Annotated in this window: 56 protein-coding genes and 3 tRNA genes (1 of these 59 cut by a window edge); 29 read left to right on the top strand and 30 right to left on the bottom strand. The window is 63.6% G+C overall.

Going from position 1 to position 54,733, the window contains the following annotated elements; all coding sequences use genetic code 11:
• On the bottom strand, nt 1–95 hold the beginning of the coding sequence (locus P3C50_RS11705) for a YbaN family protein (protein WP_275546135.1). 304 nt of this gene lie to the left of the window's left edge; the window shows 95 of its 399 coding nt (coding positions 1–95); the start codon lies at nt 93–95; the stop codon falls past the left edge of the window.
• Between the two features lie 45 nt (nt 96–140).
• Nucleotides 141–725: a YecA family protein gene (locus tag P3C50_RS11700; RefSeq protein ID WP_197856615.1), complete on the bottom strand. Its 585-nt coding sequence runs from the start codon at nt 723–725 to the stop codon at nt 141–143.
• A gap of 172 nt (nt 726–897) precedes the next feature.
• Between P3C50_RS11700 and recQ the strand changes: the two genes are divergently transcribed.
• From recQ to P3C50_RS11685, 3 genes are all read left to right on the top strand, one after another.
• Entirely contained in the window at nt 898–3,030 is a 2,133-nt protein-coding gene (gene recQ, locus P3C50_RS11695) for a DNA helicase RecQ (RefSeq protein ID WP_275546134.1), read from the top strand.
• Between the two features lie 243 nt (nt 3,031–3,273).
• Nucleotides 3,274–3,705: a MarR family transcriptional regulator gene (locus tag P3C50_RS11690; RefSeq protein ID WP_275546133.1), complete on the top strand. Its 432-nt coding sequence runs from the start codon at nt 3,274–3,276 to the stop codon at nt 3,703–3,705.
• A gap of 336 nt (nt 3,706–4,041) precedes the next feature.
• A complete protein-coding gene (locus P3C50_RS11685) occupies nt 4,042–6,084 on the top strand; it encodes a FimV/HubP family polar landmark protein (RefSeq protein WP_275546132.1) in 2,043 nt (680 codons plus the stop codon).
• Between the two features lie 50 nt (nt 6,085–6,134).
• Here P3C50_RS11685 and P3C50_RS11680 read toward each other — a convergent pair whose 3' ends face one another.
• Nucleotides 6,135–8,321: a patatin-like phospholipase family protein gene (locus tag P3C50_RS11680; protein WP_275546131.1), complete on the bottom strand. Its 2,187-nt coding sequence runs from the start codon at nt 8,319–8,321 to the stop codon at nt 6,135–6,137.
• 72 nt (nt 8,322–8,393) lie between these two features.
• Between P3C50_RS11680 and P3C50_RS11675 the strand changes: the two genes are divergently transcribed.
• Nucleotides 8,394–8,675, top strand: coding sequence for a SelT/SelW/SelH family protein (locus P3C50_RS11675; RefSeq protein ID WP_197856610.1), 282 nt, complete (start codon nt 8,394–8,396; stop codon nt 8,673–8,675).
• 8 nt (nt 8,676–8,683) lie between these two features.
• On the opposite strand, the gene P3C50_RS11670 is transcribed toward P3C50_RS11675, so the two are convergent.
• From P3C50_RS11670 to P3C50_RS11660, 3 genes are all read right to left on the bottom strand, one after another.
• The gene (locus tag P3C50_RS11670; protein WP_275546130.1) at nt 8,684–9,535 is read right to left on the bottom strand and encodes a DMT family transporter; all 852 of its coding nucleotides are present in this window, start codon (nt 9,533–9,535) and stop codon (nt 8,684–8,686) included.
• Nucleotides 9,532–9,867: a tRNA-binding protein gene (locus P3C50_RS11665; RefSeq protein WP_275546129.1), complete on the bottom strand. Its 336-nt coding sequence runs from the start codon at nt 9,865–9,867 to the stop codon at nt 9,532–9,534. The genes P3C50_RS11670 and P3C50_RS11665 overlap by 4 nt, the downstream gene beginning before the upstream one ends.
• A gap of 150 nt (nt 9,868–10,017) precedes the next feature.
• Nucleotides 10,018–10,764 carry an AraC family transcriptional regulator gene (locus tag P3C50_RS11660; RefSeq protein WP_275546128.1) on the bottom strand — a complete coding sequence of 249 codons (747 nt, stop codon included), beginning with the start codon at nt 10,762–10,764 and terminating at the stop codon, nt 10,018–10,020.
• Nucleotides 10,765–10,898: 134 nt separating this feature from the next.
• Between P3C50_RS11660 and P3C50_RS11655 the strand changes: the two genes are divergently transcribed.
• Both P3C50_RS11655 and P3C50_RS11650 read left to right on the top strand, forming a co-directional pair.
• Nucleotides 10,899–11,717 (top strand): UDP-2,3-diacylglucosamine diphosphatase, encoded by an 819-nt coding sequence (locus tag P3C50_RS11655; protein WP_197856606.1) that lies wholly within the window; start codon nt 10,899–10,901, stop codon nt 11,715–11,717.
• Nucleotides 11,714–12,754 carry a glycosyltransferase family 4 protein gene (locus P3C50_RS11650; RefSeq protein WP_275546127.1) on the top strand — a complete coding sequence of 347 codons (1,041 nt, stop codon included), beginning with the start codon at nt 11,714–11,716 and terminating at the stop codon, nt 12,752–12,754. The genes P3C50_RS11655 and P3C50_RS11650 overlap by 4 nt, the downstream gene beginning before the upstream one ends.
• A 227-nt stretch (nt 12,755–12,981) precedes the next feature.
• Here the strand turns inward: P3C50_RS11650 and P3C50_RS11645 are convergent, their stop codons facing one another.
• The 3 genes from P3C50_RS11645 to P3C50_RS11635 all read right to left on the bottom strand — a co-directional run bounded on the left by P3C50_RS11645 (nt 12,982) and on the right by P3C50_RS11635 (nt 15,472).
• On the bottom strand, nt 12,982–14,370 hold the full coding sequence (locus P3C50_RS11645; RefSeq protein ID WP_197856604.1) for an adenylate/guanylate cyclase domain-containing protein: 1,389 nt from the start codon (nt 14,368–14,370) through the stop codon (nt 12,982–12,984).
• A 157-nt stretch (nt 14,371–14,527) separates the two neighbouring features.
• Nucleotides 14,528–15,115 carry an HD domain-containing protein gene (locus tag P3C50_RS11640; RefSeq protein ID WP_197856603.1) on the bottom strand — a complete coding sequence of 196 codons (588 nt, stop codon included), beginning with the start codon at nt 15,113–15,115 and terminating at the stop codon, nt 14,528–14,530.
• Between the two features lie 39 nt (nt 15,116–15,154).
• Nucleotides 15,155–15,472, bottom strand: coding sequence for an Mpo1-like protein (locus tag P3C50_RS11635; RefSeq protein WP_074675013.1), 318 nt, complete (start codon nt 15,470–15,472; stop codon nt 15,155–15,157).
• A gap of 129 nt (nt 15,473–15,601) precedes the next feature.
• Here P3C50_RS11635 and P3C50_RS11630 point away from each other — a divergent pair, with 129 nt between their 5' ends.
• On the top strand, nt 15,602–16,612 hold the full coding sequence (locus P3C50_RS11630; protein ID WP_197856602.1) for an AraC family transcriptional regulator: 1,011 nt from the start codon (nt 15,602–15,604) through the stop codon (nt 16,610–16,612).
• Between the two features lie 9 nt (nt 16,613–16,621).
• Here the strand turns inward: P3C50_RS11630 and P3C50_RS11625 are convergent, their stop codons facing one another.
• Together P3C50_RS11625 and P3C50_RS11620 are read right to left on the bottom strand one after the other, a co-directional pair.
• Nucleotides 16,622–18,076 carry a TrkH family potassium uptake protein gene (locus tag P3C50_RS11625; RefSeq protein ID WP_197856601.1) on the bottom strand — a complete coding sequence of 485 codons (1,455 nt, stop codon included), beginning with the start codon at nt 18,074–18,076 and terminating at the stop codon, nt 16,622–16,624.
• A gap of 3 nt (nt 18,077–18,079) precedes the next feature.
• Nucleotides 18,080–19,534, bottom strand: coding sequence for a TrkH family potassium uptake protein (locus P3C50_RS11620; RefSeq protein ID WP_197856600.1), 1,455 nt, complete (start codon nt 19,532–19,534; stop codon nt 18,080–18,082).
• A gap of 321 nt (nt 19,535–19,855) precedes the next feature.
• On the opposite strand from P3C50_RS11620, the gene P3C50_RS11615 reads away from it, so the two are divergent.
• Complete coding sequence (locus P3C50_RS11615) at nt 19,856–20,227, top strand: YkgJ family cysteine cluster protein (protein WP_197856599.1); 372 nt, start codon at nt 19,856–19,858, stop codon at nt 20,225–20,227.
• A 163-nt stretch (nt 20,228–20,390) separates the two neighbouring features.
• Complete coding sequence (locus P3C50_RS11610; protein ID WP_197856598.1) at nt 20,391–20,951, top strand: nitroreductase; 561 nt, start codon at nt 20,391–20,393, stop codon at nt 20,949–20,951.
• Between the two features lie 11 nt (nt 20,952–20,962).
• On the opposite strand, the gene P3C50_RS11605 is transcribed toward P3C50_RS11610, so the two are convergent.
• The 5 genes from P3C50_RS11605 to P3C50_RS11585 form a co-directional block, all read right to left on the bottom strand.
• Nucleotides 20,963–22,291 (bottom strand): sensor histidine kinase, encoded by a 1,329-nt coding sequence (locus P3C50_RS11605; RefSeq protein WP_197856597.1) that lies wholly within the window; start codon nt 22,289–22,291, stop codon nt 20,963–20,965.
• A 63-nt stretch (nt 22,292–22,354) separates the two neighbouring features.
• Nucleotides 22,355–22,762, bottom strand: coding sequence for a Spy/CpxP family protein refolding chaperone (locus P3C50_RS11600; protein ID WP_197856596.1), 408 nt, complete (start codon nt 22,760–22,762; stop codon nt 22,355–22,357).
• Nucleotides 22,763–22,897: 135 nt separating this feature from the next.
• The gene (locus tag P3C50_RS11595) at nt 22,898–23,575 is read right to left on the bottom strand and encodes a response regulator transcription factor (RefSeq protein ID WP_275546126.1); all 678 of its coding nucleotides are present in this window, start codon (nt 23,573–23,575) and stop codon (nt 22,898–22,900) included.
• Nucleotides 23,576–23,579: 4 nt separating this feature from the next.
• Nucleotides 23,580–23,963 (bottom strand): translation initiation factor 2 (IF-2, GTPase), encoded by a 384-nt coding sequence (locus P3C50_RS11590; protein WP_275546125.1) that lies wholly within the window; start codon nt 23,961–23,963, stop codon nt 23,580–23,582.
• A gap of 41 nt (nt 23,964–24,004) precedes the next feature.
• A complete protein-coding gene (locus P3C50_RS11585; RefSeq protein ID WP_197856593.1) occupies nt 24,005–24,304 on the bottom strand; it encodes a YciI family protein in 300 nt (99 codons plus the stop codon).
• Between the two features lie 118 nt (nt 24,305–24,422).
• Here P3C50_RS11585 and P3C50_RS11580 point away from each other — a divergent pair, with 118 nt between their 5' ends.
• From P3C50_RS11580 to P3C50_RS11555, 6 genes are all read left to right on the top strand, one after another.
• Nucleotides 24,423–25,289: a PHP domain-containing protein gene (locus tag P3C50_RS11580; RefSeq protein WP_197856592.1), complete on the top strand. Its 867-nt coding sequence runs from the start codon at nt 24,423–24,425 to the stop codon at nt 25,287–25,289.
• Between the two features lie 13 nt (nt 25,290–25,302).
• Nucleotides 25,303–25,929: an L-threonylcarbamoyladenylate synthase gene (locus P3C50_RS11575; protein ID WP_197856591.1), complete on the top strand. Its 627-nt coding sequence runs from the start codon at nt 25,303–25,305 to the stop codon at nt 25,927–25,929.
• A gap of 71 nt (nt 25,930–26,000) precedes the next feature.
• The gene (locus tag P3C50_RS11570) at nt 26,001–27,215 is read left to right on the top strand and encodes a tryptophan--tRNA ligase (RefSeq protein WP_275546124.1); all 1,215 of its coding nucleotides are present in this window, start codon (nt 26,001–26,003) and stop codon (nt 27,213–27,215) included.
• Nucleotides 27,216–27,355: 140 nt separating this feature from the next.
• The gene (locus tag P3C50_RS11565) at nt 27,356–28,054 is read left to right on the top strand and encodes a segregation and condensation protein A (protein WP_275546199.1); all 699 of its coding nucleotides are present in this window, start codon (nt 27,356–27,358) and stop codon (nt 28,052–28,054) included.
• Nucleotides 28,051–28,839, top strand: a complete 789-nt coding sequence (gene scpB, locus P3C50_RS11560; protein WP_197856589.1) for an SMC-Scp complex subunit ScpB — start codon at nt 28,051–28,053, stop codon at nt 28,837–28,839. The genes P3C50_RS11565 and scpB overlap by 4 nt, the downstream gene beginning before the upstream one ends.
• Before the next feature lie 96 nt (nt 28,840–28,935).
• Complete coding sequence (locus P3C50_RS11555) at nt 28,936–29,118, top strand: DUF1289 domain-containing protein (RefSeq protein ID WP_197856588.1); 183 nt, start codon at nt 28,936–28,938, stop codon at nt 29,116–29,118.
• 4 nt (nt 29,119–29,122) lie between these two features.
• On the opposite strand, the gene P3C50_RS11550 is transcribed toward P3C50_RS11555, so the two are convergent.
• Nucleotides 29,123–30,142, bottom strand: a complete 1,020-nt coding sequence (locus tag P3C50_RS11550) for an AraC family transcriptional regulator (protein ID WP_275546123.1) — start codon at nt 30,140–30,142, stop codon at nt 29,123–29,125.
• Between the two features lie 104 nt (nt 30,143–30,246).
• Here P3C50_RS11550 and P3C50_RS11545 point away from each other — a divergent pair, with 104 nt between their 5' ends.
• The 4 genes from P3C50_RS11545 to P3C50_RS11530 all read left to right on the top strand — a co-directional run bounded on the left by P3C50_RS11545 (nt 30,247) and on the right by P3C50_RS11530 (nt 34,165).
• The gene (locus tag P3C50_RS11545) at nt 30,247–31,722 is read left to right on the top strand and encodes a flavin-containing monooxygenase (RefSeq protein WP_275546122.1); all 1,476 of its coding nucleotides are present in this window, start codon (nt 30,247–30,249) and stop codon (nt 31,720–31,722) included.
• Nucleotides 31,706–32,635, top strand: a complete 930-nt coding sequence (locus tag P3C50_RS11540) for an alpha/beta hydrolase (RefSeq protein ID WP_275546121.1) — start codon at nt 31,706–31,708, stop codon at nt 32,633–32,635. Before P3C50_RS11545 ends, P3C50_RS11540 begins: the two co-directional genes overlap by 17 nt.
• Nucleotides 32,636–32,995: 360 nt before the next feature.
• Nucleotides 32,996–33,340 (top strand): ribonuclease E inhibitor RraB, encoded by a 345-nt coding sequence (locus P3C50_RS11535; RefSeq protein ID WP_275546120.1) that lies wholly within the window; start codon nt 32,996–32,998, stop codon nt 33,338–33,340.
• 117 nt (nt 33,341–33,457) lie between these two features.
• Complete coding sequence (locus P3C50_RS11530) at nt 33,458–34,165, top strand: type 1 glutamine amidotransferase (RefSeq protein WP_275546119.1); 708 nt, start codon at nt 33,458–33,460, stop codon at nt 34,163–34,165.
• A gap of 63 nt (nt 34,166–34,228) precedes the next feature.
• On the opposite strand, the gene P3C50_RS11525 is transcribed toward P3C50_RS11530, so the two are convergent.
• The 8 genes from P3C50_RS11525 to acnA all read right to left on the bottom strand — a co-directional run bounded on the left by P3C50_RS11525 (nt 34,229) and on the right by acnA (nt 41,916).
• On the bottom strand, nt 34,229–34,567 hold the full coding sequence (locus P3C50_RS11525) for a hypothetical protein (RefSeq protein WP_275546118.1): 339 nt from the start codon (nt 34,565–34,567) through the stop codon (nt 34,229–34,231).
• 11 nt (nt 34,568–34,578) lie between these two features.
• Nucleotides 34,579–35,115: a DinB family protein gene (locus P3C50_RS11520; protein WP_275546117.1), complete on the bottom strand. Its 537-nt coding sequence runs from the start codon at nt 35,113–35,115 to the stop codon at nt 34,579–34,581.
• A 22-nt stretch (nt 35,116–35,137) separates the two neighbouring features.
• Nucleotides 35,138–35,701: a GNAT family N-acetyltransferase gene (locus tag P3C50_RS11515; RefSeq protein ID WP_275546198.1), complete on the bottom strand. Its 564-nt coding sequence runs from the start codon at nt 35,699–35,701 to the stop codon at nt 35,138–35,140.
• Between the two features lie 13 nt (nt 35,702–35,714).
• A complete protein-coding gene (locus P3C50_RS11510; RefSeq protein WP_275546116.1) occupies nt 35,715–36,416 on the bottom strand; it encodes an SDR family oxidoreductase in 702 nt (233 codons plus the stop codon).
• A 215-nt stretch (nt 36,417–36,631) separates the two neighbouring features.
• Nucleotides 36,632–36,994, bottom strand: coding sequence for a VOC family protein (locus tag P3C50_RS11505; RefSeq protein ID WP_275546115.1), 363 nt, complete (start codon nt 36,992–36,994; stop codon nt 36,632–36,634).
• A gap of 28 nt (nt 36,995–37,022) precedes the next feature.
• Nucleotides 37,023–37,244, bottom strand: a complete 222-nt coding sequence (locus tag P3C50_RS11500) for a helix-hairpin-helix domain-containing protein (protein WP_275546114.1) — start codon at nt 37,242–37,244, stop codon at nt 37,023–37,025.
• A gap of 183 nt (nt 37,245–37,427) precedes the next feature.
• Nucleotides 37,428–38,993, bottom strand: a complete 1,566-nt coding sequence (locus P3C50_RS11495) for a PAS domain-containing methyl-accepting chemotaxis protein (protein WP_275546113.1) — start codon at nt 38,991–38,993, stop codon at nt 37,428–37,430.
• A 181-nt stretch (nt 38,994–39,174) separates the two neighbouring features.
• Entirely contained in the window at nt 39,175–41,916 is a 2,742-nt protein-coding gene (gene acnA, locus P3C50_RS11490) for an aconitate hydratase AcnA (RefSeq protein ID WP_275546112.1), read from the bottom strand.
• A 256-nt stretch (nt 41,917–42,172) separates the two neighbouring features.
• Between acnA and rlmM the strand changes: the two genes are divergently transcribed.
• Nucleotides 42,173–43,228, top strand: coding sequence for a 23S rRNA (cytidine(2498)-2'-O)-methyltransferase RlmM (gene rlmM, locus P3C50_RS11485; RefSeq protein WP_197856576.1), 1,056 nt, complete (start codon nt 42,173–42,175; stop codon nt 43,226–43,228).
• Nucleotides 43,229–43,330: 102 nt separating this feature from the next.
• Nucleotides 43,331–43,570, top strand: coding sequence for a sulfurtransferase TusA (tusA, locus tag P3C50_RS11480; protein WP_024307805.1), 240 nt, complete (start codon nt 43,331–43,333; stop codon nt 43,568–43,570).
• Nucleotides 43,571–43,656: 86 nt separating this feature from the next.
• Here the strand turns inward: tusA and P3C50_RS11475 are convergent, their stop codons facing one another.
• Both P3C50_RS11475 and P3C50_RS11470 read right to left on the bottom strand, forming a co-directional pair.
• On the bottom strand, nt 43,657–44,715 hold the full coding sequence (locus P3C50_RS11475; RefSeq protein WP_275546111.1) for a DUF3080 domain-containing protein: 1,059 nt from the start codon (nt 44,713–44,715) through the stop codon (nt 43,657–43,659).
• A 39-nt stretch (nt 44,716–44,754) separates the two neighbouring features.
• A complete protein-coding gene (locus P3C50_RS11470) occupies nt 44,755–46,128 on the bottom strand; it encodes an MATE family efflux transporter (RefSeq protein WP_275546110.1) in 1,374 nt (457 codons plus the stop codon).
• 149 nt (nt 46,129–46,277) lie between these two features.
• Between P3C50_RS11470 and pdxB the strand changes: the two genes are divergently transcribed.
• The 3 genes from pdxB to P3C50_RS11455 all read left to right on the top strand — a co-directional run bounded on the left by pdxB (nt 46,278) and on the right by P3C50_RS11455 (nt 48,824).
• The gene (pdxB, locus tag P3C50_RS11465) at nt 46,278–47,408 is read left to right on the top strand and encodes a 4-phosphoerythronate dehydrogenase PdxB (protein WP_275546109.1); all 1,131 of its coding nucleotides are present in this window, start codon (nt 46,278–46,280) and stop codon (nt 47,406–47,408) included.
• Between the two features lie 475 nt (nt 47,409–47,883).
• Nucleotides 47,884–48,369, top strand: a complete 486-nt coding sequence (locus P3C50_RS11460; protein WP_275546108.1) for a glutathione peroxidase — start codon at nt 47,884–47,886, stop codon at nt 48,367–48,369.
• Complete coding sequence (locus P3C50_RS11455; protein ID WP_275546107.1) at nt 48,366–48,824, top strand: MarR family winged helix-turn-helix transcriptional regulator; 459 nt, start codon at nt 48,366–48,368, stop codon at nt 48,822–48,824. Before P3C50_RS11460 ends, P3C50_RS11455 begins: the two co-directional genes overlap by 4 nt.
• Here P3C50_RS11455 and P3C50_RS11450 read toward each other — a convergent pair.
• Complete coding sequence (locus P3C50_RS11450) at nt 48,814–51,135, bottom strand: response regulator (protein ID WP_275546106.1); 2,322 nt, start codon at nt 51,133–51,135, stop codon at nt 48,814–48,816. The genes P3C50_RS11455 and P3C50_RS11450 overlap by 11 nt on opposite strands.
• A gap of 109 nt (nt 51,136–51,244) precedes the next feature.
• Here P3C50_RS11450 and P3C50_RS11445 point away from each other — a divergent pair, with 109 nt between their 5' ends.
• Both P3C50_RS11445 and P3C50_RS11440 read left to right on the top strand, forming a co-directional pair.
• Entirely contained in the window at nt 51,245–52,135 is an 891-nt protein-coding gene (locus P3C50_RS11445; protein ID WP_275546105.1) for an ATP-binding protein, read from the top strand.
• Nucleotides 52,132–52,614, top strand: coding sequence for a GAF domain-containing protein (locus P3C50_RS11440; protein WP_275546104.1), 483 nt, complete (start codon nt 52,132–52,134; stop codon nt 52,612–52,614). Before P3C50_RS11445 ends, P3C50_RS11440 begins: the two co-directional genes overlap by 4 nt.
• Nucleotides 52,615–52,679: 65 nt before the next feature.
• Here P3C50_RS11440 and P3C50_RS11435 read toward each other — a convergent pair whose 3' ends face one another.
• Nucleotides 52,680–53,342, bottom strand: a complete 663-nt coding sequence (locus tag P3C50_RS11435) for a glutathione S-transferase family protein (RefSeq protein ID WP_275546103.1) — start codon at nt 53,340–53,342, stop codon at nt 52,680–52,682.
• Nucleotides 53,343–53,406: 64 nt separating this feature from the next.
• Nucleotides 53,407–54,174, bottom strand: a complete 768-nt coding sequence (locus P3C50_RS11430; protein ID WP_275546102.1) for a hypothetical protein — start codon at nt 54,172–54,174, stop codon at nt 53,407–53,409.
• A 222-nt stretch (nt 54,175–54,396) separates the two neighbouring features.
• Here P3C50_RS11430 and P3C50_RS11425 point away from each other — a divergent pair.
• The 3 genes from P3C50_RS11425 (at nt 54,397) to P3C50_RS11415 (ending at nt 54,682) form a co-directional block, all read left to right on the top strand.
• A tRNA-Glu gene (locus P3C50_RS11425) sits at nt 54,397–54,472 on the top strand.
• A 14-nt stretch (nt 54,473–54,486) separates the two neighbouring features.
• A tRNA-Gly gene (locus P3C50_RS11420) sits at nt 54,487–54,562 on the top strand.
• Nucleotides 54,563–54,606: 44 nt separating this feature from the next.
• Nucleotides 54,607–54,682, top strand: a tRNA-Glu gene (locus P3C50_RS11415).
• Nucleotides 54,683–54,733: the final 51 nt, after the last annotated feature.

The raw sequence follows: 54,733 nt of genomic DNA, 5'->3' as shown, positions 1-54,733 counted from the left end.
ATGCCGATCACCCCGAGCGCCACGCTCAGCCAGCCGATGCCCAGCAGCAGATAGCGGACACTGCGATGGCGGCTTGGCTGGAAGTCACGCGGCATGGGCTGATCTTGGCGACAGCCGGGGCAGCGCCCCGGCCTGAGTGGTCAGTGACGGGGTTTGAGCAGCGCGGGCTTTTCTTCCGGCGCCTGGCACAGGAGGAATAGGGCGGTGAGCAGTTCGGGGATCTGGTCGATCATGCTGTCCACCAAGTCGCGGTCACGGGCGATCTCGGCGAATTCCTGCTGCTCGTCGAACAGGCCGGAGCCGACCATGATCGGCAGCAGCAGTTCGCTGACTTCGTCCTCGGCATCCTCGAACCACACGGCTTCGCGCAGAAATACGCCTTCCATGAAGCCGATGCACCAGCCGCGCAGGTCGGAGTCGTCCGGCTCGTCGCCAAGGTCCAGGTCGCAAGGCAGTTCGGGCTCTTCTTCGCCAGCCAACTGACGCGCGATATGCGCCTTCAGGTGCATAAGGGTGTTTTCGATCTCTTCGCGTTCGGCGTCGCTGCGGTAGTGCGGCGGCTCGGCGAACAGTGCATCGATCCACTCGCGCTCCGGCACCTGGTCCGGGCAGATCGCCAGGGCGGTGAGATAGCCGTGGGCGGCCACGTAGTCCAACGCCTCTTCGTGCAACTCATCGGCATCGAGAAAGGCTTGCAGGCGGGACAATTGCTCAGCGAAGGACATCGTGGGGTTACCTTGAGGCTTGGGAAGATAAACGAGGTTGGATTCTAGTTCACCGCCGCCTCTGCGACCAGCATAGGCGCTCTGCAAGAGGCGATTCAGCGGCTTCGGACGGGTAGGCGCCCTGTTCGGGGCGTTCCTGCGGCATAATGCGCGGCTCGATTTGGAGGCCTTCATGCTTGACCACGCCCTGCGCATTCTCAAAGACGTTTTCGGCTACGACGCCTTTCGCGGCAACCAGGCCGCGATCATCGAGCGTGTGGCGGCGGGCGGTGATGCGCTGGTACTGATGCCCACCGGCGGCGGCAAGTCGCTGTGCTATCAGGTGCCGGCCTTGATGCGCGACGGCCTGGCGGTGGTGGTTTCCCCGCTGATCGCGCTGATGGACGATCAGGTGGCGACACTCGACGAACTGGGCGTGGCAGCGGTGGCGCTGAACTCCACGCAGAGCGTCGACGAGCAGCGCGAGATCGCCGAACGTATTCGCCGCGGGCAGATCAAGATGCTCTACCTGGCGCCCGAGCGCCTGGTGCAGCCACGCATGCTGAGCTTTCTGCAAGGCCTGGACATTGCGTTGTTCGCCATCGACGAGGCGCACTGCGTGTCGCAGTGGGGCCATGACTTCCGCCCGGAATACCTGCAGCTCGGTCAGCTTGCCGAGCTGTTCCCGCAGGTGCCGCGCCTTGCCCTGACTGCCACGGCCGACAAGCGCACTCGCGAGGAGATCGTCCAGCGCCTGCATCTGGATAACGCCGAGCGCTTCCTCTCGAGCTTCGACCGGCCGAACATCTTCTACCGCATCCAGCCCAAGGATCAGCCGCGCAAACAACTGCTCGGCTTTCTCGCTGCGCGCAAGGGCGATGCGGGCATCGTCTACTGCCTGTCGCGCAAGAAGGTCGAGGAGGTCGCTGACTTCCTCAGCAGCCAGGGCTTCCCCGCGCTGCCTTATCACGCCGGCCTGCCCAACGAGCTACGTGCCTATCATCAGAAACGCTTTCTCAACGAGGAAGGCCTGATCATGGTGGCGACCATCGCCTTCGGCATGGGCATCGACAAGCCCAACGTACGCTTCGTCTGCCACCTCGATCTGCCCAAGTCATTGGAGGCCTATTATCAGGAAACCGGTCGTGCCGGCCGTGATGGCCTGCCGGCCGATGCCTGGATGGCCTACGGTCTGCAGGACGTGATCTTCCTCAAGCAGATGCTGGCCAATTCCGAAGGTGACGAGCGCCACAAGCGTATCGAACAGCACAAGCTCGATGCCATGCTGGCCCTGTGCGAGGAGACACGCTGCCGTCGTCAGGCGCTGCTGGCCTATTTCGACGAAGATTTACCGCAGCCATGCGGGCACTGCGACAACTGCATCGACGGCGTCGAGACTTGGGATGCTACCGAGCCGGCGCGTCAGGCGCTGTCGGCCATCTACCGTAGTGGCCAGCGCTATGGCGTCGGCCATCTGGTGGACATCCTCCTCGGCCGCGACAACGAGAAAATCCGCGCTGCCGGCCATCAGCACCTGGCGGTGTTCGGCGTGGGCAAGGGCTTTTCCGAGATCGAATGGCGAACCCTGTTCCGCCAGTTGGTCGCCCGAGGCCTGGCCGATGTCGATCTGGAAGGCTTCGGTGGCCTGCGTCTGGACGAGAGCTGCCGGCCGCTGCTGCGTGGTGAGGTCAGCCTGCAGCTGCGCCGCGAACCGAAACCGGCTCAGGCGGCCAAGACCTCCAGCAGCGCCGCCAGCCAACTGGTACGTGGCCACGAGCGGGAGATGTGGGAAGCCCTGCGCAGCTTGCGGCGCAAATTGGCCGAGGAGCACAGCGTACCGCCCTATGTGATCTTCCCTGATGCCACGCTGCTGGAAATGTTGCGCAGCCAGCCCAGCTCGCTGAGCGACATGGCCGAGGTCAGCGGTGTGGGCGCGCGCAAGCTGGAGCGTTACGGTCAGGCGTTTCTGGAGGTGCTCAACGGCGCCGCCGCGGACGATGCGCCGGCTCCGGTGGCCGATCTGCGTCACGAGCTGGTCAGCCTGGCACGTGCCGGCATGACGCCTGCGCAGATCGCCGGGCAGCTCAATTGCAGTGAGAAGAACGTCTACAGCCTGCTGGCCGAGGCCATCGCCGAGCAGCAACTGACCCTGGAGCAGGCGCTGGATCTGCCCGAAGAACTTCTCGGCGAGATTCAGGAAAGCTTCCTCGACGGCGAGGGTGAGCTCCCTACCGTCAGCGAGATCGCACCGCTGTTCGCCGGCCGTGTCGACGAGGCAGTGCTCTACTGCGTACGTGCGGCGCTGCAGGCCGAGTTCGAGCTCTGACGCAAGGGGTATCGCTGTCGCGCCGGGCAGGGCATGGCTTACTTGTGCGCGATAGCTGGCTAGAGCAGAGCCGGCCCCAACCACCCGCCTGGCATGAGCCCAGGTATCGCGCACAACCAGAACCCCAAGGTATTCAGTCGCATTCTGCAACGCTCGTGGCGCAATCTGCGCTTGCCGTGCGCATCGGGTTATGGCTAGCTAGCTAATAATTAGTTTTTGACCTTTGTATGAGCCCGCTAGCCCATGTCTTACCCCGATCAACACCGCTTTGCCATGCAAGTCGCCCAGCTGTCACGTGCCTGGCGTTCCGAACTCGATAGACGCCTGGTTGGCCTGGGCCTGTCCCAGGCACGTTGGCTGGTGCTGCTGCACCTGGCGCGCTTTACCGAAATGCCGACCCAGCGCGAGCTGGCGCAAAGCGTCGGAGTGGAAGGGCCGACCCTGGCGCGTCTGCTCGACAGCCTGGAAGGCCAGGGCCTGGTGACGCGTGTGGCGGTACCCGAAGACCGCCGCGCCAAGAAGATTGCCCTGCAGGCCAAGGCGCAGCCGCTGATCGAGAAGATCGAGGCGATTTCCACCCAGCTGCGCCAGGAAGTCTTCGCCGGTATCGATGAGGATGATCTGCGCCGCTGTCAGCAGGTACATGCTCGCGTGCTTGGCAACCTAATCAAGTGACCCCAGGTGCTGTCAAATTTGCGATCACTTTTTTGCGTGCTGGAATTTTGTGCCTAACTTTTGACAGATTGATCTTGATAGCACCCTGCTTTCGTCGGCAAACTCGCGCCCAAGCCGCTACTTTGTGAATTAGTAGCCATAATGCTATTCGAGACGACCTCGACAAGGACTTTGTCGAACGTTCTCGAAACTTTCAAGGGCGCCAACCTCACGGCCAAGCAAGCTCGACAGCAAGTCGAGGAGGTGGCGTTCGAGCCGGATAACCCTGGAGGTCACATGGCTCGGGTGCGTCAGTTAATGTTGGGTTTGGCGTCGGGGTCCGCCTTGTATTCGGGGATGGCACCGGCGCTCGGTTTGGGTGAGATCACGCTGCACTCGGCGTTGAATCAACCGTTCGAAGCCGAAATAGAATTGCTCGAAGTGGGCGATCTGGGCGCGCAGGATTTGCGCGTCGGTCTGGCACCTGCCGATGTGTTCAACCGCTCGGGTGTCGAACGTTTCTACTTTCTCAATGATCTGCGCTTCACGCCGCTTCTGCGCGGTTCGCGCAGCGTGATCCGCGTGGTCTCGAGCCGTCCGGTGCGCGAGCCGTACCTGAATTTCATCGTCGAAGTGGCGCGTCCCAATGGCCAGCTGCTGCGTGAGTACACGGTACTGCTCGATCCGCCGGGCTCCTCGGCCTATACCTCCGTGGCGGCTGCGTCGAGCGCGGCGCCTGCAGCGCAAGCGTCCAGCCCAGCTGCGACTCCGCCTGCGTCGGTCAGAACCGTCGCGCCACCGAGCGCCGCGGCGGGCCATCGTCATCAGGTCGCGCGCGGCGACAGCCTTTGGCTGATTGCCGCGCGTCTGCGTGAGCAGGGCAGCACGCTGACCCAGCAGGCACTGATGGAAGGCATCGTCGCGCTCAACCCGAACGCCTTCGCTGGCGGTGACCCGAGCCGCTTGCAAGCTGGCGCCGATCTGCTGCTGCCGGATGCCGCTCGCAGCGGCGCCGCGGCGCCGACGGCCGCTCCGGCAGCATCAGGCGCGCCCCCTGTCGTTGCTGCACAGAGCGGTGCCGAAGGCCCGGTCAGCGCACCTGCGACCTCCGTGGAGCCTGCGCCGGAACAAGCCGACAGCCTGCTGCAACTGGAAGAGAAGCAGCGCCAGGTCGAGCTGGAGCTGGCCAATCAGGCTGCGGAAAACCAGCAGCTACAACAAGGATTGGCGCAGTTGCAGTTGCAACTGCAGCAGTTACAGGAGCAACTGGCGCAGAAGGACGCTCAGTTGGCTGAGCTGGCGGCGCGTACGCCGGCCGAGCCGGTCGCCGAGCCCGTTGCCACGGCGCCGGTAGCTGTCGAGGAACCAGTGACAGCGGAGCGCGGCTGGTGGTCGACGCTGCTGGCTGGCGGTATCGGCTTGCTGTTGTTGCTCGGCGCTCTGTTCTGGGCCACTCGGCGGCGTGGCGAAAAAGCCAAGCCGGTGGTGGTGCAGGTTCAGCCCAAAACCGAGGCGCCACAGCCGCAGCCACCTGTCCGCGCTCAAGGTGCTGCGGTCGTCGCTCCGGTAGCCGTTGCGCCGGTGGCCAAGGTGGTGCCTGCCCCGGCTCCCGCACGTGCGCCAGGGCCGGTCGACCCGCTCGAGGCCGCCAATGTCTACATCGCCTATGGACGTATCAGCGAGGCGCGTGGCGAGTTGAGCAAGGCCTTGGCTCAGCAACCGCAACGCAGCGACCTGCGCTTCCGTCTGCTGGAAGTTCTGGCGATGCAGGGTGATGGCGCGGGTTTCGCCCGTGAAGAGGCGGTGCTGCGTGCCGAGGCGTTCGACGCTGCCCGTATCGATGCGCTCAAGGCCCGTCATCCGAGCCTACAGGCCTCGCAGCAGGCGCCGAGCGAGCCTGTCGCTGCACCGCAGCCCATGGCCGAACCCGTGGCAGAAACCGATTTCCAGCTCAACCTCGATGACCTGTCGCTGGACGCCGATTGGGATCTGGTCAGCCCGTTCCCGGCCAAGGCTAAAGCCAAGTCCAAGGCACCTGCCGAGCCGGAGTTCGATTCGTCGTTCGCCAGCAATCTGCAGGAGCTGCCCGAGGTGTTCGAACTGCACCATGAGGACGAGCAGTTGAGCGCCTTCGGCGAGATGGAAATGGTGCTGAGCGACGAAGTGGACGACAACTTCCTCGACACCTTCGCTGGCGACGCCGATGCCACCGCAGCGCTGCAGGGCGATATCGACCAGTTGGCAGGCAACCCCGAGCACATGACCCAGCTCAACCAGGCCCTGGCCTACATCAAACAGGGTGATATCGCTGCCGCCTGCGACATCCTCAATGAGGTGATCGACCATGGTGACGACGAGCAGAAAAAGGCCGCACGCCAGCTGCTGGAAAAAATCGCCTGATCGACCCTGCTGCTCCCGACGAGGCCGCGCATCTGCGCGGCCTCGTCGTTTCAGAAACTCTTGCCCAGGTTCAGATACAGCGCCTTTTCCCGCTCGTCGTTGAAGCCGTAGCTGAAGTTGAGCGGGCCCAGCGGGGTGTCCAGGCCGAGGAAGACGCTGGCCGCATTGATGTAGCCGCTGTCGAAGGCGTTGTCGTTGTTCCAGGCGCGGCCACGCTCCAGCGACATGCCCAGGTACAGCGGGAAGTTCAGCGGCAGCAGCGAGGTTTGCGTCATTCGCCGGTAGTAAACCATCCGCGCCAATGCCATGTTCTGGCCGCTCAGCGAGTCCTGACGAAAACCTGAAAGCTCCTGCGCACCACCGAGGATGAAGCCCGAGGTGACCACCTGCGCTTGATCCAGGGTGCGCCCATAGCGTCCGCCGAACAGCCAGGTGTTGGGCCCGTGGCTGTAGGCCTTGTCCAGCTTCAGCTGCCATTGGCGATAATCGTCGTCCGAGCCTAGGCCGCGGTCATACTTGCGTAGCATCAGTCCGATGTCTTCACCGGTACGTGGGAAGTCGAGGTTGTCCAGCGTATCGAAGGAGTACAGCAGCTCGTAATAACCCTCGCTGAAGCTGAAGCTGGGAAGGTCGCGTTCGCCGACGCGCACGTCCGCCTCGCCCCAGGCCTGGCCGAGGCCGAAGCGGATCTCGCCGTTGTTGGCGATCTGTCGGCCCAGGTTGAGGCCATAGCCATAGCGTTCCAGGCGGTACTCGGCGATGGGGTCGTTGTCCAGGATCGATTCGACGTTCTGCGCCTCGCCGAGCAGGTACGGCGCGATGAAATAGCGTGAGCCGGCGTCCAGTGGCTGGTAGAACTCGCTGTAGAGCTCCTGACGGTCACCCAGTTGCAGGCGCGTCAGCCACTCGGCGCCCAGTTCGTTGATGCCGTTGACGCGGTAACTGGCGCCGATGTTGAAGGCGCTGTCGCCGCGCATGTCGTCGGCCAGGTTCAGCCCCAGGCGCAGGTAGTCGGTGCCGGTGCGTTTGCCCCTGGCATCGATCACCAGGGCACTGCCGCGCATGTCCAGCGGCTCCACGCGGTACTGCACGCGTTCGAAATAGTCCAGGCCGTAGAGCGTGCCCATGTCCTTTTGCAGGCGATCCATGTCCAGCGGCTCGCCCAACGGCTGGCGGATGTGCCGGCGGATCACTGCGTCGCCGACCTTCGAGTCGTTCTCCACGTGGATCTCGCGAATGACCGGATTGCGCTGCTCGCGGGTGCGCGCCATGGCCAGCGCCGGGCTGCCGGCGCCGTTGGTGCGCAGGCGCGCCAGCTGTTCGGCCTTGATCTGCGTGGCGCGGTAACCGGCATCGAGCATCTGCTCGCCACGGTTGAAGTCGGCGACGCCGAAACCGGCCAGCGGTGGCTGGATCAGCACATCGTCGGTGGTCAGCGTGCGTAGCTGTTCCTCGGAGTTCTTGCGCATCATCAGATTGATCGACTGGTTCATCACATCGACCACGGTGAGCAGCTCCTTGGCTGGCTTCAGCGGCATGCCCAGGTCGACGACGATGACGTGATCGACGCCCATCTGCCGCGCGACATCGATCGGCACGTTGTTGACCATGCCGCCGTCGACCAGTAGACGGCCATCCACTTCGACCGGGGCGAATACCGCGGGAATCGACATACTGGCACGCATCACCTGCGGCAGGTGGCCGGTGCCAATGATCACCTGCTCGCCGCTGACCACATCGGTGGCGACGGCGCGATAGGGGATCGGCAACTGATCGAAATCGCGCGTGGCGCTGCGGTGCACCAGCAGGCTCTCCAGCAGCAGCGCCAGGTTCTGGCCCTGGATCACGCCCAGCGGCAGGCCCAGGCTGCCGTCATCGCGGAAGCTGAGCTTCTGCTTGATCAGGAAATCACGGTCGTCCTGCTTGCGGCGAAAGGGTACGTCCTCGCGCGGCGGTGAGTCGGAGAGCGCCTGCTGCCAGTCCAGCTCCAGCGCCAGTCGTTCCAGCTCCGGCACCGAATAGCCGGCGGCGTACAGGCCGCCGACGATGGCGCCCATGCTGGTGCCGGCGATGGCGTCAATACGGATACCTTGCTCCTCCAGCGCCTTGAGCACGCCAATGTGCGCCAGGCCGCGGGCGGCGCCGCCCGACAGCACCAGACCGACGCGTTCGGCTGCGATGGCGGGCAGGCTGGACAGGGCGAACAGGCAGATCAGTGAAACGAGCAGGCGACGCATGGCAGTTTCCGGCAGGGAGCAGGGACAAAGGCCGCTATTATAGGCACCAAGCCCCACTGTAGAGCCGATGCCATGCCTGATCACAAGCCGGAAATCGTCATTACCTATTGCACCCAATGCCAGTGGTTGCTGCGCGCCGCCTGGCTGGCTCAGGAGCTGCTCAGCACCTTTGCCGATGAGTTGGCGCGGGTGGCCCTGGAGCCCGGTACCGGCGGGGTGTTTCGCATTCTCTGCGATGGCCAGCAGATCTGGGAGCGCAAGGCCGATGGCGGCTTCCCCGAGGCCAAGGTGCTCAAGCAGCGGGTGCGCGACCAGATCGATCCCGGTCGCGATCTGGGTCATAACGACCGTTAAACCTCTGTTCAGCGCGCCATCCGTGCCGAAACGAAAATGGCGCTGACGATCAGTACGCCGCCGGCCAGCATGCGCAATGTCGGCTGCTCGCTGAACAGCCACCAGGCGAACAGAATTCCATAGACCGGCTCCAGGGCGAAGATCACCGCTGTGGTACGCGCCTTGAGCACGCGCAGGCTGGCAACGAACAGACTGTGCGCCAGCCCCGTGCAGAAGATGCCGAGCATGGCCAGCCATAGCCAATCCACCGGGCGCACGCTGGGCAGCATTGGCCAGGCCAGCGGCAGGAAGCACAGCAGCACGGTGATGTTCTGGTACAGCGCGGCCTTTACCGGGTCGAGGCCACGTGTGCTGGCCCGATTGAGCAGCGACAGCAGGGCGAACAGAAAACCCGACAATACTGCCCACAGCAGGCCGACGGTGGCACTGCTGTCCAGGCTGAATTCGGGCGTGACCAGTATCAGCCCCACGCATACCACGCCGACCATGGCGAACTCGCCAGGGCGGGTGCGTTCGCGAAACAGCAGGCCTTCGAGCATCACGGTAAAGGCCGGGAAACTGGCGAAACCCAGAGTGGCGATGGCCACGCCGGATACTTTCACCGATTCGAAGAAGGTGACCCAGTGCGTACCCAGCAGCAGGCCGCCGAGTGCCAGCAGGGCGATCTGCCGCAGACTCGGGCGAACCGCGTTGCGGCTGCGCCAGAGCAGCGCGGCCAGGGCCAGGGCAATGACGGCGAAGAAGGCGCGGCCACCTGCGATCATGTTCGGCGTGGTGGCCGCCAGCTTGCCGAAGATGCCGGACAGGCCGAACAGCAGTGCACCCAGGTGAATCGCCAGTAGGGCGTTACGCTCGGTCATACCAGGCGCGCCCCGTTGGCCAGCGGCTTGTCGAAGCCGGCGAGCACCACTCGGTTGTCGCTGTCATACACACCCGTGACCAGCACTTCGGAACGCACGCCGGCGATGCGTTTGGGGGCGAAGTTGCACACGCAAAGCACCTGGCGACCGACCAGCCCTTCGCAGGTGTAATGCGCGGTGATCTGCGCGCTGGAGGTTCTGAGACCCAGTTCGCCGAGATCCACCTCCAGCACATAGGCCGGCTTCAGCGCTTTTTCATTGGGACGGGCGCTGCGAATGGTGCCAACGCGCAGCTGCACTTTTTCGAAATCCTGCCATTCGATGGTTTGCATGGGGTACTCCTCGATGATGCGGCGCAGTCTAGGTGCCGCAGACGCCAGCTGTCTGTCGCAGGAGTAATGAGTTTTGTCGCCAGACTCTCGACACCAGCCGTAGCCCGAATGAAGTCCGGACGCGCTTCATGGGCGACGCCAGGAAGACGGCTAGCGAGTGCGGCGCACCTGCCGCGGCGTCATGCCCAGGTGACGGGAGAGGGCGGCGGTGAAGGCGCTTTGCGAGCTGTAGCCGACACGGCAAGCGATTTCGCCAACGGCCAGGTCGCTGCCACGCAACAGTTGTTCGGCCAGTTGCAGACGTCGCTGGCGAATGTGTTCCATGGGCGTGCGCCCGGTCTCAGCGAGAAAGCGCGCATGGAAGCGCGCCACCGACAGACCGGCCAGGCGCGCCAGGTCCGCCACCTGCAGCGGATGCGCGGCGTGCTGCTCGATATAGCGGTCCAGGGCTGCCATCGGCAAGCCGGTCGCTTCGGCATGCTGGCGGCTGCAGGCCAGGCTGCCGAGCAGCAGGGCCGCGCCCTGGCCGGCGATGACCGGGTCATTGACCGGGCTGCTGGCCAGCCAGTTGAGCAGTTGGCCCTGCGCCGGATCGAGCTGCAGAGCGTTGGGTTTGTCCAGCAAACGCTGGATATCGCTCGCATGGTGGCCGAGCTGACGCTCGAGCCAGTCGTTGGCCGGCAGGTCCAGCACCAGGCATTGACTGCCGCGCGGGCTGCCGCAGGTGTGACGCGATTCAGCCGGCACCACCGCCAGATGATGGCGCAGCACCCGGCTGCCCTGACCGTCCACTTCGAATTGCAGTTCGCCAGCCAGGCCGAACACCAGTTGGGCGTGTTCGTGGCTGTGGCTGAGCACTTCGTGGCTGTAGTGACGCAGGGACAGGATTGGGGACATGACAATTTCCTCGGCAGCGCGCGAAGTTTAACGCCTGGCTGGCGATGATGCTGCGTCATCGAACGGTCTTTTGCCTGTCACAGGTCTTTCACCGCAACGCCTCAAGCTCGTCTAAACCCAGCCGGAGGCCGCCCATGACCAGCGCCCAGCTCGCCAAGCCCAGCCGCAAGCAACGTGTCCGTACCCTGTGGATTTCCGACGTGCACCTCGGCACTCGTGATTGTCAGGCCGAGCATCTGGCGGCCTTCCTCAAGCGTTACCATGCCGATCGCATCTACCTGGTGGGCGACATCATCGACGGCTGGAAGCTGCGCGGCGGCATCTATTGGCCGCAGGCGCACACCAACGTGATCCGCCGTCTGCTGACCATGAGCAAGCGCGGTACCGAGGTGATCTACGTCACCGGCAACCACGACGAATTCCTCCGGCGCTACTCCAGTCTGCTGCTGGGCAATATCCAGTTGGTCGACGAGGCGGTGCACGTCACGGCCGATGGTCGCCAGTTGCTGGTGATCCATGGCGACCAGTTCGACGTGATCACCCGTTACCACCGCTGGCTGGCCTTCCTCGGCGACTCGGCCTACGAATTCACCCTGACCCTCAACCGCTGGCTCAACCACTGGCGCAGCCGCTGGGGCTATGGCTACTGGTCGCTGTCGGCCTACCTCAAGCACAAGGTCAAGACCGCGGTGAACTTCATCAGCGACTTCGAGGAAGCCATCGCCCACGAATGCGTCAAGCGTGGCCTGCAGGGTGTGGTCTGCGGCCACATCCACCATGCCGAGATTCGTCAGGTGAGCGGTGTGGAATACATGAACTGCGGCGATTGGGTGGAGTCCTGTACGGCGTTGATCGAGCACTGGGACGGGCAGATCGAACTCTATCGCCTGGCCGAAGCGCAGGTGCGACAGGCCGGCGAGGAGCAGGGCGTCGTGCTCGAGACCGGCGCATGAGGATACTGATCGTCTCCGACGCTTGGTCGCCACAGGTCAATGGCGTGGTCACCAGCCTGGCAGCCCTGGTCGCCGAGCTGAGCGCTCTGGGGCATCAGGTCAAGCTCTTGTCGCCGGCGGATTTTCGCGCCGTGCCTTGTCCGACCTACCCGGAGATTCCGCTGGTATGGAACCTCTGGCGAGTGGGCGCAGCAATTCGCGACTTTCGCCCCGACTGCGTTCACCTCGCCACGGAAGGGCCTCTGGGCTGGGCGGCGCGGCGCTGGTTGGTCAAGCGCGGACTGGCCTTTTCTACAGCCATTCACACGCGTTTTCCCGAATACGTCAGTACCCGCTGGCCGTGGATTGCGCCACGCTGGGGTTACGCCCGGCTGCGCGCTTTCCACCGTCGCAGCCAGGCGGTACTGGTGACCACCGAGCGCCTGCGCGAGGAGTTCGCCGGCTGGGATCTGCAAAGGTTGCAACTGTGGCGCAAGGGCGTGGATACACGCCTGTTTCGCCCGGACGAGACGCGCCCACGGCCAGTGCGACCGGTGTTCCTCTATGTCGGGCGCATCGCCGCGGAAAAGAACCTGCAAGCCTTTCTCGACCTGGGTCTGCCCGGCGAGAAGCGCGTGGTCGGCGATGGCCCGCAGCGCGAGGCGCTGCAACAGCAGTATCCGCAGGTGCGCTTTCTCGGTTATCGCCACGGCCAGGCATTGGCCGAAAGCTATCAGGATGCCTCGGTGCTGGTCTTTCCCTCGCGTACCGATACTTACGGCCTGGTCATGCTGGAGGCGCTGGCCTGCGGTACGCCGGTAGCGGCCTTCCCGGTGGCAGGGCCGCTGGATGTGCTGCTGCAAGGGCAGAGCGGGGTGATGGACGAGGATCTGCGCAGCGCCTGCCTGGCGGCGCTGGAGCTGGATCGAGGGCGTTGCGCGGAACTGGCTGCGGCTCAGTCCTGGCGGGCTTCGGCGTTGGAGTTTCTGGCGTTGCAGCCACTGATCGATGGCGAGCCGGTGAGGTTGGTTGAGGCGTTACCGGATACCGCATTGTAAGTGGCTTTTATCGCGGCTGAAGCTGCTCCTACGCGCCCTGTGCCGCGAAGCTGCCAGCATGTAGCTCGGATGCATTGCGCGCGCGCCGCTCAATCACCGCCGGATCGAGTTCTGCTTACTGTAGGAGCGAATTTATTCGCGATTCTGGATTGATCCATCGCGAATAAATTCGCTCCTACAGAGAACGGTGAAGACGCACCGTTCATGTAAGCGGCCTCAGCCGCGAATCAGAGAATGACCTTGTCGCGCAGCTTCTCGGCAGCCTGGTTGAGCGCCTGGATCACCCGCTCCTTGTCGAAGTTCTGGATGCCGTTGGTGTCCAGATACATGGAGAAGCCCGGCAGCTCGTGCTCGACGTAGCTGGAGGTGGCACCCAGATCGCGACGGAAATCCACCACCTGATAGATCTGCACCGGGCGGGTGAAGCCCTTGACGGTGATCTGGCCCTTGTCACGGCACATGATCACGTCCTTGACCAGCGAGTAGGTCTCGTGGGAGATCAGGATCTCGCCGGACTCGGCGGCGCTCTCCAGGCGGCTGGCGAGGTTAACGTCGCGGCCGATGATGGTGTAGTCCATGCGCGTGTCAGCGCCGAAGTTGCCCACGGTGCAATAGCCGGTGTTGAGGCCCATGCGGATTTCCAGCGGCTTGGTGATGCCCTGGGCGCGCCACTGCTGGCGCAGCACCTTCATGTGCTTGCGCATGGCGATGGCCATGGAAACCGCCGCGACCGCATCCTTTCTGGCGCCGTTGCTGCTGGGGTCGCCGAAGAACACCATCACCGAGTCGCCGATGAACTTGTCGATGGTGCCGCCGTATTTCAGGCAGATCTTCGACATTTCGTTGAGGTAGGTGTTGAGCAGGTCGGTCAGCGCTTCGGCTTCGAGTTCTTCCGACAGTTCGGTGAAACCCTTGATATCGGAGAAAAACACCGTGAGCTTCTTGCGCTGGGTCTCCAGGCGCACGCTTTTCTTGCCGGTGAAGATCGACTCCCATACCTGCGGCGACAGGTACTTGGCCAGGTTGCGCGCCAGGCGTGCGGCCTTTTCCTGCTCGCGTTTGATTTCGCTGCGCACCTGCGCCAGACGCAGGCCCTGCTGGTTGACGAAGTACGCGGTGATGCAGATGTACAGGGTGGCGAAGAGGATGCTGACCAGTGCCACCAGCGTCGGTGTGTCCGGATTGGGCTGTACATTCACCAGCGCAGCGCACAGCGCCGTGCCACTGGCGGCTACCAGCAGCGCCAGGCCCAGATAGCGCAGGCCGCCGACTACCAGCGCGCTGAAGCAGAGGATCAGCAGGAACATCAGGCTGGGCACGACGGCGAAACCCAGCAGTACGCAGTACGCGCCAGCATGCAGGGCATCGAAGAACAGCAGGGTCACCTCGGTCTGTCTGGCATGGTCGCGCTTGAAGCGGCGGCTGAGATTGTGCGCCAGATGGGGGTAGAGCAGGGCGTAGGGCACCATCCACAGAATGTCGTAGGCGAAGTGGCCCACGTAGGTACCCGCCGCGATGCTGGCAGCGGCGGCTATATAGGCCAGCACGCGCGAATAGTATTCGCGCAAAGGCGGAGTGGGCAGCCCGCTGGCGCGGCTGATGGTTGCTGGCTTCATCGGTTGGAACTGTCCCTGCTGGATTTCTGGCGTCTCTGCTGGACGCCTGGCTGGTCTGCAAGACCTGAGCCAGAGGCTCGCTGGGCGGGGATCATAACCAAGGGGTGGCGACCAGCCAAGCATGGCCGCCGAACGGTGGCATAACAGTGGCTAGCGGTCAGGCGCCGGCGCTGTCCATGGCGGCCAGGTAGATGGAGTTCTTCGGCCGGGCGAAGACCCGCTGCAGCATGGGTTCGAAGAAACTCAGCGGCAGGCTTTCGTAGTCCGGGTCGAAGGCGGCGGCGTCGTACCTGGCGCAGAAGTCGATGGTTGCCTGGTATTGCGGGTGATCCTTGAACTGCTCGCGCAGGTGGCGATCCATGCCCAGATGATGGAAGAAGTAATAGCCCTGGAAAATGCCGTGCTTCTCCACCATCCAGTGGTTCTCGGCGCTGACGAAGGGCTTGAGGATGGCCGCAGCGATGTCCGGATGGTTGTAGCTGCCGAGGGTGTCGCCGATGTCGTGCAGCAGTGCGCAGATCACGTACTCCTCGTCACGGCCGTCGCGATAGGCGCGGGTGGCCGTTTGCAGTGAGTGGGTCAGGCGGTCCACCGGAAAGCCGCCGAAGTCGCCATCGAGCAGCCGCAGGTGAGCCAGGATACGTGAGGGCAACTGGGCGGCATAGGCGGCGAAGTCCTGGGCGATGATGGCCCAGTCCTCGGCCTGGCCGTCCTGCATATGGGTGAAGCGGGCTCGGCTATTCATGGTTGTTCTCGTTCTTGTTGTTTTAGTGTGAGCTGCCGATTAGAAACGGATACGGCCGGTGAAGGCATCCTTGAGCATCACCCAGTCGCCCATCAGGCTGTACAGCGGATACTGAAAGGTGGCGGGCCGGTTCTTCTCGAAGATGAAGTGACCGACCCAGGCGAAGCCGTAACCGGCCAGCGGCATGGCCAACAGCCACAGCCATTGCTGCGTGAGCAGGGCATAGGCGAGGATCGCCAGCACCAGCAGGCTGCCCGCGTAGTGCAGGCGGCGGCATACCGGATTGCTGTGCTCCTGCAGGTAGTAGGGGTAGAACTCGGCAAAGCTCTGGTAGCGTTCGGTGGTCTGGGCGGTCATGGCGCACCTCCTGTTATTGTCACGGTCAGTGTAAAGGCGCTGTCTCCGTGGGCCACTGACTTAAGGTGCCAGTCTAGTATCCTTGCGCCGCCAACGATGGCCTTGCTGATTGATCATAAGAACAAGACGATGAGTGAAAGAACCACCTCTTCCAACTGGGCATTGGCCATCGTGCAGGCGCTCGAGCTGGGCGGCGTCGACTGCATCAGCCTGTTCGCCGAGCTGGAGATGGATTACGCCGCCCTGAACGACCCGGACGCGCGCTTCCCGCAGGATGGCATGACTCGCCTGTGGCAGCGCGCCGTGGCGCTGTCGGGCAACCCGGCGATTGGCCTGAACATGGCGCAGGTGGTGCGCCCGGCGTCCTTCCATGTGGTGGGCTACGCGCTGATGTCCAGCCGCAACCTGCGCGACGGCTTCACCCGTCTGGTGCGCTATCAGCGCATCATCGGCGAAGGCGCGGATCTGAATTTCCTGTCACAGCCCGACGGCTATGCCCTGACCCTGGCCATTCATGGCGATCGTCTGCCGCCGGCCCGGCAGAGCGCCGAAGCATCGCTGGCCTACTGCCTGGCGTTCTGCCGCTGGATGACCGGCAAACCCATGCGTCCGCGCGAGATTCGCCTGCAAGGCCCGCCGCCGCCCGATCTGGTGCCGTATCAGCAGGTGTTCCAGGCGCCGCTGAAGTTCAACGCCGAGCACTATGGGCTGATCTTCGAACGTGCCGATCTGGAGGCGCCGCTGCCCAGTGCCAACGAAGCGCTGGCACAGCTGCATGATCGTTTCGCCGGCGAATACCTGGCGCGTTTCTGCAGCAGCCGGGTCACTCACCAGGCACGCCAAGTGTTGTGCCGCCTGCTGCCACAGGGCGAGCCACGGCGCGAGGTGGTGGCGCAGACGCTGCATCTGTCGCAGCGCACCCTGCAGCGGCGCTTGCAGGAGGAGGGCACCAGCTATCAGCAACTGCTCGACGACACCCGCCGTGAGCTGGCCGAGCAGTACCTCGGCCAGGTCGACCTGACCTTGTTGGAGATCGCCTATCTACTGGGCTTCGCCGATCCGAGCAACTTCTTCCGGGCCTTTCGCCGCTGGTTCGGCGAAACGCCTGGCGAATACCGAGCGCGTCGCGGGCTTGCTTAGTGCGCGCGCTCAGTGGCGCCAGAAGGCCGGAAACAGCAGCACCAGCACCGTGAGGATTTCCAGGCGCCCGAGCAGCATGCCGAAGCTCAGTAGCCATTTGGCCAGGTCGGGAATGGTGGCGTAGTTGCCGGCCGGGCCGACCATCTCGCCCATTCCCGGGCCAACGCCGGACACCATGGCCGCTGCGCCGGTCAGTGCGGTGATCCAGTCCACTCCACACATGGCGACCGCCAGCGCCAGGGTGGCGATGGTGATGGTGTAGAAGAAGGCGAAGGCGAGGATCGAGCGAACGATATCTTCATCCAGACGGTGGCGGTTGTACTGCTGCTTGATGACCGCGCGTGGATGGATGAGCTGTTTGAGGTTGGCCTTGAGCAGGATATAGGCGACCTGGAAACGGAAGATCTTCAGGCCCCCGGCGGTGGAGCCGGAGCAGCCGCCGACGAAGCCCAGATAGAAGAACATCATGCTCGCGAAGGGGCCCCACATATGGTAATCGCCCACGGCGAAGCCGGTTGTGGTCATGATCGAGGTGATGTTCACGGCGACCAGGCGTAGCGCATCGAGCCAGTACAAGTCGGTGGTGAGCCATTTCCAGCTGGCCAGGATGAACCAACTGCCCACCAGCAACAGCAGAAATCCGTGCACCTGGGCATCGCGCAGCAGGGCGCGGTAATTGCCGCGCAGGGCGCCGACGTAGAGTACGAAGGGCAGACTGCCAAGCACCATTACCACGATGGCAACCCAATGGATGGCCGGTGCCTGCCATTTGCCCAATGACGAGTCCGAGGTGGAAAACCCGCCGGTGGCGATAGCGGACATGGCGTGGTTTATCGAGTCGAACAACCCCATCCCCGCCAGCCAGAAACCCAGCACAGCGAGTGTGCTGAGGCCGACATAGGCCAGCACCATGTACTTGGCGACCATGTGCGAGCGCGGCATGATCTTCTCCGAGCGGTCCGAAGATTCGGTCTGGAACAGACGCATGCCGCCGATGCGCAGGATCGGCAGGATCGCCACTGCCATCGCGATAAAGCCGATGCCGCCCAGCCAATGCAGTAGCGAGCGCCAGATCAGCGTGCCGGGAGACATGTCGTCGAGGCCGCTGAACACCGTGGCGCCAGTGGCGGTGATACCCGACATGCTCTCGAAATAGGCATCGGTGATGCTCGCGCGCTCGGCAAAGACGAACGGCAGCGCAGCGAAGATCGACACCATCACCCAGCTCGACACGGTGAGCATGTACATGTCGCGTGGGCGCAGCTGCGTCTGCTTCGGTCTGCCCTGAGCGATCATGGCGATGCCGGCGATCGCGGTGATCAGGCTGGACCAGAGAAAGGCATTGATGTCTTGCGGCTGTTCGAAAATCAACAGGGTGATCACCGGCACCAGCATGCTCACTGCCAGGGTGACTAGGAAGATGCCATTGATGAACGCGAGGATGCGCAGGCTGGAGATGGGCATCGGTCAGTGCTTCCAGAAGCTGCGGGTGACCAGCACCAGCACGGTCAGAATTTCCAGGCGGCCGAGCAACATGCCGGCGCTGAGCAGCCACTTGGCCGAATCCGGCAGGCTGGCAAAGTTGCCGGCCGGGCCGATGATCGGGCCGAGGCCGGGGCCGACGTTGCACACGGCGGTGGCAGCGCCGCTCAGTGCGGTCACCCAGTCCAGGCCGACCAGAGTCAGGGCCAAAGCCAGCACGCCAATAGTGATGGTGAAGAAGAAGGAGAAGGTGATCAGCGAGCGGACGATCTCTTCATCCAGGTTGTGGTTATTGTATTGCTGCTTGATCACCGCGCGCGGGTGCACCAGCTGCATCAGGTTGGCCTTGAGCAGCACGTAGGCGACCTGGAAACGGAAGATCTTCAGGCCGCCAGACGTTGAGCCCGAGCAGCCGCCGACGAAGGTCAGGTAGAAAAACAGCAGCACGGCGAAACTGCCCCAGGTGGTGTAGTCGCCCAGGGCGAAGCCGGTGGTGGTGACCACCGAGGTGACGTTGACCGCGACGATGCGAAAGGCATCGAGCCAGGTGTAGTCCGAGTTGATCCACAGCCAGGTGCCGAATACCAGCCAGGTGAGCAGCAGAAAGCCGATGAAGCCGCGGACCTGATGATCCTTGAACAGCGCCTGGCGATTGCCGCGGACGAAGGCGACATAGAGCATGAAGGGCATGCCGCCGAGCAGCATTAGTACGATCGCTGTCCAGTGCACAGCCGGTTGTGGCCAGTGCGCGAGCGAGGAGTCGGAGGTCGAGTAACCACCGGTGGAGATCGAGGTCATCGCATGGTTGAGCGCATCGAAAGGCTCCATCCCCGCCGCCCAGTAGGCCAGCACACCGAACAGGGTGATCGCGACGTAGAGCAACAGCAGATACTTGGCCGCCATGTGCGAGCGTGGCATTACCTTCTCGCCCCAGTCCGAGGATTCGGTCTGGAACAGGCGCATGCCACCGACGCGCAGCAGCGGCAGAATCGCCACGGCCATACCGATAAAGCCGATGCCGCCCAGCCACTGCAGCATCGAACGCCAGATCAGGATGCCGGGTGACATGCTGTCGAGCCCGGTCAGTACGGTCGAGCCGGTGGTGGTGATGCCGGACATGGTCTCGAAGACGGCGTCGGTGTAGCTGATGTGCGCGATCAGCATCAGTGGCAGGGCAGCAAATGCGCACACCAGGGTCCAGCTTCCTGTGGTCAGCAGATACATGTCGCGTGGACGTAACTGGGCATTCTGCGGGCGGCCGGGAATCACCAGCGCAAGCCCGGTGATCAGGGTGATCAGGCTGGACCAGAGGAAGGCATTGAGGTCTTCCGGATGTTCGAAAATCAGCAGGGTCAGCATGGGAATGGCCATGCTGACCGCCAGGGTAATAAGAAATATGCCGATGATGAAACCGATGATGCGCAGCGTCGGCAAGGCCATGTAAAGGGCTCTGGCGGGTTCTAAAGTGCGCCATTCTACCCGCGGACGGGCGGCTGTAAACCGGAACAGTCGGGTGTGTGAAAACGTAGCGAGCGAAGGTCAGGCAATACCGATGGCGGCCCCACAAAACAGGTGAGAAAGCGCAGTTTACGAGCTGTAAATGAGCATTTTGATCGGACTCGCGCACGAGCCTGTTTTTAACGCAGCCTGGCGAGCGCAGTAGTTTTCACACGTGCCCGGTGAAGGGGCTTTACAAGCGTATAGCCAAGCATAGAATAGCCGCCAGTTGCCGGCGTCCGTCGGTTTCCGAGTTTTCCTCAAATGTCCGAAGCTAATCCCTGCCTCACGTGCGGCGCCTGCTGCGCGTTTTTTCGTGTGTCCTTCTTCTGGGGCGAGTGTCAATCCGCGGGCGGTAGCGTTCCGGACGAGCAGGTCATCCAGATCAGCCCTCACTACGTCGCCATGCGTGGCACCGAGAGCAAGCCGGCGCGCTGTACCCAACTGCTGGGCGATGTCGGTTGTGGAGTGCGCTGCACCCTTTACGAACAGCGTTCGAGCAGTTGCCGCGAGTTCGAGGCATCCTGGGAAAACGGTGTGCACAACCCGCGTTGCGATGAAGCGCGCCAGGCCCATGGCCTGCCGCCGCTGACGCCGCCGGTGCAGCCGGTCATATCGCCCGACCAGGTAGCCTGAGAGCCGCCACAGACCACAGGCTGCAAACTAGGGCGGGCGATCCGCGGATTGCATCCGGGCCACGACCTCACGAGCTCCGACATCCGATCCGTGGGTTGGTCAGCTTGCAGCTTGCAGCTTGCAGCATTGAGAATGCGCCTTCTTTGTTTTAAGGAGGTGGCCGATGGAGGCTCTCGACGCACTGCTTAACCGTGTTTCCGTTCCTCGCCTGGTGGACCCGGCTCCGGACGCGGCGCAGCGTGATTTGCTGTTTCGCGCGGCGTTGCGCGCGCCGGATCATGGCCAACTGCGCCCCTGGCGCTTTCTCACGGTCGAAGGGCAGGCGCGTGAACGCATGGGCGAGCTGTTCGCCGAGGCCTTGCAGCTCGCCGATGCGCAGGCTGCGCCGGAGGCTCTGAGCAAGGCGCGTAGTATGCCGCTGCGCGCGCCGTTGCTGGTGGTGGTGATCGCCCGGGTGCAGGCGCATCCCAAGGTGCCTGCGTCCGAGCAGGTGACCGCTGCCGGTTGTGCTGCCCATGGCATCTTGCTGGCGGCGCATGCTCAGGGCATCGGCGCGGTCTGGCGTACCGGAGATATGGCTTACAACGCCCATGTGGCCAAGGGGCTGGGCCTGACGGCGGACGAGCAGATCATCGCCTATCTGTACCTAGGCACGCCGGAGCGTGAATTGCGCCGCGCACCTGAGTTGAACGTCGAGGATTTCGTCAGCGCCTGGCAAGGCTGAGCGAGCGGGGCTCAGGCTGTCTGTTGCCTGGCCGGCAGCCTGAGGGTGGCGACGAAACCGCCTTCGGGGTGGTTGCTCAGCAGCAGTTCACCGCCATGGCGCTGCGCCGCCCGACGTGCGATGGCCAGCCCGAGTCCGTGGCCGGAACCGCTCTGACCCGGCGCGCGGAAGAAGGGCTCGCCCAACTGCTGCAGGTATTCACTGGCCACGCCGAGGCCATGGTCGCGCACACTGAGCAGGACGTCCTGCCCCTGGCGCTGCACGTCGATGACCACGGGCTGGTCAACGGGACTGAAGCGCAGGGCATTGCGCAGCAGGTTGTCCAGCGCGCGTTCCAGCATGTCCGGCCAGCCTTCCAGTTGCGCGCCCTGATCGAGCTCTATTTGCAGCGGCTGCTGGGGTGTGGTCAGGCGCGCATCCTCCTGCAATTTGCCAAGCAGTGCGCGCAGGTCTACCGGCTGAGCGGCGCCAGGGTCGGCGTCGAGGCGGGCGAGAGTGAGAATTTCGCTGATCAGCGCCTCCAGCCGATCACATTCCTGGTCTAGCCGTGGCCAGAGTTTTTCCCGCTCGGCGGCATCGGCGCGTTCTGCCAGGGCCAGGGCGATGCGCAGGCGTGCCAGGGGCGAACGCAGTTCGTGGGACACATCGCGCAGCAACTGGCGCTGACTGCCGATCAACCCCTGCAGGCGCTCGCCCATGCGGTTGAAGTCCTTGGCCAGCAGGCCCAATTCGTCCCGGCGGGTGGCCAGGCGCGCCAGGCTGTTCTGCTGATAGGCGGTCTGACCGAGGTCGTGCACGGCGCCGCGCAGGCGATCCAGCGGGCGGGTGATCGACAGCGTCAGCATCAGGCTGAACAGCGTCAGCACCACCAGGGCGATGGCCAGGGCGCTGAGCGGCCAGAACAGGCTGCCGCGGTGCCAGGCCGCGAGTTCAGGATGCGGGATGCGGTAGATGAATAGATAGCTCTCGCCGCTTTGCGGGCTGGTGTATTCGGCCGTCAGGCGGCGCCAGGGCAGGCGACGGTCATCGCCGTGACGCGCCTCGAAAGCCGCTGCGCGCGATGGAAAGGTGCCTTTGACCAGTTGCTGGCCACTCTCGCCAAGCACCTGGGTGTCGATGCGGTACTTGCGTTTGCGTCGTTCGAGAAAGTCCTGCGCCGCGGCTGGCCCCTGCTGTTCGTAGCGGTTGACCCACTCGCTGTCGATGTCATCAAGGCCTGGATGCATGCTGAGTATCCAGGCGTCCTGATTCAAAGCGCGGCCAAGCAGGAGCGACAGGCCGGCCACCAGAGCGATGGCCAGCCAGAAGCTCGCCAGGATGCGCCAGAACAGTGAACGCACGGTGATTCCTCACGCAAAAGCCGCCGGGCTCGGCGAGCGCGGCGGCGGGTTTAGGGTAACGGATCAGTTGGTCTTGCTGTCCTTTTCGGCCTTCCAGGCCTTGAATTCGGCCATTTCAGCGCGACGAGCTTCCATTTTTTTCTGATGCTCGTCGAAGGCTTTCTGCTGCTCGGGGTTGAGCAGGTCACGCAGGGCCTTGTGCTGGTTGGTGCGGGCCTGGTCCAGCTCCTTCTTCATGGCCTGTTTCTCGGCTTCTGGCAGCTTGTCCAGGTAGCGTTTGGTGATATCGCGATGGGTCTTCATCTGCTCGCCCATCAATTTGCGGAATTCCTGGCGCTGTTCCTTGCTCAGGTTCAGCTCCTTGAACATGCCATGGCCGCGGTCATGGTGGCGTGGGCCGCCGTCGGGCATGGCGAAGGCCAGGGTTGGCAGAGTGGCAGCGAGCAGCAGAGCGGTGAGGGTCTTGCGCATGGTGATTCTCCTTGTCTCGAAACCGGTAACGACCGGATGGGCTCATTATGCGGCGGTCAAGGTCAAGGGCAGTCAGGCGTGGGTAAAGCTTGGGTAAAGGCGATGTTGCTGAGCGTTTACGTAGGGCGGCAACGATCACGGTGCGTAGTAATAGCCGCGGCTGCGCAGGGCGAGAATGCGCGGGCGGCCGTCGGGATGCGGGCCGAGCTTCTTGCGCAGATTGCTGACGTGCATATCCAGGCTGCGGTCATACAGAGTCAATTTGCGGCCCAGGGCGAGCTGTGCCAGCGCCTGTTTGTCCACCGGCTCGCCCGGTTGGTGCAGCAGGGCCTCCAGCAGGCGGCTTTCGGAAAGCGTCAGCGGAACGTCATGCTCGCCGATGCTGACTACGCCGCGGTTGGGGCTGAAGCTGAGATCACCCAGTTCCAGTTGGCTGCTGGCGGGGGCGGGGGCGGTGCGCCGGAGTACCGCACGCAGGCGTGCGGTCAGCTCGCGAGGGTCGCACGGCTTGGCCAGGTAGTCGTCGGCGCCCAGCTCCAGGCCGAGGATGCGATCCAGCGGTTCGCCGCGGGCGGAAAGCATCAGCACGGGCAACTCCGGATGCTCGCCACGCAATTGCTTGAGCAATTCCAGGCCGCTGCCGTCGGGCAGCATCACATCGAGCACCACGGCGTCAGGCGCCTGTAAAGCAAGGGCCTGGCGCGCACCGCCCGCTTCATGGCAGGCGGTGACCTGAAAGCCTTCCTGGGTCAGCCAGCTGGCGAGCAGCTCGCAGAGTTCCTGGTCGTCATCGATCAGCAGTAAGCGGCTCATGGCTTCAGTTGATCCATTCGCGACGAGTCTTGCGCGAGCCTCGCAGCAGGGCGCCGAACAAGATCGACGCCAGGCTCAGCGCAGCGCCGAGGGCGAACCAGGTCTGATGCTCGCTGAGTAGGCGTGGCTGGGTCTGCGCCTGGGTTTCCTTGAGCTGCATGCGCAGGCGTTGGTTTTCCTGGCGCAGGCGCTGCAGTTGCACGGCGCTGCTGGCTTGCTGCTCGTTGCGCAGTTGCTCGCTTTGGGCCAGGCGCTGCTCGAGCTCCTGGCTCTGCTCAGCGCTTGCGGCTGCCTGTGCTGGGGCAGGTTGCAGGCTTTCTTCTTCTGCCTGCAGCGAGGCGCAGGTCAGCAACAGGGTGACCAGCAGGGACAGCGGGATCGTGCGCATCGCGATTCCTTGTATGCGAAAGCCGCGTGAGTGGTGCTACGTCAGGGCAGCACTTTCTTGAAGGGTTTGACCACCACGCTGGCATACACGCCGGCTGCGCGGTACGGGTCGGCATCGGCCCAGTTCTGCGCGTCCTCGAGCGAGTCGAACTCGGCAACTACCAGGCTGCCGCTGAAGCCCGCCGGACCCGGATCGTTACTGTCGATGGCCGGGTGCGGGCCGGCCAGCAGCAGGCGACCTTCCTGCTTCAACTGCTCCAGACGGGCGAGGTGAGCGGGGCGGGTGGCCAGACGATTTTCCAGGGAATTTTCGACGTCGGTGGCGATGATGGCGTAGAGCATCTCAGTCCTTATTTAGGGTCGAAGTGGGGAGGGAGTGAAGCATTTGCGCCACACGGCGACGGCGTTGGCGCGGATGTGGGGCATAATAACAAACATCAATCTCAACGAAAGCGCCGCCATGATTGTCGATCTGCACTGCCACAGCACCGCCTCAGATGGCGCCCTGGCGCCCGCCGTACTGGTGGCCCGGGCGCACGAACGCGGCGTGCGGCTGCTGGCGCTGACCGACCATGACACCCTCGAAGGCCTCGATGAGGCGCGCCGCGCGGCGACCGCCCTGGACATGAAGCTGATCAATGGCATCGAACTGTCCTGCACTTGGGGCGGGGCGACCATCCATGTGCTGGGGTATGCCTTCGAGCGGGAAGCTCCCGCGCTGCGCGCTGCCATCGACGCTCTGCACCATGGGCGCTGGCAGCGTGCCGAGGAAATCGACCGACGCCTGGCTGCCAAGGGCATGCCGGGCGCACTTGAAGGCGCACGTGCTGTCCAACAGGAATTGGGCGACAGTGGCAACGCGCCGGCGCGTCCACATTTTGCCGAGTTTCTGGTGCGTGCCGGCCATGTGCGGGATCGCGCCGAGGCGTTTCGCAAATGGCTGGGCTCGGGCAAGTTGGGCGACGTCAAGCAGCATTGGCCTGCGCTGGAAGAAACCGTCGCCACCTTGCGTTCGGCCAGGGCCTGGATCAGCCTGGCGCATCCGTGGCAATACGACTTTACTCGCAGTAAGCGTCGACGCCTGGTAGCCGACTTCGCGGCAGCGGGTGGCCATGCCCTGGAAGTGGTCAATGGCATGCAGCCGGCCGAACAAGTCGGTGGCCTGGCGATTCTGGCGCGCGAGTTTGGCTTGATGGCCAGCGTCGGTAGCGATTTCCATGCGCCGGGCGATTGGTCGGAGTTGGGCATGTACCGCCCGTTGCCTGATGACCTGACTGCGCTCTGGGAGCGCTTCGAACATGCACAGCCATCCGCTGTCACTTCATGAGCAGGGAGCAAGCGTGAGTCAATTTTTCCAGGTTCACCCGGAAAACCCACAAGCACGCCTGATAAAACAGGCCGTGGAAATCATTCGAGGCGGCGGCGTGGTGGTCTATCCCACCGACTCGTCCTACGCCCTTGGCTGCGCCATTGGCGACAAGAACGCGGTCGAGCGCATTCGCCGCCTGCGCCAGCTCGACGACAAGCACAATTTCACCCTGGTATGCCGCGACCTGTCGCAGATCGGCCTGTTCGCCAAGGTCGATACCACCGCCTTCCGCCTGTTGAAGAACCACACCCCTGGCCCCTACACCTTCATTCTCAACGCCACCCGCGAAGTGCCGCGCATGCTGCTGCATCCCAAGCGCCGCACCATTGGCATCCGCGTGCCCAGTCATCCCATCGCCCTGGCATTGCTGGAGCAACTGGGTGAGCCGCTGATGAGCGTCAGTCTGATCATGCCGGGCGAAGAGCTGCCGATGTCCGACCCTTACGAAATGCGCCAGATTCTCGAGCACCATGTCGAGCTGATCATCGACGGCGGTTTTGGCGGGCTGGAAGCGTCCACCGTGGTCAATCTCGCTGACGACAGCCCGGAAGTGCTGCGCGTCGGATGCGGCGACCCGACGCCGTTCGACGATCTCTGACGCCGGCTTTTCCGTTGTGGGCGCAGCTACCCTATACTCCGTGGTCTTGTCTGGATTTTGGATAGAACGGTTTGAGCCTTAACGACTCCGAACGTCGGGTGCTGTCAGGGATGCGTCCTAGCGGTCGTCTGCACCTCGGGCACTATCACGGCGTGCTGAAGAGCTGGGTCAGGTTGCAGCACGAGTACGACTGCTTCTTCTGCATCGTCGACTGGCATGCGCTGACCACCGAATACGCCGATGCCGGCCAGCTTTCCCAGCACGTCATGGACGTGGCCGTGGACTGGCTGGCCGCGGGCGTCAGCCCCAGCTCCGCGACACTGTTCGTGCAATCGCAAGTGCCGGAACACGCCGAGCTGCACCTGCTGTTGTCGATGATCTGCCCGCTCAGCTGGCTCGAGCGCGTGCCGTCCTACAAGGAACAGCAGGAGCGCCACAGCGGCAAGGACCTCTCCACCTACGGCTTTCTCGGCTATCCGCTGCTGCAGGCGGCGGACATCCTGCTGTATCGCGCCGGTCAGGTGCCGGTCGGGGCGGACCAGCTGCCGCACATCGAATTTGCCCGCGAAGTGGCGCGCCGCTTCAACCACCTGTATGGCAGCGAGCCGGATTTCGAACTCAAGGCCGAGGCCGCCATCGGCAAGCTGGGCAAGAAAGTCGGCAAGCTCTACAGCAACCTGCGCAAGGCCTACCAGGAGCAGGGCGATGCCCAGGCGCTGGAGACGGCGCGCGCCTTGCTCAAGGAGCAGACCAGCATCACCCTGGGCGATCAGGAGCGTCTGTACGGCTACCTCGAAGGTGGCGGCAAGGTGATTCTGAACGAGCCGCAGCCGCTGCTCACCGAGTTTTCCCGGGTGCCCGGCCTGGATGGGCAGAAGATGGCCAAGTCCAGCGGCAATGCGATATTTCTGCGCGACAGCGATGCCGAGATCGAGGAAAAGCTGCGGCGCATGCCCACCGACCCGGCGCGCGTGCACCGCGACGATCCGGGTGAGCCGCAGCGCTGCCCGGTCTGGTCGCTGCATCAGTTGTATTCCGGCAACGAGCAGTTGCACTGGGTCATCGACGGTTGTCGCAACGCCTCGATTGGTTGCCTCGATTGCAAGAACGCGCTGTGTTCGGCGCTGCAGGCCGAACTGGCGCCGCTGCAGCAACGCGCCATGGATTACGAGGACAGCCCGGACCTGGTGCGCAGCATTCTTGCCGAAGGCGCCGAGCGGGCGCGTGACGAGGCGCGCAACACCCTGGCCGAAGTGCGCATGGCCATGGGCCTGAACCATCGTTGAAGGAGCAGCGGCCGATGAGTGAAACCGCCACGCCAGCCGTGGACAGCCAGGCCGGCGCCCAGCAGGAGCTGCCATTCGCCTTGGTCTACGGCGAGGCGGTTACCGAGTTGCCGCTGGATCTTTACATTCCCCCGGATGCCCTGGAAGTCTTCCTCGAAGCCTTCGAGGGGCCGCTGGATTTGCTGCTCTATCTGATTCGCAAGCAGAACATCGACATCCTCGATATTCCCGTGGCCGAGATCACCAAGCAGTACATGGGCTATGTCGAGCTGATGAAATCCGTGCGCCTGGAGCTGGCTGCGGAATACCTGGTCATGGCCGCCATGCTCGCCGAGATCAAGTCGCGCATGCTCCTGCCGCGCTCGGCCGAGGCCGAGGAAGAAGAGGACGACCCGCGCGCCGAGCTGATCCGCCGCCTGCAGGAGTACGAGCGTTTCAAGGCCGCTGCCGAAGGCATCGATGAACTGCCGCGCGTCGGCCGCGACGTGACCGTACCCAAGCTGGACGCTCCCGAGGCCCGGGCGCGCAAGCTGTTGCCGGACGTCAGCCTGGAAGAGGTGCTGCTGTCGATGGCCGAAGTGCTGCGCCGCGCCGACATGTTCGAAAGTCACCAGGTCACCCGCGAGGCACTGTCCACCCGCGAGCGTATGAGTGAAGTGCTGGAGCGCCTCAAGGGTGGGGCTTTCGTGCCTTTCGTCGAGCTCTTCGCTGCCGAGGAGGGGCGGCTCGGCGTGGTGGTGACCTTCATGGCAGTGCTCGAATTGATCAAGGAATCTTTGGTGGAGCTGGTGCAGAATGAGCCGTTTGCCGCCATTCACGTCCGAGCCCGTGCCGAATGAACCTGAACGACCCCAAAGACCTGGCCCAGTTGCTCGAAGCCTTTCTGCTGGCCTCCGGCAAGGCGCAATCGCTCGAACGTCTTTTCGAGCTTTTCGAAGAGGGCGAGCGGCCCGAGCCGGCGCAGTTCAAGGCGGCGCTGGAGATCCTACGGCAAACCTGCGAGGGCCGCGCCTTCGAGCTGAAGGAAGTAGCATCGGGCTATCGCCTGCAGATCCGCGAACGCTTCGCCCCCTGGGTCGGCCGGCTATGGGAGGAACGCCCGCAGCGCTATTCCCGTGCATTGCTGGAAACCCTGGCGCTGATCGCCTACCGCCAGCCGATCACGCGCGGCGAGATCGAGGACGTGCGTGGTGTTGCGGTCAACAGCAACATCACCAAGACACTGCTGGAACGTGAGTGGATTCGCGTGGTGGGCTATCGCGACGTACCGGGTCGCCCGGCGATGTTCGCCACCACCAAGGGCTTTCTCGATCATTTCAACCTGAAGAGTCTCGACGAACTGCCGCCGCTCGCAGCCCTGCGCGAACTGGAGCCCGAACCGGAGCTGGCGCTGGATGACGACGCCGAAGTGCCGGCAGGCTTGCAGGCGCGCGCCGACCTGGCGTTGCAGGAGGAAGGCGAGACCGCCGAGCCGCGCGAAGAAACCAGCTTCCGCAGTTTGCTGGCCGAGCTGGACGACATGGAACAAGGGCTCAAGACCGACTTCGACGACCTGCGTCTGGCCGAGGAGAGCGAGGGCGAGCCAGTCGAAAGCGAACTGGATGGCGATCAGCCGTTGCATTGACAACGTTTAAGCCGGGTATCGAATCCTTCAATCACGCTCGCTTACCCAGACCTTTATTCTTGCCTGCATCCGACCCGTCCTGGTCTAGGAGACGCAATGAGCAAGAACCCCTGCATCAAGATCTGTGAATTCGAAAAGGACATCTGCCTGGGCTGCGGCCGCAGCCGCCAGGAAATCAAGGGCTGGAAGCGCCTGGACAAGCATGAGCGCCTGGCCCTGTTGGCTCAGGCCGATATGCGCTTGCTGGCACTGGAGGCTACCGGGCGGCGCAAGGGGTAGCGGTTCAGCCGACCGCCCCGCGCTGATAGCGCCCTGGCGTAATGCCTTTCCAGCGCTTGAAGGCATGGATGAAGTTCGACAGCTCGCCATAACCCAGGCGCTCGGCGATTTCCTCCAGGCTCAGGCCACCGGCAGTTAGCAGCTCTTCGGCCAGGGCCTGGCGCACATCGTCCTGCAAGGTGCGGAAGCGGGTGCCTTCTTCGATCAGGCGCCGCCGCAGGGTACGGCTGCTCAGGTGCAGGCGCTCTGCTATGCGCTCCATATCGGCAATCTGTCCTGGCGATTGCAGCAGCAACTCGCGCACGCGCCCGGCCAGACCCTGGTGCCATTGATGACGCGCCAGCAATGCCTGGCATTGTTGCTCGCAGGCCTTGACCAGTTCTGGATTGGCCCGCGGTAGCGGGTTGTCCAGCAACTCGGCGGCAAATCCCATTCGATTGCCCGCCGCGCCGAAGCGGGGCGTCTGGCCGAAGGCGGCGATGAAAGGCGAGAGATCGGCCGGCGCGGCCTGGCGCAGTTCCACGTCCAGCAATCGCAGCGTGCTGCCGAGCAGTTCGCGTACCACCACCAGGGCGCCGAGCATGTCGCGTTGTACGATGAAGTCATGCTGCGCCGGCGGGAGGGCGCTGTCATCAAAGTGCAGGCTGGCGACAGCGTCATCCACGCTCAGGCTGATGCGGGTGAACGCGTAGGTCAGGCCGTGATAGCGCAGGCCCAGCTCGGCGGCCTGGTGTACCGTGGCGCTGCTGAGAATGGCGTAGCCCCAGGCGCCATAGCTGGTCACGTGGTAACGCCGGCCGGCCTGCAGACCAAGGTCTTCGACTGCAGGCAGCGCGCCGATCAGGTTGCTGATCAGCCGTAACTCGCGCCGGGCTTCGACTTCGCCGTTCGGGCTGGCCAGTTGCACGGGGCTGAGCCCCGTTTCGTGCAGGCATCTGTCCAAGCTCAGGCCGAGATCGAGGCCTAGCTGGGTCAGTAGCTGAATGCTGGTGATGCTGCGTCGTGCGGGCCAGGGTGCTGACATAGATTGTCCGAAAATCACAATACCCTGGCCGACTATGCCATAACCGGGGCGTGTCACGGCAAGTAGCATCTGCTCATCGGCATACACGGGTCGGGGAGACCACAATGAATAACAACCCCCGTACGAACGCGCCCTGGCGCGTACTGATCATCGGCAGCGGTTTTGCCGGTCTGGGCCTGGCCATGCAGTTGCGCAAGGCCGGTGACGACGACTTCCTGCTGTTGGAAAAATCTGCCGAAGTCGGCGGCACCTGGCGCGACAACAGCTACCCAGGCGCCGCCTGCGACGTGCCTTCGCACTTGTATTCGTTCTCCTTCGAGCCCAAGCACGACTGGTCGCGCAAGTTCGCGCCACAGGCGGAAATCCACGCCTATATTTTGCAATGCGTGGAGAAACACCGGTTGCGCCCGCATATCCGCCTGAACAGCGAGGTGCTCGGCGCCGAATTCGATGCCGAGCGGGGCGTCTGGCGGGTCGAACTGGCAGCAGGCGAGGTGATCGAGGCGCAGGCGCTGGTCAGCGCCTGTGGTCAGCTCAATCGGCCGGCCTACCCGAAGCTGCCTGGCCTGGAGCATTTTCGCGGCGAGGCCTTTCACTCGGCGCGCTGGCGCCATGATCTCGACCTGACCGGCAAGCGCGTGGCGGTGATCGGCACCGGCGCATCGGCGATCCAGTTCGTGCCGCAGATCCAGCCGAAGGTGGCCAGCCTGCACCTCTTCCAGCGCTCGGCCGCTTATGTGCTGGCCAAGCCTGATCGTCTCTACCGCGCCTGGGAGATCGCCCTGAAACAGCGTTTCCCTCTGTGGCAGCGCGCCGACCGGCTGCTGCAATACCTGCATCACGAGGGCCGTGCGCTGGCGTTCATCCGCTTTCCCTGGCTGATGCGCCTGTTTCGTCACAGCTTCACTCGCCATCTGCGGCGACAACTGCCCGATGCCGGCAAGCGGGCACGGTTGCAGCCGGACTATCCCATGGGCTGCAAGCGCATCCTGATCAGCAACGACTACTTCCCGGCGTTGGCGCAGGCCAATGTCGAGATCGTCGACTCGGCGATTAGCGAGGTGCGCGAACATTCTCTGGTCACCGCCGATGGTCGTGAGCATCCCTGCGATGTGCTGATCTACGGCACCGGCTTCACCGCCACCGATTTCCTCGCGCCGATGCGTATTCGCGGCCTTGATGGCGTGGAGCTGAACCAGGCCTGGAAGGACGGCGCCGAGGCCTACAAGGGCATCAGCGTCAGTGGTTTTCCCAACCTGTTCCTGCTTTATGGGCCGAACACCAACCTTGGCCACAACTCCATTCTCTATATGCTGGAGAGCCAGTACGCCTATGTGCTGGGCTGCCTGCGCGCGCTGCGCGAGCAGGGGCTGCGCTATCTCGATCTGCGCCCGGCGGTACAACGCACCTACAACGCCGGCCTGCAACAGGCGACTCATCGAACGATATGGGCACAGGGTTGCGACAGCTGGTACCAGACTGCCACCGGCAAGCACACCAACAACTGGCCGGGTTTCACCTTCACCTATCGACTCATGACCCGCACTCCGGAGCTTGCCGACTATGACTGCGTCCGCTGATTTCAAAGCCCCGGCCGCCGAACAAATGCTGCTGCGCGGCCTGTTGCGCGGCTTTCTGCGGCTGTTCTTTCGCGGCCTGGTGCGGCCGCCGATGCCGGTGCGGGCGCAGCGCCGCATCTTGCGAGTGCTCACTGCCATCACCCTGACGCCGCGCGGGGTCAGCCGCAGCGCGGCGACCCTGGCCGGGCGGCCCTGCGAATGGCATCGGCCGCCTGCCAGCAGCGGCAGCGTGCTGCTCTATCTGCACGGCGGCGCCTTCATGATCGGCGGGCCGGATACCCATCGCGGTATCTGCGCCAACCTGGCCAAGCGCGGCGCTCTGGAGGTCTGTGCGCTGGACTATCGCCTGGCGCCGGAGCATCCCTATCCGGCGGCGCGCGATGATGTGGTGGCCGCTTACGAGGCGCTGCTGGAAGCGGGCTATGGGCCGCAGCAGATCGCCATTGGTGGCGATTCGGCTGGCGGCAACCTGAGCCTGGTCGGCTGCCTGCGCATCATCGAGCTCGGCCTGCCGGTGCCAGCAGCGCTGGTGTGCTTCTCGCCGGCCACCGATTTTACTGGCGAGCACATGCACGAGCCGCCCGCCGGCGATCCGTTGATTCACCCGCGCTGGATCGAACAAGCCGCCGAGCTCTACTGCCCGCCCGACCTACCCCACAATGACCCGGGCATGTCACCGCTGTTCGCCGATCTCAGCCGCTTGCCGCCGATGTTGATCCAGGTGGGCGAAGACGAGTTGCTGCTCAATGACAGCTTGCGTCTGGCCGAGCGCGCCAAGGCGGCCGGGGTGACTGTGCGCCTGGAGCGCTATCCGGCCTTGTGGCACGTATTCCAGGCGCATGTCGGCGTGCTGCGCGCTGCGGATTACGCCATCGCCCGTGTGGTGGGCTTTCTCCATGAGCGAGGCGTGTGAGGGGGCAGGCCCTCCAGCGGGCCGCTCGCGGAGTTTAGAGCCGCTCGTTCGAGCCCTGTGGTTTACGCTGGCCAATTGCCGCTGGTCGCCGGCTTTGTCACAAAGGCTTTCCATCTGACGCCAAACCCTCGTTCAGCGACTACCCTTGAAAAGACGGTTTCCGCCTGGCGCTCTGCCGGGCAGTCGTCGATACGCTTGCAGTAGACACATCGAGCACCTGCTCGATTCTCGGGGCAGCACCAACTGGAACTCTCTAAAAAGCCGTTTTTAGAGATGCCCGACAGGGGTCGCGACACCGTCCGCAGGGCGGTCGCAATGGGAAAGCGGTTTATCCATCCATAGCCTGAGAGGGGGTCGTTTATGAGCACAGCCTTCCACGAAGACTCCAGCACTTTGGTGCTGCGTCGGATGAAAGAAGGGGGATTCGACTTCGCCCAGTTTCACCCGATCGAGTTCTACGCCATCTTCCCCGACGAAGAACGGGCCAGAATGGCCGCCAGAAACTTTCGCGGCGAGTCGCTCAACGCCCAGATATCCGCCCGCGAGGACGGCGTCTGGCACCTGCAGATCAGCAAAGTGATGTACGCCACCCATGCCGGTATCGGCGAATTTGAACATGACTTGGAGTCCATCGTCGTCCCGTTGGGCGGCAAGATGGACGGCTGGGGCGTCACGCAGGAGGTGAAAGCGTCAGCCATGCGTTAGGGCGAATGCAGCGGCATTCACCACAGACCATCGGCCGGTTGTCCGGCCGATGGCTTCAACCCCAGCCTAGCTCGACTCGCCACTTCTTCTCGCGCAGACTGCGCGGCGGAGGTGCTCATGGCTGATGTTCTGATCCTGACTCATATCGATTATTGCCCGCCAGCCCACCTGGCGCAGGTGCTGCAGGCGCGTGGCTGCAGCTTCGACGTGCTGCGCGTCGACCTGGGCGAATTGCACGGCTACGACCTGCAGCAGTCCAAGGCGGTCGCCGTGATGGGCGGACCGATGAGCGTCAACGACCCGCTGCCCTGGATTGCCGACGAGTTGGCTGCGCTGCAACGCTTGATCGCGCGCGATATTCCCATCATCGGCCACTGCCTGGGCGGCCAGTTGTTGGCCAGGGCGCTCGGCGCCAGCGTGCGCCGTATGCCCTACACCGAAGCCGGTTTTCAGCTCATGCAGCGTCGCTCAGAGTCAGCCGGCAGTCCCTGGCTGGCACATTTGCCCGAGTCGTTCAGCATCTTCCAGTGGCATGGCGACACCTTCGCCATGCCGGAAGGGGCGCAGCCTCTGCTGAGCAGCCGCTGGTGCGACAACCAGGCGTTCGCCTGGGGTGACAAGGTACTGGCGCTGCAAGGGCACCCGGAAATGACCGAGGCGCTGATCCAGCGCTGGCTCGACGACTGGGCGCACCTGCTCGATGCCAGCCAGCCCAGTCAGCAGAGCATTGATGAGATGCGCGAAAACCTGAGCCGGAATGTCAGGGCGCTGAACCGTGTCGCAGAAGGTTTCTATACGCACTGGCTGAAGCTGGCCGGACTCTGAGAGGCGTAAAGCCGCACCGGCTGGCTTAGCTCCTGTACGGTCGGCGATTCCCTGTTCTGGTTTCTACGGTCCCCAGTAATCGAAGTAGTAGATATTGCCGGGTTTGATCTCGAGATCAACCGCTGCGCCGCAACGGATGGCGCGTATCCCCGGCTTTATTTCACCAGGTTCATGGGGGCGGTGCGGCCAGGGCGCGCCGTCTACAGAAAGTGTCCCGCAGTGACCACCGTTATCGTCTTCGATGACCAGGTAGGTCTTGCCGTCGACGGAGGGCTTGTAGCGCCCTCTGAGCTCATAGGTTGCCTCCGTGTCCCGGGCAGCAATGTTGATTAGCAGTGCCACCAGCGCCATGAGCAGGGCGGCGCCGAGGGTGATCAGCAGATACTTGAGTGCTCGCATCATTTACTGCGGTTTCATAGCTCTTCAGGGATCAACACTAGTAGATCGGTCACCCCGACATCCACACCCGCCTGGTTCAGTAGCGTAGTGGCCTGACCACGGTGGTGCGTCTGATGGGTGAACAGGTGCATCAGCAGGGCGAAGAAATTCTTTCTCGCTTCCACACCTTTCATATTGCGATAGCTCAGCGGCTGATCCAGTTGCTCATCGCGAATTTCCTGCGAAAAGGCTTCGAGACAGGCATCCAGTCGTTGGCGCACCACCAGAAGTTCTCGGATATTCGCTGCCATCGGCTGATCCAGTCGTTCTGGTTTGTTCAGCGTGTCGAGTGCCGCTAGCGCCTGGTAAACGGCCGGGTGCGCAGCGAATCGCCCTAGCCAGATCCGGTCGGTCACTACCAGATGATTGAGCGTGCCGAGTATCGAGTCGAAGAACGCGCCACGTTCGGCGCTCAGAGGTTCGTCGGACAGGCTGGAAGCCGCTGTGTAGAGCCGATCGTTCATCCAGCTGTTGTAGCGCGCCATAAGGCGGATATGCTCGATTCTCTGCATGGCTTCACCTGTTGCTCACGACTTATTGGTGACTATGGCGGCTGCGCCAATTTTCACTCAGCAAACCATAGAGCGCCGAATCCGATACTTGGCCGTCGATGATCCAGCGCTGGCGCAGCAGACCTTCCCGGCTGAATCCCAATCGTTCGAGCGCGCGGCCGGAGGCGGCGTTGCTCGGGTCGATTTCCGCTTCGACGCGGTTGAGTTCCAGGGTTTCGAATCCGTGGCGCAGCAGCTCGCCGGCCGCCTCCTGAACGTACCCCTTGCCCCAGGCTGAAGATGCAATGCCAAAGCCGATTTCCGCGCGGCGTGACTCCGGGTGGTAGCTGAACAGCAGGCATTTGCCGATCAGCTCGGCGTTATTCCTGTCGACGATGGCCAGCGTCAGGCGCTGGCCATCGTGCATGGCCTGCTGCTCCTCAAAGATGTATTCCCGTGCCACGGCCTCACAATCCCAGGGCAGCGTATTCCAGTACTGCATGACCTGCGGATCGGAAAAAATAGCGAACAGCGCCGGAGCGTCCGCCGCTTGCAGAGGGCGCAGTACGAGACGCGGTGTCTTCAGGGTGACGGAAAGATCGGGCATCGATTTCCTCGCTTCAGAAACGTTCGTCGGCAATGGCAGGCAACACCAGTTCGCGTACGTAACTGGCCTCGGACAGGTTCAGCAGCGTTCGCACCAGGGCGACCACATCGTGCAGCGGAATCAACTGGCCCTCACCATTTCGTGCCGCCTGCTCGACGGGCGTTTGCAAGCCATCCCGGGTATTGAGGTACCCCAGTTGCAGGCAGGTGACGGCCAGGCGCTGATCGCGAAAGCCTTCGCGCAGGCTCTCGGCGATGCCCTTGAGGGCGAACTTGCTGGCACCGAAGGTGACTTCCGGGCGGCCACTTTGCGGTAGGGCCGAGGTGGAGCCGGTGAGGATCAGTTGCGGCTTGGCGCCGCCGAGCACCCGCGGTAGCAGGCGCTTGAGCAGCAGCAAGGTCGCGCCGATATTGACGCTGACCATCTCGAGAATCTGTGCGTCGTCGTCCTGCAGAAAGCTGTAATCATCCTCGAACGCGCGAGCTTCCCAGATACCCAGGTTGTAGATGATCGCGTCCAGCTTTTGCGGTGCCTGGGTTTCGATGGCATCCACAGCTTGCAGCGGATCGCTCATATCCGCTTCGATCCACCGTATCTCCGGGGCCAGATCGGCCGGACGGCTACGGGAAATCCCGATCAGCTCGTGGCTTTGCGCCAAACCCTCTACCAACGCACGGCCAAGACCTCGGCTCGCGCCGATCACCATGATGCGCATCCTGTGCCTCCTTGAATTCCTGCAGAGATTTTCCATGGCTCGGGCGAGGGCAATACTCGCCCGAGGGTGGAAAGGCTGGGACGTTAATTGGGAGCTGGCTGGCGGTCAAATAACGGTCTGCAGGCGCCGCCTTTCAAGCGTTACGGATTGTCTCCATCGTCGATTCCAAGCCCTCGCCTGCACATGGCAGGGGAGGTTGCTGGCCGGTGGGGGGACTATTGACCGTCCGGCTCCGACCATACGGCAAACTCGTTGCCACCCGGTTCGACGAAGTGAAAGCGTCTGCCTCCGGGGAAGGAAAAGATCGGTTTGACGATTTCCCCACCGGCAGCCTCGACCTTGGCCAGGGTGTCTTCCAGCTTTGCGCTGTAGAACACGATCAATGCGCTGCCGCTGTCGCTGCGTGCAGACATTTCGGCGCTGAAGAAACCGCCATCCAGACCTTCGTCGGCGAAGGCGGCGTAATCGGGCCCGTAGTCGGTGAAGCGCCAGCTGAAAGCGGCCTGGAAGAAAGCCTTGGTGGCTGGCAGGTTACGGGAAGGATATTCGACGTAGTTGATCTTCTCGTGTGCAGGCATGCCGGACTCCTTGGCAATGAAAGTGTGGTTACTGACGTGATTTGGCCAGATCGATGGCAGCTTGAATAGCTGCGCGTGCTTGCGGGCTGTTCTTCCAGCAGGTGGAGCCAAGTTGACCCGCTACTGCGGTGACGATATCGCCAACGCTCGCTCTGGCCAGCTCGTGCAGCGAGTCGATGCCAATCTGCTCGAGGCGCTGCACGGTCGGGCCTACGCCTTTAACTTGGTGTTCTTCGGGTGGGAAGGGCATTGGATGCTTGCTAGGGGATTGAATTAAGAGGCGGGCTTTAGCCGTTGCAGTGAGCGAGGCGAACGGTTTGAGCCAGTTGTTATGAGCTCTGCGAAAGGGATAGGAAGATCGCGAACAACTTCGCGCCTACAGGCGACGGAGGCGCGGAGAAGGCGCAGCGGCTAAGCCGCCGCGCCTCTTGTTTCAGCGGTTGAAGCGTTCGACCAGAGCGTACTGGCCATGTGCAGTGTTGGTCAGGGCTTCGCTGAGCTTGGCGGTGCTTTGCGCTTCGCCAGCGGTCTGGTCGGCCAGTTGGGCGATGGTGGTGATGTTCTGGTTGATCTCGTCGGCGACGGCGCTCTGCTCTTCCGCTGCGGCGGCGATCTGGTTGGCCATGTCGGCGATATTGGCGACCGAGTCGCTGATGCCAGACAGCGCCTGATCGGCTTTGAGAACGCGTTCGACGCCTTCATCGGCCTGCTTGCGACCGATTTCCATGGTTAACACGGCTTCTTCGGCAGTGCGTTGCAGCTTGGCGATCAGGCCATGGATCTGTTCGGTGGATTCGGCGGTGCGCTGCGCCAGCGAGCGAACCTCGTCGGCCACCACGGCGAAGCCCCGGCCCATTTCGCCGGCACGCGCGGCTTCGATGGCGGCGTTGAGAGCGAGCAGGTTGGTCTGGTCGGCAATGCCCTTGATCACGTCGACCACGCCGCCGATTTCGTTGCTGTCCTGGGCCAGGCGGGTCACGGTTTCACCGGTATCGCCCACCGATTGCGAAAGGCGCTGGATGGCTTCGCGGGTTTCCGCGGCGATGGTGCGGCCTTCGTCGGTGAGGCGGTTGGCTTCCTGGGTGGCGATGGCCGTACGGGCAACGTTGCTGGCCACTTCCAGGGTGGTCGCAGCCATTTCGTTGACAGCGGTTGCGACCTGCTCGGTCTCCTGGCGCTGACGTTCGAGACCGTCGGAGCTGTTGTGCGCCAGCTTGTCGGCTTCACGCGCCTGCTGGGTCAGTTGTTCGGCGGTGTCCTGCAGGCGGGTGAGGCAGGTTTTCAGCCGTGCATCCTGGCTGAGCATGGCCATTTCCAGGCGCGCTTCGGCGCCGCGGCTGTCGGTGTACATCTGCGCGATCAGCGGGTCGGAGGTGGTTTGCTCGGCGATGCGCAGCAGGCGCTTGATGCCTCGGGTCTGCCAGGCGATGCCGGCCAGGCCCAGCGGGACGGAGAGCAGGGCGGCAAGGATGAAGCCCCAGTTGCTGCCCATCCAGTGGCCGATCAGGAAGCCGATCTGGCTGACCAGGATGAAGGGCATCCAGGCCTGAACCACAGGCAGCCATTGGTTGCTGGCTGGGATGGCTGATTTGCCGGCATTGATACGGCTGTACAGAACCTCGGCACGGCGTACCTGTTCGGCCGTGGGTTTGACGCGGACGGATTCGTACCCGACGACCTGGTTGTTCTCGGTCATCGGTGTGACGTAGGCGTTGACCCAGTAATGATCACCGCTTTTGCAGCGGTTCTTGACGATACCCATCCACGGGCGCCCGCTTTTCAGGGTCGTCCACATGTGGTCGAACACGGCCGACGGCACGTCCGGGTGGCGCACGATATTGTGCGGCGCACGCGTCAGCTCTTCGCGGCTGAAACCACTGATTTCGACAAAGGCGTCGTTGCAGTAGGTGATCTGCCCCTTGAGGTCGGTAGTGGATATCAGGCGTTGTTGTGCAGGAAAGGTACGCTCACGCTGAGTGACCGGCTGGTTGTTACGCATGGCAGGTGTCCGTCGTTGTAATGCCCTTGTCATCGGCCGACGAGCGGCGAAGTTGAGGGCTGAGTCCGTTTGCGCGAGTGTAAACGCTTTTTGAATGGCGTCACATTTTTGTCACGACGTTGGCCGTCCCTGGCCCGACGGGAAAAAGCGCCCTACCGGATGGAGCGGCAGGGCAGGTCCATCAGTTGGCGATCATCTGCCGGAGCACGTAGTGCAGGATGCCGCCGGCCTTGAAGTACTCGACTTCGTTGAGGGTGTCGATGCGGCACAGCACCTCGACTTCCTCGTGCTGGCCGTCTTCGCGGGTGATGATCAGCGTCAGCGGCATCTGCGGGCGCAGCTCCACGCCCTCCAGCCCTTCGATGGCCAGCACTTCCTTACCGGTCAGCTTGAGGCTGTTGCGGTCGGTACCTGGATTGAACTGCAGCGGCAGCACACCCATGCCTACCAGGTTGGAGCGGTGGATGCGTTCGAAGCTTTCCGCGATCACTGCCTTGACGCCCAGCAGGTTGGTGCCCTTGGCCGCCCAGTCGCGGCTGGAGCCGGTGCCGTACTCCTTGCCGGCGATGATCACCAACGGCGTGCCTTCGGCCTGGTAGCGCATGGCGGCGTCATAGATCGCCAGCTTCTCGCCGCTCGGCACGTGCAGGGTGTTGCCGCCTTCCTCGCCGCCGAGCATCTCGTTGCGGATGCGGATGTTGGCGAAGGTGCCGCGCATCATCACTTCGTGGTTGCCGCGGCGTGAGCCGTAGGAGTTGAAGTCGGCCTTGTCCACACCGTTGTCGCGCAGGTAGCGTCCGGCCGGGCTGTCGGCCTTGATGTTGCCGGCTGGCGAGATATGGTCGGTGGTCACCGAGTCGCCGAGCAGGGCGAGGACGCGCGCCTGGCGAATATCGGTGATGCGGGGTGGGTCGCCAGCGATGTTCTCGAAGAACGGCGGATGCTGGATATAGGTGGAGTCGCCCTGCCAGGCATAGGTGTCGGCCTTGGGTACGGCGATGGCCTGCCATTTCTCGTCGCCGGCGAAGACCTCGGCGTACTCCTTGCGGAACATGGCGGTGTCAACCTGGGCGATGGCCTGGGCGATCTCGCTTTGGGTCGGCCAGATGTCCTTGAGGTAGACCGGCTGGCCATTCTTGCCGGTGCCAAGGGCATCGCGGGTCAGGTCGATGCGCACACTGCCAGCCAGCGCATAGGCCACCACCAGGGGCGGCGAGGCCAGCCAGTTGGTTTTTACCAGCGGGTGTACGCGGCCCTCGAAGTTGCGGTTACCGGAGAGCACCGAGGCGACGGTCAGGTCGGCCTGGGTGATGGCTTTCTCGATGGGCTCGCGCAGCGGGCCGGAGTTGCCGATGCAGGTGGTGCAGCCGTAGCCCACCAGGTCGAAGCCAAGTGTCTCCAGGAAGGGCGTCAGGCCGGCGGCGTCGAAGTACTCGGTGACCACCTTGGAGCCGGGCGCCAGCGAGCTCTTGACCCAGGGCTGACGCTGCAAGCCTTTCTCCACGGCCTTCTTGGCCAGCAGGCCGGCGGCCATCATCACGCTGGGGTTGGAGGTGTTGGTGCAGGAAGTGATGGCGGCGATCACCACGGCACCATCTTTCAGGCGATGGGTGCGACCTTCATCGTCATAGTCGATTTCGCCGCTCTGCTTGTCGCCGCCAACAGCGGTGCCGCCGCCGCCTTCGCTGAGCATACGGCCTTCTTCCTTGGCGCTCGGCTTGAGCTGCAGGCCGACGAAGTCGTCGAAGGCCTGGCTGACCTGGCCCAGCGAGACGCGGTCCTGCGGGCGCTTGGGACCGGCCAGGCTGGCTTCGACGCTGCCCATGTCCAGGCTCAGGCTGTCGGTGAACAGCGGCTCGGCGCCTGGCTCGCGCCACAGGCCCTGAGCCTTGCTGTAGGCCTCGACCAGTTGCACGGTGGCATCCGGACGGCCGGACAGGCGCAGGTAGCCCAAAGTGATGTCGTCCACCGGGAAGAAGCCGCAAGTGGCGCCGTATTCCGGGGCCATATTGGCGATGGTGGCGCGGTCGGCCAACGGCAGGTCGGCAAGGCCGTCGCCATAGAACTCGACGAATTTGCCCACCACGCCCTTTTTGCGCAGCATCTGGGTTACCGTCAGCACTAGGTCGGTGGCGGTGATGCCTTCCTTGAGCTTGCCGCTGAGCTTGAAGCCGATCACTTCGGGAATCAGCATCGACACCGGCTGGCCGAGCATGGCCGCTTCCGCCTCGATGCCGCCGACGCCCCAGCCGAGCACGCCGAGTCCGTTGATCATGGTGGTGTGCGAGTCGGTGCCGACCAGGGTGTCGGGGAAGGCGAGGGTGGCGCCGTCTTCTTCCTTGGTCCATACGGTGCGCGCCAGGTACTCGAGGTTGACCTGGTGGCAGATGCCGGTGCCCGGTGGCACCACGCTGAAATTGTCGAAGGCGTGCTGGCCCCAGCGCAGGAAGGCGTAGCGCTCGCCGTTGCGCTGCATTTCCAGCTCGACGTTGTCGTGGAAGGCGCTGGAGGAGGCGTAGCGGTCGACCATAACCGAGTGGTCGATGACCAGATCCACCGGCGACAGCGGGTTGATCCGCTGCGGATCGCCACCGGCCTTGGCCATGGCGTCGCGCATGGCGGCCAGGTCGACCACCGCCGGCACGCCGGTGAAGTCCTGCATCAGCACGCGCGCCGGGCGGTACTGGATCTCGCGGTCGGAGGCGCGCTTGTCGAGCCAGTCGACCATAGCCTGCAGATCCTGCGGCTGTACGGTCTTGCCGTCTTCGTTGCGCAGCAGGTTTTCCAGCAGCACCTTGAGCGACTTGGGCAAGCGGTCGATGTTGCCGAGGCGTTGGGCGGCTTCGGGCAGGCTGAAATAGTGGTAGGTGGCGTCGCCGATCTTCAGTTCGCGGCGGCAGTTCAGGCTATCGAGGGAGGGCATTGCACATCTCCTTGGGCCCGCACGGTTCGGGCTGTGTCTGATGGCGGCAGACCTTCAAGCTAGTTCGGCTTGGGCGGTCTGGCTAGCGCATATCCTTTATCGGTTGCTATGCGCTGCCTGTGTTGGATGGCCGGATCTCATCGAGACGCGATGGCCAGCGGCTCCGTATCTGTGGGCAGCACATATGTAGCTGGACAGGTTTAGCGGCTCTGGGTTCCGGTCTCGGGTATCATGCGCGCCTCATGGAGACCCTTTGATGAATACCCTGTTTCTGCATTGCCGCCCCGGTTTCGAGGGAGAGGTTTGCGCCGAGATCACCGACCTCGCGGCGCGTCTGGACGTGCCCGGCTACTCCAAGGCCAAGCCCGGCAGCGCCTGCGCCGAGTTCGTCTGCAGCGAGGCGGCCGATAGTGAACGGCTGATGCGTAGCGTGCGTTTCAATCAGCTGATCTTCCCGCGGCAGTGGGCGCGCGGTGCGTTCGTCAGCCTGCCGGAAAGCGACCGTATCAGCGTGTTGCTGGAAGCCTTGGCCGACTATCCGGTGTGCGGCAGCCTGTGGCTGGAAGTGGTGGATACCAACGAGGGCAAGGAAGTCTCGACCTTCTGCAAGAAGTTCGAGGCGCCGCTGCGCAAGGCGCTGCTCAAGGCCGGCAGGCTGGTGGACGACGCCAGGAAGTCGCGCCTGCTGCTGACCTTCAAGAGCGGCCGCGAGGTCTTCGCCGGTATCGCCGAGGCGGACAACCAGGCGATGTGGCCCATGGGCATTCCGCGCCTGAAGTTCCCGCGCGAGGCGCCGAGCCGCTCGACGCTCAAGCTGGAGGAGGCCTGGCACCATTTCATCCCGCGTGAGCAGTGGGATCAGCGCCTGGCGCCCGGCATGACCGCCGTGGACCTGGGCGCCGCACCGGGCGGCTGGACCTGGCAGCTGGTCAATCGGGAGATTCGTGTGACGGCCGTGGACAACGGGCCGATGGCCGAAAGCCTGATGTATTCCGGCTTCGTCGTGCACCAGCGCGCCGATGGTTTCACCTTTCGCCCGCGCCATCCGGTGCACTGGATGGTCTGCGATATCGTCGAGAAGCCGGCGCGCACGGCGGCGATGATCGAGACCTGGCTGGGCGAAGGGCTGTGTCGCGAGGCGGTGGTCAATCTCAAACTGCCTATGAAGCAGCGCTACGCCGAGGTGCGGCGCCTGCTCGATCGCATCGAGTCGGGGCTGGTCGAGCGCGGCCTCAAGGTCAGCATCGGTTGCAAGCAGCTGTATCACGACCGCGAGGAAGTGACCTGTCACCTGCGTCGACACGGCAGGTGACGAACTGAACCCGGCATGCGCGCTGGCTGTGCGCAGGTGACCTTTAGATCAGCTTTGCGCGACAATGCGCGCCTGCCTGTGGAGCCCTTTATGTCCGAAGCCCTGACCCTCAACCACGATGACCTGCTCGATGCCAGTGGCCTGAATTGCCCTGAGCCGGTGATGATGCTGCACAACAAGGTGCGCGACCTGTCGCCGGGCGGCTTGCTCAAGGTGATCGCCACCGATCCCTCGACCCGCCGTGACATTCCCAAGTTCTGCGTGTTCCTCGGCCATGAACTGCTCGGCCAGGCCGAGGAAGACGGCACCTATTTGTACTGGATTCGCAAGAAGGCCGATTAGGCTGCGTCCGTAAATTTAAGCCGTAGGGCGGGTGCAACCCGCCTAGTCGCGGCTGGCGGGTTGCACCCGCCCTACCTGAGCGTGCGCTAGCTCGCGCTATTCCAACCCGCCTGTCCTGGCGCCAGGCCGCAGCTGTTCAGCAGCGTCTGCCAGGCCTTGACGTGGCGTGCCGTGGCCATACGGAAATCCTGCCATAACGAACCCTGCTCGCCCGCCAATCGCTGCAGATGCTCGCGGGTGGCTGGCGGAATGCCGTCGATACGCTGCAATTGCAGCAGCGCCGCCTGCCACTGCTGGCCGCGCTGGTCGACCTGTGCCAGATAAGGCTGCAGGCCGCCGGCGTAGAACTTGACGAAGATGTTCTGCAGGATGCGCCCGCGCGGCGTCGCCTGGCCCAGTGGGCACAGCGGGCGGCCATGTTGGCGTTGCTCCAGCATTTCGCTGCCGGCGTCGAGGGTGTGGCGCAGGCTGGCCAGGCTGGTGATCAACTGGCCGCCCTGTTCGCTGGCGTATAGGGCGAAGAACAGCGGCTCCAGCTCCTTGGCACTCGGCGGTAGCTGGCCCGGCAGGCCGGCGCCGATGATGCCCAGCCGCTGCAGTGCGTCCAGGGCGGCACTGTCTTCCTGAGTGTCGACCGGCAATGCCTGGTCGGCAAAACGCAGGTAGTTCTCGAACTCCGGGCTACCGTTCAGGGCATTCCAGAACACTGCTGGCAGTTGCTGGCGCTTGTCGCTGGCCAGGCGCTGCAGAGTGGCCTTGAGGCTGGAGTCGTCCTGCAGATGCGGCAGGCAGTCATCGATGGCGCGCAGCAGGTCGCCTTCGTAGCCAAGCCGCTGGCTGGGCATCAACTGCTTGCCCAGGCTGCTGTTGCGCTGGCTGATCAACTGCTGCAGGTGCGGACAGCGCCGCGCGTCGATCACCAGATCGAGCAGGCCGATACGCAGCTCGGGAATTTCCGCAAGCCGCTCGCGCCGTGCCGGCAGGCGGTACTGGCTGACGCTGCGGCTGTCGAAGGCGTTGACGTCAGCAGCATCGAGCGAACGCTGCAAGCGCTGGAGGTAGTCGCTCTGCAGGGCCAGTCCGTCGTTGGCCGGGCCGCATGCAGCGAGCAGAAGGAAGCAAAGGAGCAGGACTGGTCGAATCATGCGCCCAGTCTAGAGCTGATCTCCTGCCTATCCAATGGCTCAGGCGGCCCGGCGAATGCGCTTACGCGCGCTGCGCGCCAGGCGCACGATGAGCATCGCCGCGGCGCAGGTCAGGCCCACCACCAAACCTTGCCACAGGCCGCTGGGGCCGCTCGGTTCGCCGAACAGGTCGGACAGCCCCAGCGCATACCCCACCGGCAGGCCGATGCCCCAGTAGGCGAACAGGGTCAGCAACATGGTGATGCGCGTGTCCTGATAGCCACGCAGTGCGCCGGCTGCAGTGACTTGAATGGCGTCGGAGAACTGGAACAGCGCCGCATAGACGATGAGTGTCGCGGCCACGGCGATTACCGCTTTGTCCGGCGTGTAGATCTGCGCGATCTGCTCGCGCAGCAGGAACATCAGGCTGGCCGATAAACAGGCGTAACCCAGCGCTGCGCCCATGCTTACCCCGGCGGCGAAACGCGCTTCACGCGGCTGGCCGCGGCCCAGTGCCTGGCCGACGCGCACCGTGGCGGCCATGCCCAGCGAGTAGGGGATCATGAACACCATGGAGCTGAAATTCAGAGCGATCTGATGCCCGGCCACCACGGTGGCGCCGAGCCCGCCGATCAGCAGGGCGATCACTGCGAAGATGCTCGCTTCAGCGAACACTGCGATGCCAATCAGCACGCCGACGCTCAGCAGGCGTCTGATCACCGTCCACTGTGGCCATTCGAAATGAGCGAACAGGGCGCTGGCGCGGTAGTAGGGCGCCCATCTCACCCAGACCAGCATGCCGACCAGCATGAAGCCCATCACCAGCGCGGTCGCCCAGCCGCAGCCCACGCCGCCCATGGCCGGCAAGCCGAACTTGCCGTAGATGAAGATGTAGTTGGCCGGGATATTGAGCAGCAGGCCGAGAATGCCCAGCACCATGGCTGGGCGGGTATGGCCCAGGCCATCGCTGCAGCAACGCAGCACGTGATACAGCGCCACCGCCGGAAAACCGCAGGCCACGGCGCGCAGGTAGCCCATGGCCGGGGCGATCAGCGCCGGGTCGACGTCCATGGTGCGCAGGATGAACTCGGCGTTCCACAAAAGCGTCGCTGCGCTGCCGCCCACCGCCAGCGCCAGCCAGAGTGCCTGACGCACCAGTGGGCCGATGGCTGCTTCCTCGCCGGCGCCGAAGCGCTCCGCCACCTTGGGCGTGGTGGCCAGCAGGATGCCGGTCATCAGCAGGAACACCGGCACCCAGATCGAGTTGCCCAGCGCCACGGCGGCCAGGTCCTGCGGGCTGACGCGCCCGGCCATCAGCGTGTCGACGAAGCCCATGGCGGTGTGCGCCAGCTGGGCGATGATGATGGGCGTGGCCAGGATGAGCAGGCTGCGCAGTTCCGTGCGCACGCGGCCAAGGCGGGTGTCGGTGGACATTTCGACTCTTCGGGATAACAGGAAACCGCGTAGTCTACGCCTTGACGCAGCGGTCAGGAAAGTATGGCGTAAGGCTCTGCCGGGCGCCTCGCGGGCGACGCTGGCGATCACGCTGGCATAGAATGGCGGCCTGCCCGATGGAGCCTGCCATGTACATAGTCGCCGACGAAAACATTCCCCTGCTCGATGAATTCTTCGCTGCGTTCGGCAGCATCCGCCGCCTGCCTGGGCGCGGCATCACGGCGGCCGACGTGCGCGATGCCGACCTGCTGCTGGTGCGCTCGGTGACTCAGGTGAATCGTGCGCTGCTCGAAGGCAGCCGGGTCCGCTTTGTCGGTACCTGCACTATCGGTACCGACCATCTTGATCTCGATTACTTCGCCGAAGCCGGCATCGCCTGGAGCAGCGCACCGGGCTGCAACGCCCGCGGTGTGGTGGATTACGTGCTGGGTAGCGTGCTGACCCTGGCCGAGCGCGAGGGCGTCGACCCCGCTGCGCGCGTCTATGGGGTGGTGGGCGCGGGGCAGGTCGGTGGGCGTTTGGTCGAGCTGTTGCGCGGTCTTGGCTGGCAGGTGCGGGTGTGCGACCCGCCGCGCCAGGCTGCCGAGGGCGGCGATTTCGTCAGTCTGGAGCGGGTCATCGAAGAATGCGACGTGATCAGCCTGCACACGCCGCTGGACGCGTCGACGCGCCATCTGTTCGACGCGACTCGCCTGGCGACATTGAAGCCGGGAACCTGGCTGATCAATGCCAGCCGCGGTGCCGTGGTGAACAACGCGGCGTTGCGCGCGCTGCTGCCGCAGCGCCCCGATCTGAAGGCGGTGCTCGACGTCTGGGAAGGCGAGCCGCAGGCCGATGTCGAACTGGCCGCCCTGTGCCAGCTGGCGACGCCGCATATCGCCGGTTACAGCCTGGACGGCAAGCTGCGCGGCACGGCGCAAATCTATCAGGCTTGCTGCCGTGTGCTGGGCATACCTGAGCAGGTGAGCCTGGCCGAGCTGCTGCCAGCGCCCTGGCTCCGCGAGCTGAGCATCGACGGCAACGCCGACCCGGCCTGGGCCCTGGCCAGCCTGTGCCGAGCAGTCTACGATCCGCGCCGCGACGATGCGGATTTTCGCCGTAGCCTGGTGGGCGATGCCGATGCTCGTCGCGCCAGTTTCGACCGCTTGCGCAAGCACTACCCGATGCGTCGCGAGATCGATGGCCTGCACGTACGCATTCAGGACGATGCAGCACCACTGACCGCGCTGGTACGAGCCCTGGGCGCCACCGTTTCGTAGGGTGGGTTAGCCGCCTGTCACGTGTATCGATCAGTTGCTAAGCCCGGTGCGGCGTAACCCCCCATCGGCGCAACGCGATAGATCGCCTGGTGGGTTACGCGGCGCGCTGGGTTCATCTGCGTTTGGAAGTCCGGCATTCGGCGCCGCTAACCCACCCTACGGGATAGCGTGTATCCCTCTATGTACGCATTGACGCCATCGTCTTGTAGTGTGGGTTAGCCACTTGTCTCGGTTGTCGATCAGCTCGCTATGCCGGGTGTGGCGTAACCCACCATCGGCGCAACGCGATAGATCGCCTGGTGGGTTACGCGGCGCGCTGGGTTCATCTGCGTTTGGAAGCCCGGCATTCGGCGCCGTTAACCCGCCCTACGGATAGTGCGATATCTGCATGCCTTATCTTGCAGCAATTAAATTGCATGCAATTTAATTGCTCGCTATTTTGTCCGTCACTTTCCGCCCATCAGGACGATTCCCCATGAGCAATGCACTTTTCGATATTCCAGTCACGACCATTAAGGACGAGCAGAAGACCCTGGCCGACTTCGGCGGCAAGGCCGTGCTGGTGGTCAACACAGCCAGCAAGTGCGGTTTCACCCCGCAGTACAAGGGGTTGGAGAACGTCTGGCAGCAATACAAGGACAAGGGCCTGGTGGTGCTGGGCTTTCCCTGCAACCAGTTTGGCAAGCAGGAGCCGGGTGACGAAGGCGCGATTTCCGAGTTCTGCGAGCTGAATTTCGGCGTCAGCTTCCCGCTGTTCAAGAAGGTCGACGTCAACGGCGCCGACGCTCATCCGCTGTTTGTGCAGTTGAAAAAGCGCGCCCCCGGCCTGCTGGGTAGCCAGGGTATCAAGTGGAATTTCACCAAGTTCCTGATCGGCAAGGATGGCCAGGTGGTCAAGCGCTTCGCCCCGACCACCAAGCCGGAAGAACTGAGCAGCGAGATCGAAGCGCTGCTGAAATGACCGCGTTCGATACCGCCGGGCTGCAGTTGGACAACCAGCTGTGCTTCAAGCTTTACGCCGCCTCGCGCGCCGTGATTCGCGCCTACAAGCCGATGCTTGATGCCCTTGGCCTGACCTACCCGCAGTACCTGGCGATGCTGGTGCTGTGGGAGTGGCAGGAACATGCGCCCGCGCAGCCGACGCTCAAGGCGCTCGGGCAACGTCTGCAGCTGGACTCTGGAACCCTGACGCCGCTGCTCAAGCGTCTGGAACAGATGGGCCTGGTGCAGCGCCGTCGTGCGCAGGCGGACGAGCGAGAGGTGCATCTGGCGCTGAGCGAGACCGGCAGGGCGCTGCAGGCGCAGGTTCTGCCGCTCAAGGCGCAGTTGCTTTGCCAGTTCGGTGATCAGGACCTGCTGGAGATGGAAGGGCTGCGTCGCAGCCTGGATCGTTTGCTGGCGCGGCTCAGCGAGTGACGTCGCTGGGCAGCCAGGTGTCGAGCATGGCTGCCAGTTCTTCACGGCGGAAGGGTTTGGCCAGGTAGTCATTCATGCCGGCTGCGCGGCAGCGTTCGCGCTCGTCGGACAGCGCATTGGCCGTCAGGGCGACGATGGGCAGTTCCGGCCAGCGGCCGTTGCTGCGGATGCGCCGGCTGGCCTCGTAGCCGTCCATTACCGGCATGTTGCAGTCCATCAGGATCAGGTCGACGGGCTGTTGCTCCAGCATTTCCAGGGCTTCACCGCCATGACCGGCGACCAGAACCTGATAGCCGAGCTTGGCCAGCATGCCCTTGGCGACCATCTGGTTCACCGGATTGTCTTCGACCAGCAGCACGCGCGCTGCGCTTTGCCGGCGAGGCTGCGCCTGGGCGTCGTTACCCAGCTCGCTGTCGTCGCTCTGCAGGATGTGCCGCAGCATCTGCAACAACCCGTTGCGCGCCAGGGGGCGGGCAATCTGCAGCAGCGGCATGAGACGTTGTGCCTGGTCATGCGGTAGGAAATTGCCGTAGGCCGTGACCAGCAAAACCGGTGTGGTGATCGTTGGGCGAAGGCCCAGCAGACACTCGGGGCAATCGCTGATCAGCAGGTCGGCGTCCACGCCGAGCAGGCTGGCATCGGTGTCCAGGCGCTGGTAGCTCAGGCCCCAGGTGGGCAGCCATTGGCTGAGCATTTGTTGCAGGCCGCTGCTGGCCGGCGTCATGGCTACGATGCGGCCCTGCAGTGAGGGCTGCATGGCGGCTTGGGCATGAGCCGGCAGCGGCAGCTCGGCGCAGAACTCGCTGCCGAAGCCTTCCTTCGATTGCAGGGTCAGCTTGCCTTGCATCGCTTGGCAAAGACGCCGTGTCAGCGCCAGACCCAGCCCGGTGCCGCCGTACTCGCGGGTAATGCCCACTTCGGCCTGGGCGAAGGGCTGGAAGATGCGCGCCTGGGCGTCTGCGGCGATGCCGATACCGGTATCGCGCACGCGAATGCTGATGCCGTCCGCGCTGCTGGCGACGATCAGGTCGACACGGCCGAATCGGGTGAACTTGAGCGCGTTGGACAGCAGGTTGCTGACGATCTGGCGCACCCGCGTCGGATCGCCCAGCACCTGCGCCGGCAGTGCCGGATCGATCAGGCAGGTCAGCTCCACGGCGCTGGCGGCGTTCTGCGACAGCAGGCTGGCGGTTTCCTCGGCCAGGGCGCCGAGGTCGAAGGGGATTTCTTCCAGCTCCAGCTGGCCGGCTTCGAATTTCGACAGATCGAGGATGTCGTTGAGCAGTTCCACCAGCACCTTGCCGGAGTCATGGGCGATGCCCAGCTGCTGACGTTGTTCGGGGCTGAGCGGGCCGTCCAGCGCCAACGCCAGCATGCCCAGCAGGCCGTTGAGCGGTGTGCGGATCTCGTGGCTCATATTGGCCAGGAAGGCCGAGCGTGCCTGCGCCATGTTCAGCGCGGTGGTGCGCGCCATCTCCAGTTCGCTGTTGGATTGGCTGAGGCGGGCGTTGGTGGCCTTGAGCTCGGCGGTGCGCGCCGAGACGATGTTTTCCAGCTCGCCGAGGTATTGGGTCAGCCGGTCTTCGGCGTTGCGTCGTTGCTCAATCTCCTGGGCAATGCTCGACAGCTGGCGGTTGGTGACTTCGACCAGGATGCCGATCTCGTCGCGCTCATGGCCCTTGGGGCAGGGCACCGGGCGATGATGCGGATCCTGCGGGTTGCGTTGGCTCAGTGCGCGAATCACGCCGGTCAGCGGCTTGGTCAGCATGAAATAGAACATCACCAGCAGGATCAGCGACAGCAACAGGCTGCGTGCGAAGCCGGTGAGCAGGGTCAGCAGCGAGCGCCGCAGGAAGTGGCTGCCGAAGGCGTAGGTATCGATCTCCAGGCGCAGGAAACCCAGCGGCTCGTGAGGCGCGTGGGAGACGAACAGCGGGTCCTGGAATGCGCGCTCGGCGCCAAACAGGCTGTCGCTCATGAAACGGTAACGGCTCTCGCTACGCGGCCGACTGACGCTGGCCAGCACCAGGCCGCTGTTGTCGATCAGCTCGGCGCGGGTCACCGCTGGCGAGCGCAGCAGGCCGAGTACCAGCTCCTGCGCCAGTTCCGCATCGATGTTGTAGGCGATACGGGCGGCGGGGTTGTGGCTGATTTCCAGCAGTGCGCGAATCTCGCGGTTGATGGAGGCCTCTTCGCTGGCATAATCGATCGCCACCTGGGTGACGCTCAGCAGCGTGCCAAGGATAAACGCCACCAGCACGGTCAAGCCGGCCTGTTTGAATGACAGGCGATTGGTGAGCGAAATATCCATAAATGCGTGCGTAGTCTCTGATCCTTGGCGCTTGCCAAGCATAGCTGATAGCGACCCTGTACCGGCAGAGCCTGCAACGTGCGGCTCTGCGCAAAAGGAGTAGTAGACCGTGGATTCCCGATTGCTGGATTTTCTCGCCCGCGCCGAGCAGGTGCTGGAGCGTCTCGAGCCTTTGCTGCCTGCGCTGCGCCCGCAGGTCGACTGGAACACATGCGTGGCCGCGCGCTGGGTGCGCGATGGCCGCAGCGGTTACCTGTTGCCGCTGGAGGTCAGCCTCGACCTGTCGCTGAGCGACCTGCTGGGTGTGGACGCCCAGCGCGAGCAGCTGGCGCGCAATACCCGTCAGTTCGTCAGCGGCATGCCGGCCAACCATGCGTTGCTCTGGGGTGCGCGTGGTACCGGCAAATCCTCTCTGGTGCGTGCGCTGCTTGCCGAGCACGCCAGGGCTGGTCTGCGTCTGATCGAGATCGAACGCGATCATCTGGCCGACCTGCCGCGCGTGGTGGAACTGCTGGCCGGTTTGCCGCAGCGCTTCGTGCTGTTCTGCGACGATCTGTCATTCGAGGCAGGCGAGGGCGACTACCGCGTGCTCAAGAGCGTGCTCGACGGTTCGCTGGAACAGGCGCCGGACAACGTGCTGCTCTATGCGACCTCCAACCGGCGCCACCTGGTGCCCGAGCGGCAGAGTGACAACGAGAATTGGAAGATGGTCGACGGCGAACTGCACCCCAATGAGGCGGTGGAGGACAAGATCGCATTGTCCGATCGATTCGGTCTGTGGCTGTCGTTTTATCCCTTCAGCCAGGATCACTTCCTGATCGTCGTGCGTCACTGGGTTGACGTGCAGGCGCGCCAGGTGGGGCTGAACTGGAGCTGGGACGAGGCGCTGGAAAAGGCGGCCATTCGCTGGGCGCTGGGACGCGGTAACCGCAATGGGCGCTGCGCCTATCAATTCGCCCGCCACTGGGTCGGGCTGCAACTGCTGGAGCAACAGGCATGATCGATCTTTCCCAGGCCGGGGCTGACCTCAATGGTTATCCGCTACTGAGTGCGCAACTGCAGGCGCTGCTGTCCGGTGAACGTGACTTCATCGCCAACGCCGCACAGTTCTCCGCCTTTCTTTTTCACGAACTGGCCGACCTCAACTGGGCCGGCTTCTATCTGGTCAAGGATGGCGAACTGGTGCTTGGCCCGTTCCAGGGCAAGGTAGCCTGCGTGCGCATCGCTTTCGGTCGCGGCGTGTGCGGAGCGGCTGCGGCGAGTTTGCAGACGCAGCGAGTCGAAGACGTGCATGCCTTCGCCGGACATATCGCCTGCGACAGCGCGTCGAACAGCGAATTGGTGGTGCCCCTGGTCAAGGACGGCCGCCTGATCGGCGTGCTGGATCTGGACAGCCCGTCGGTAGGGCGTTTCACCGAAGCGGATCAGGCCGGCATCGAAGCGCTGGCGGCGATCTTCCTGGCCGCCAGCGACTGCTGAGTCGCAAGGCCATCATGTGTGCCGACCGTTTGTGCTGATCCCGCTAACGGTCGGTGCGTTTGCTGTTAACGCTTGGCGCCGATCTTCTCCAGCGTGCGCAGCTCGCGTGGCAGCAGGTGCTGCATGGAGGCGCTGGCCTTGACGCGCTGAAAGTGCGCGGTCAGGTTCGGCCAGCGCGCGGCGTCCAGTGTTTCGCCGCCGTGCTCCATGTTGATCAACTGGCAGGCCAGCGCCAGATCGGCCATCGACAGTCGCTCGCCGAGGAAATAGGGCGCATCGCCCAGCGTGGCTTCGAAGTAATCGAAGTGGTTCGGTAGTTTGTCCCGGAGCGCCTGCTGCACCTTTTCCTCGTCGCACGGCTGGCCCATGGTGGCTTTCAGCACGCGGTTGCGGAACACGGTGAAGGTGCACAGCGGTGCAAGCTCGTAGTCGGCGTATTTTTCCAGCCAGCGCACCTTGGCGCGTTGCTCGGCATCGGCGCCATACAACGGCTTGTGCTCGGGGTAATGTTCTTCCAGGTACTGGCAGATGACGCTGGAGTCCGCCAGCGTGAGGTCGCCGTCGCGAAAGGCAGGAATGCGCCCCAGAGGGTTGAGTTCGCGAAACCAGTCCGGCTGGCCGAAGGGCATGACCACTTCGAGTTCGTAATCCAGGCCCTTCTCGATCAGGCACAGACAGACTTTACGGACGAACGGGGAGAGTGGCGCCCCGTAAACGGTCATGCTCATTGCAGCTCCTAATCCTCGGTCAGCGTGTTGGGCTGAGCGAAGGCGAACGTTGCTCTGCCGCCGCTCAGTCGTAGATGTTCTTCTTTTTCCAGTCGTCGTCTTCCAGGTCTTTCAGACCTTCGGTCAACTCGCTCGGTTCTTGCGCTGCGGGTGCATTGTTGTTGAGGACCATTGCATTGGCGCGCGCCAACTGCTCCTCGAAGCGTTTGAGTTGCGCCTGGTAAGGCGCAGGTTCGGGTTGCTTGCGCAGGTACTGCACGCCGCGCTCGAAGGCCAGGCGCGCCTGGCCAGGCTGGTTCTGCTGCATTGCCGTCTGGCCAAGGGTGCTGAAGAACTCGATATGCACCAGCACCAGCATTTGGCGAATCTGCTTGAGCCAATGCTTGCCTTCGCTGACGGGCAGCAGGCCGCCCTGTACCGAGCCGGTGATCAACGCATGGAGATTTTCCAGAAGGAAACGTATGTCCTTGGCCTTGGCTTCGTTGGTGACGGGCTGAGGCGGGTTCTGCACCGCGATGGATTCGCCCTTGGCGATCTCGGTCTTCAGGGTGGCGATATCGTTCTGCAACGCGGCGTTTTGCTTATCCAGCGGCAGCAGGCGTTCGCTGACCTGGAGCTGTAGCTGGCTGAGCAGCAGCTTCAATTGCGGCGTCATCAACTGGCCGGGCATGCGTTCGGAGATATCCTGGCAGCGACGAATGCGGTCGAGCAGGTCGGCGCGCTGGCGGGCTTTCTCCAGCTTGCTGTTCTCGACGGCATGGTTGATGTAGGCAATTACCATCAGCAGGGCGATGCCGCCGACTATCAGCATGGTTATCACGAGTGCGGACACTGCTTGGGACCTCTCGAGAATCAACTTTTCGACCGAGTGTAGTGGCTTGGTCGCATCGCTCCTAGTGTCATGTCAATTTATGGGCTGAAGTCTTTGATTTTAAAAATTTTTTAGAGAGTGGTTGACGACCTCTCAAAGCCTCCATAGAATGCGCGCCACTTCCAGCGCAAAGCCTAAAGCGAAGCGAAGGAAGCCGGAAAGTTGCTTGATGTTCCGGGGTGTGTCCCCTTCGTCTAGTGGCCTAGGACACCGCCCTTTCACGGCGGTAACAGGGGTTCGAGTCCCCTAGGGGACGCCACTTCAAGTTGTACTGCGGGAATAGCTCAGTTGGTAGAGCACGACCTTGCCAAGGTCGGGGTCGCGAGTTCGAGTCTCGTTTCCCGCTCCAAATTTCGAAATACTGCTTCGGCAGGGTTTCAAACGAAGTTCCAGGTCCCCTTCGTCTAGTGGCCTAGGACACCGCCCTTTCACGGCGGTAACAGGGGTTCGAGTCCCCTAGGGGACGCCACTTCAAGTTGTACTGCGGGAATAGCTCAGTTGGTAGAGCACGACCTTGCCA

The sequence above is a fragment of the Pseudomonas sp. Marseille-Q0931 genome (assembly GCF_940789645.1).
GTDB lineage: Bacteria > Pseudomonadota > Gammaproteobacteria > Pseudomonadales > Pseudomonadaceae > Aquipseudomonas.
This window is presented reverse-complemented; position numbering and strand designations above follow the sequence as displayed.

Coding starts and splice junctions, on each gene's coding strand:
- P3C50_RS11700 (WP_197856615.1), bottom strand. CDS start 725: ATGTCCTTCGCTGAGCAATTGTCCCGCCTGCAAGCCTTTCTCGATGCC.
- recQ (WP_275546134.1), top strand. CDS start 898: ATGCTTGACCACGCCCTGCGCATTCTCAAAGACGTTTTCGGCTACGAC.
- P3C50_RS11690 (WP_275546133.1), top strand. CDS start 3,274: ATGTCTTACCCCGATCAACACCGCTTTGCCATGCAAGTCGCCCAGCTG.
- P3C50_RS11685 (WP_275546132.1), top strand. CDS start 4,042: ATGGCACCGGCGCTCGGTTTGGGTGAGATCACGCTGCACTCGGCGTTG.
- P3C50_RS11680 (WP_275546131.1), bottom strand. CDS start 8,321: ATGCGTCGCCTGCTCGTTTCACTGATCTGCCTGTTCGCCCTGTCCAGC.
- P3C50_RS11675 (WP_197856610.1), top strand. CDS start 8,394: ATGCCTGATCACAAGCCGGAAATCGTCATTACCTATTGCACCCAATGC.
- P3C50_RS11670 (WP_275546130.1), bottom strand. CDS start 9,535: ATGACCGAGCGTAACGCCCTACTGGCGATTCACCTGGGTGCACTGCTG.
- P3C50_RS11665 (WP_275546129.1), bottom strand. CDS start 9,867: ATGCAAACCATCGAATGGCAGGATTTCGAAAAAGTGCAGCTGCGCGTT.
- P3C50_RS11660 (WP_275546128.1), bottom strand. CDS start 10,764: ATGTCCCCAATCCTGTCCCTGCGTCACTACAGCCACGAAGTGCTCAGC.
- P3C50_RS11655 (WP_197856606.1), top strand. CDS start 10,899: ATGACCAGCGCCCAGCTCGCCAAGCCCAGCCGCAAGCAACGTGTCCGT.
- P3C50_RS11650 (WP_275546127.1), top strand. CDS start 11,714: ATGAGGATACTGATCGTCTCCGACGCTTGGTCGCCACAGGTCAATGGC.
- P3C50_RS11645 (WP_197856604.1), bottom strand. CDS start 14,370: ATGAAGCCAGCAACCATCAGCCGCGCCAGCGGGCTGCCCACTCCGCCT.
- P3C50_RS11640 (WP_197856603.1), bottom strand. CDS start 15,115: ATGAATAGCCGAGCCCGCTTCACCCATATGCAGGACGGCCAGGCCGAG.
- P3C50_RS11635 (WP_074675013.1), bottom strand. CDS start 15,472: ATGACCGCCCAGACCACCGAACGCTACCAGAGCTTTGCCGAGTTCTAC.
- P3C50_RS11630 (WP_197856602.1), top strand. CDS start 15,602: ATGAGTGAAAGAACCACCTCTTCCAACTGGGCATTGGCCATCGTGCAG.
- P3C50_RS11625 (WP_197856601.1), bottom strand. CDS start 18,076: ATGCCCATCTCCAGCCTGCGCATCCTCGCGTTCATCAATGGCATCTTC.
- P3C50_RS11620 (WP_197856600.1), bottom strand. CDS start 19,534: ATGGCCTTGCCGACGCTGCGCATCATCGGTTTCATCATCGGCATATTT.
- P3C50_RS11615 (WP_197856599.1), top strand. CDS start 19,856: ATGTCCGAAGCTAATCCCTGCCTCACGTGCGGCGCCTGCTGCGCGTTT.
- P3C50_RS11610 (WP_197856598.1), top strand. CDS start 20,391: ATGGAGGCTCTCGACGCACTGCTTAACCGTGTTTCCGTTCCTCGCCTG.
- P3C50_RS11600 (WP_197856596.1), bottom strand. CDS start 22,762: ATGCGCAAGACCCTCACCGCTCTGCTGCTCGCTGCCACTCTGCCAACC.
- P3C50_RS11595 (WP_275546126.1), bottom strand. CDS start 23,575: ATGAGCCGCTTACTGCTGATCGATGACGACCAGGAACTCTGCGAGCTG.
- P3C50_RS11590 (WP_275546125.1), bottom strand. CDS start 23,963: ATGCGCACGATCCCGCTGTCCCTGCTGGTCACCCTGTTGCTGACCTGC.
- P3C50_RS11585 (WP_197856593.1), bottom strand. CDS start 24,304: ATGCTCTACGCCATCATCGCCACCGACGTCGAAAATTCCCTGGAAAAT.
- P3C50_RS11580 (WP_197856592.1), top strand. CDS start 24,423: ATGATTGTCGATCTGCACTGCCACAGCACCGCCTCAGATGGCGCCCTG.
- scpB (WP_197856589.1), top strand. CDS start 28,051: ATGAACCTGAACGACCCCAAAGACCTGGCCCAGTTGCTCGAAGCCTTT.
- P3C50_RS11555 (WP_197856588.1), top strand. CDS start 28,936: ATGAGCAAGAACCCCTGCATCAAGATCTGTGAATTCGAAAAGGACATC.
- P3C50_RS11550 (WP_275546123.1), bottom strand. CDS start 30,142: ATGTCAGCACCCTGGCCCGCACGACGCAGCATCACCAGCATTCAGCTA.
- P3C50_RS11545 (WP_275546122.1), top strand. CDS start 30,247: ATGAATAACAACCCCCGTACGAACGCGCCCTGGCGCGTACTGATCATC.
- P3C50_RS11540 (WP_275546121.1), top strand. CDS start 31,706: ATGACTGCGTCCGCTGATTTCAAAGCCCCGGCCGCCGAACAAATGCTG.
- P3C50_RS11535 (WP_275546120.1), top strand. CDS start 32,996: ATGAGCACAGCCTTCCACGAAGACTCCAGCACTTTGGTGCTGCGTCGG.
- P3C50_RS11530 (WP_275546119.1), top strand. CDS start 33,458: ATGGCTGATGTTCTGATCCTGACTCATATCGATTATTGCCCGCCAGCC.
- P3C50_RS11525 (WP_275546118.1), bottom strand. CDS start 34,567: ATGATGCGAGCACTCAAGTATCTGCTGATCACCCTCGGCGCCGCCCTG.
- P3C50_RS11520 (WP_275546117.1), bottom strand. CDS start 35,115: ATGCAGAGAATCGAGCATATCCGCCTTATGGCGCGCTACAACAGCTGG.
- P3C50_RS11515 (WP_275546198.1), bottom strand. CDS start 35,701: ATGCCCGATCTTTCCGTCACCCTGAAGACACCGCGTCTCGTACTGCGC.
- P3C50_RS11510 (WP_275546116.1), bottom strand. CDS start 36,416: ATGCGCATCATGGTGATCGGCGCGAGCCGAGGTCTTGGCCGTGCGTTG.
- P3C50_RS11505 (WP_275546115.1), bottom strand. CDS start 36,994: ATGCCTGCACACGAGAAGATCAACTACGTCGAATATCCTTCCCGTAAC.
- P3C50_RS11500 (WP_275546114.1), bottom strand. CDS start 37,244: ATGCCCTTCCCACCCGAAGAACACCAAGTTAAAGGCGTAGGCCCGACC.
- P3C50_RS11495 (WP_275546113.1), bottom strand. CDS start 38,993: ATGCGTAACAACCAGCCGGTCACTCAGCGTGAGCGTACCTTTCCTGCA.
- acnA (WP_275546112.1), bottom strand. CDS start 41,916: ATGCCCTCCCTCGATAGCCTGAACTGCCGCCGCGAACTGAAGATCGGC.
- rlmM (WP_197856576.1), top strand. CDS start 42,173: ATGAATACCCTGTTTCTGCATTGCCGCCCCGGTTTCGAGGGAGAGGTT.
- P3C50_RS11475 (WP_275546111.1), bottom strand. CDS start 44,715: ATGATTCGACCAGTCCTGCTCCTTTGCTTCCTTCTGCTCGCTGCATGC.
- P3C50_RS11470 (WP_275546110.1), bottom strand. CDS start 46,128: ATGTCCACCGACACCCGCCTTGGCCGCGTGCGCACGGAACTGCGCAGC.
- pdxB (WP_275546109.1), top strand. CDS start 46,278: ATGTACATAGTCGCCGACGAAAACATTCCCCTGCTCGATGAATTCTTC.
- P3C50_RS11460 (WP_275546108.1), top strand. CDS start 47,884: ATGAGCAATGCACTTTTCGATATTCCAGTCACGACCATTAAGGACGAG.
- P3C50_RS11455 (WP_275546107.1), top strand. CDS start 48,366: ATGACCGCGTTCGATACCGCCGGGCTGCAGTTGGACAACCAGCTGTGC.
- P3C50_RS11450 (WP_275546106.1), bottom strand. CDS start 51,135: ATGGATATTTCGCTCACCAATCGCCTGTCATTCAAACAGGCCGGCTTG.
- P3C50_RS11440 (WP_275546104.1), top strand. CDS start 52,132: ATGATCGATCTTTCCCAGGCCGGGGCTGACCTCAATGGTTATCCGCTA.
- P3C50_RS11435 (WP_275546103.1), bottom strand. CDS start 53,342: ATGAGCATGACCGTTTACGGGGCGCCACTCTCCCCGTTCGTCCGTAAA.